Raw genomic sequence first — 57671 nt, 5'->3', positions numbered from 1 at the left:
TAGTCAGGCAGTTCTAAATCCAGCCAGACTTGAGCGATGATGAACATAAGGCTGATTCCGAATAAGAACCATTCTTTGGGTTCCAGATTCTTGAGTAATTTCAACATAAGAATGACTCCTTTGTATTAATGATGCTCTGATTGTAAAGGAGAATAATAAACTGAAAGTTAACTTTTGCTGAAAAAAATGAAAAGCCCTGAAAGAACCCAACGGTTCTATCAAGGCTTAGATGAGGCAGGGAGTAGCATCGTAAAGGTTGTTCCCTGCAGCGGAACACTGTCGCAGGTGACGGTTCCGCCGTGCAGTTCAATAATTTTTCGGACTATCGTAAGGCCCAGGCCATTGCCGGCAGAAGAGTGAGAGGTATCTTGCTGATAGAACTTGTCAAAGACTTTTGGAAGTGCACTTGAACTGATGCCTACTCCATTATCACGGAATGTAATTTCGACCTGATCTTTCAACCGCCTCATGGTCACTTCGATTTCGCCGTGCTCTGGAGTAAATTTAATCGCATTGTCCAATAAATTCAGCCAGACCTGGTTCAGCATCTCTTTATTTCCGGGTACCATATAGTCCTGCACGTTGGCTTTAAAGGAAATATGTTTTTTCGTAAGGTTAGTATGCTGCAGCAGGACGCATTGGCGAATTTGTTCTCCAACATTGAAGGGCTGCCGGTCGCTTAATATCGCCTGTGCCTCTACTTTGGAGAGGTTCAGGACATTGGAGGCCAGAGCGGCCAAACGGGTAGATTCCTCGATAACAATATCTAGGTATTCATTTCGTTCATCCTTGCTCAGCTCATCATCCTTCAGGATTTCAGCGAACCCTTTAATCGACACAATCGGAGTACGGAATTCATGGGAGAAATTGTTTACAAAGTCTGTACGCAGAATTTCAATACCACCTAGTTCCTCAGCCATCCGGTTAATATTCTCGGAGAGAATTTTGAATTCTGGAGGGTGCTTGAGCTCCAGCCGCATAGAGAAGTCCCCTCCGGCCAACTGGTCGATCGCATCAATAAATGTGCGGATTGATTTCAGCATCCTGCGACTGGTAATTACCGATGTGACGGTACCGATAATGGTGCAGGCAATCAATATAATCAAGGTTAGGATTTTTTTGTCCTGGAGAATCCGTTCATCCAGCAGGCCGAAGACTAAGGACAGATAGGTTAGGATTCCGGTGATTAGCACTGTAATAAGGAAAATAATAAATACAGCAAGCGAGAAGTAGATCGGCAGGCTGATTTTGTTGCTTAGCTTTTTAATCATGTTCTCACCGCCTTGTATCCGAGACCGCGGACGGACACAAGTTCGAACTCCGGATAGTTCTCAAACCGTTTCCGCAAGCGGTTGATATGCACATTAACCGTAGTGTCTGTAGTTTCGCTGTCCATCCCCCAGATTTCGTCCATCAACTGGATTCGAGTGAAAATGCGCTCTGGATAGGATAGAAGCTTATAGAGGAGATGGAACTCCTTCTGAGGAAGTGTCTGTTTTTCATTCTCTCGAGTTACGGTTAACGCATCGAAATCAAGTATGACTTTACCAACAACAAGCTTACGGGCGCTTACAATCTGCGAGCGGCGCAGAAGGGCTTGAATTCTCAATAGCATTTCCTCTATATCTACAGGCTTGGTCATATAATCATCAGTTCCGAGACGGAATCCTTTTTTCTTATCTTCTGGAAGCTGTTTGGCCGTTGCCATGAGGATCGGGATCATGTTGTTGGCATTCCTTAGCTCTTCGGCGAATTCGTAACCATCCATTCCAGGCATCATGATATCGAGGATAATCAGATCAATGTGCTGGACTTCAAGAACTTCCAGTGCCTGAATGCCATTCTCGGCTGTTAACACTTCATAACCTTCCCGTTTCAGGACAGCGTTCATCAGCTTTCTGACATGCTTATCGTCTTCCACAACAAGGATCTTAATCATGGTTTCACTCCAATTCTTAGCTTAAGATTTCATTGCATTCTGAGAATGGGCAGACTTAGTTAGGTTGTCTCCCGTTCAATCAGTTGAAACGACAGTGGCTGCAGCTCCATGTCCAGTCCAAGCAATGCAGGAGCCAGCAAAAGAAAAGCATTCTCTGCCTGTCCCGCAATCGGATTCTGAATAGTGGTTATTCCGAGCGTCTGCGACAGCTTTGAATTGTCAAAACCAACGATGGCGAGGTCCCTTGGCACATCTAGCTTCTGCCTGCGAGCTTCGCTGAGAACACCTACCGCCACCAAATCATTGGCGCATAGAATGGCATCCGGCGGTTCTGGTTGTCCCATGAATGTCTTCACTAATTGCTCGCCGTCTTGAATTCCATAAATAGTGGTGTAATACCATTTCTCGAGGACGGGAAGATTATATTTGGACATGATTTGTTCGTAGGCTAATCTTCGGCTCTGAGTATTAATGCTGCTAGGACGGCCAAAAGCATTGGCGATACGTTTATACCCCCGTTCTATCAAATGCTCCAGAGCAAGTGCATATCCATCATATTGGTTCATGGCAACGGAAGGGATTTCAGGATGGTCCATGCGCTGCCATGACACGATCGGTCCGTATTTGCAGTAGGAAGTTATGACATGTTTATCGTTAACAGCGGTCAAAATAAGCAGGGCGTCGACTCTTTTTTGTTTAAGATCTTCGAACGCTTGAAGCTCTTTTTGCTTATCTCCGCCAGTGGTATAAATAATCGTCTGATACCCGTAATGGCCGGAAATTTCGACGAAGCTGTTCATAAAGCACAGAATAAGCTCATTCAGGTCTAAGGTAATCATGCCGATTTGCTGAGTTTGGCCTTTCGATAAAGAAATAGCATTCCGATTGGGAACATAGTCCGTCTCCTTCATGATGGCGAGAATTTTCTCTCTTGTCTCCTTGCTGACATGTGGGGAATCGTTCAGAACTCGGGATACCGTAGCTTTAGAAAAGCCTGATAGCTTAGCAATTTCGTCAAGAGTAGACATCGACTTCTCTCCTTTGCATGATTAATGCTTGACATGTAACGCGTTCCAAGAGTTAGGATTCGGATTAGAGCAGTAATCCTATACTATCACAATAGCAAAGGCGGGAAGAAACATGAACTTACAATTTCCAGAAGGATTCTTATGGGGCGGTGCTGTAGCTGCTAACCAGCTTGAAGGGGCATACCAGGAAGATGGAAAAGGCTGGTCTACCCAAGATGTTATGCCACACGGAATTAAATCTGCTCCTACAGAGGTTCCTACCGACGATAACATGAAGCTCACAGGTATCGACTTCTATCACCGCTATAAAGAAGATATTAAGCTGTTCGCAGAAATGGGCTTTAAAGTATTTCGGACATCTATTGCCTGGTCCCGAATTTTCCCGAAAGGGGACGAGCTGGAGCCAAATGAAAAAGGCCTGCAGTTCTATGATGATCTATTCGACGAGTGTCATAAATACGGTATCGAGCCGTTAGTAACGATTTCCCATTATGAGACTCCGCTGCATCTGGCACGAGAATACGATGGATGGGTTAACCGCAAAATGGTAGATTTTTACGAGCGTTATGTGCGAACGATCTTTAATCGTTACAAGGACAAGGTTAAATATTGGCTGACCTTTAACGAGATCAATTCCATTCTAGAGTTCCCATTTATGAGCGGTGGGATCAACACGCCATTGGAACAATTGAGCAAGCAGGATTTGTATCAGGCGATTCATCATGAGTTCGTAGCAAGCGCTTTGGCTGTGAAGATCGGCCATGAGATCAATCCTGATTTTAAAATAGGATGTATGGTGCTAAGTATGCCGATTTATCCACTCACTCCTCATCCGGATGATTTGATCCGAGCGATGCAAAGTGATCATAAAAATATGTTCTTTGCAGATGTTCATGCTAGAGGATATTACCCGGGATACATGAAGCGTTACTTCAAAGAAAACGGAATTCACATTCATTTTGAGCCAGGGGACGAAGAAATTCTCAAGCATACCGTGGATTTCATATCGTTCAGTTACTATATGAGCACTTGTGAAACGGCTGATCCAGAGAAACAGATCAGAGGGGAAGGGAACCTGTTAGGCGGGGTGCCAAATCCGTATCTGGAAGCGAGTGATTGGGGATGGCAAATCGATCCGCAGGGCTTACGTTATGTGATGAATATGTTCTATGACCGATACCAGAAGCCACTCTTTGTTGTGGAAAATGGTCTGGGTGCCGTGGATCAGCTCGTTGTAGATGGAAGCGGTGAAAAGGTGATAAACGACGACTACCGGATCAATTATTTACGAGATCATCTGGTACAGGTGGCGGAAGCGATTGCCGACGGCGTGGAAGTTATGGGGTATACAAGCTGGGGCTGCATCGACTTGGTCAGTGCAACAAGCGCCGAGCTGAAGAAACGTTATGGCTTCATTTATGTGGACCGTCATGATGATGGTTCAGGTACGCTGGAAAGATTCCGCAAGAAGTCCTTCCATTGGTACAAAGAAGTGATTGAATCTAACGGGCAGAGCCTGTTGTAATAGCGAAAGTCCTGATCGTCAAGATCCTCTTGATGATCAGGACTTTTTATTATGCAAATTATGGTTATCGTTGACATGGCTAATGGGACATGTTAATTTGTAAGTAATAAATTAATCGGATATCAGGATTGCTACTGCATAGCAGGCAAAACCTAAGTTTCATTTATGTTTACGGGAGATTTCTCTCTCGTGCATGGATGTGATTTAGGTTTTTTTTCGTTCACTGTGTTCCGTGATTAATTGATCTGATCTGTTACCGAAGGGGTGTACGAAAATGAGTTATGAGCAGCTAGGTAAAGACATTATTCAATCTGTCGGTGGGGAGAAAAATATTAATAACGTGATCCACTGTGCCACTCGACTAAGATTCACACTTAACGACGAACAAAAAGTGGATAAAGAAAATCTGGAGAAAATGAAAGGGATTATTGGAGTGGTCAGCAAAGGGGGACAATTCCAGGTTATAGTGGGTACCCATGTAGCTGATGTTTATAAAGAGATTGCTAAATCCATATCCCCTAGTAGTGACTCTGGTGAGAAAAAGGTAAAGAAACCGCTAGGGACTCTGATTTTTGATGTGATTTCTAGAAGTTTTTCACCACTGATTGGTGCCTTAGCAGGTGCGGGTATGTTGAAAGCGCTGTTAACCGTATTGACTTCGTTAAATGTTTTAGCGGCAGACGGTGAGACTTATAAAGTATTGGCTGGTGCTAGTAATGCTGTGTTCTATTTTCTGCCAATTTTCTTAGGTATTACATTATCGATGAGACTGGGTGTAAATGCTTATGTGGGTGGTAGTATCGGTGCAGCCTTGCTTGAACCTAACATTACGGGATTAGCGAGTGTTGAATCTCCACATTTTTTAGGAATTCCTTTAGTCATGTCAGACTATTCCTCAAGCGTATTTCCGATTTTTATCGCCATCTGTATATACGCTTTACTGGATAAGCAACTAAGAAAGTTTATACACAAGGATTTGCAGATGTTCTTGGTTCCAATGATATGTTTTATTGTGATTGTGCCTTTAACCCTGTTGGCTTTCGGACCCTTTGGCGTGATTGTAGGGAACTTAATTGGAGATGCTATATTGTTCCTCAGTACAAAGAGCGGTATCGTTACGGGGGCAATAGTAGGGATCTCTTGGACGTATTTGACCGTGCTCGGATTGCACTGGGGGCTTGTACCGATTATTCTTGAGAACATTGCTAAGGGTGGAGATCCGATCTATGCAATGGCAGGCATGGCTATCTTTGCACAACTTGGTTTAGCCTTGGGGATCTTCCTGAAAACAAGAGATAAGCAGTTGAAAACATTGGCTGCTAGTACATTTTTACCAGGAGCGCTCTCAGGTGTAACTGAACCTATTATTTACGGATTGTTGACCCGTTACAAACGGACCTTTATATATGTAACCATTGCTGGCGGTATAGGTGGCGCACTTAGTGGTCTTTTCAAAGTGAAGATGGAAGTCTTCGCCTTTGTGAGTGTATTAAGTCTTCCGGCATTTTCTCCGTTAGCAGTTCAAGCGATCATTGCTGGTGTGACGATTATTTTGGCAATGGTGATTACAATGATGTTTGGTTATGAAGATAAAAAGAAAGTGAATGCTGTAGAAGAAAAAGTGAATGATGTCGCAGAAAAGACGAATACTGACAAGAGCGAGGTTATTCTCCCTCACGCTGTGCAGAGTTCAACCGTTGTCAGCCCTCTAGCTGGTAACGTAATTCCTTTAGCCTCCGTTGATGATGCAGCTTTTGCCTCTGAAGCAATGGGTAAGGGCATGGCCATCGAACCTACCGAAGGTAAGCTCTACTCACCGGTTAGTGGGGTGGTTTCTACCATTTTTAGAACAGGTCATTGTATTGCCGTAGTATCGGATGATGGTGTTGAAGTCCTGATCCATATCGGTATAGAAACTGTGAAATTAAAAGGTAAATATTTTGATGTGAAAGTTGAAGAGGGAGCAACCGTCAAACAGGGTGAACTCTTGATTGAATTTGATCTTGAACAAATAAAAAATGAAGGTTATCAATGTACAACACCAATCATTATTACCAATACTGCTAATTATAGTGATGTGATTGGTACCAAGAAAACGGCTATCACACCGGGTGTGGATTTGATGACTGTTGTAGTTTGATCTTTTGTCGAACATTATAACAACAGACTAGCTACGCAAAATGGAAAGGATTGCAAGGAGCTGTAATATGCGGATTGAGAAAGTGTTGAACAACAATGTTGTTACTGTCATAGATGATCACAATGTTGAATTGGTAATCATGGGGAGAGGACTTGCCTTTAAGAAAAAGCGAGGAGACTTCTTAGCGGAAGAGAAAATTGAAAAGATATTTACTTTAAACAATCAAAAGCTTTCAGATAAGCTAAAAACGCTGCTTTCCGAGATTCCAATTGAGCATATGGAGTTATCAGAAGAGATCATCAACTTTGCCAAGCTACAACTCGGTAAAATGCTGGACGATAGTATTTATGTTAGTCTGACCGATCATATCAGTTTTGCCTTGGAGCGCTTCTCAAAAGGGCTGAAGATTAAAAACGCTATGCTTTGGGAAATTAAAAGGTTCTACAAGGAAGAATACGAGGTTGGGAAGGCTGCGCTGCAAATTATTCATTCCAAGTTCGGTGTTAGGCTACCTGAGGATGAGGCAGGACATATTGCTCTCCATCTGGTAAATGCTGAACTAAACGAAGAAATGCCCAATATGGTAAATATTACGAAGATTATGAACGACATCTTAAATATCGTGAAGCATCATTTCAGGCTAGAATATGATGAAGAATCCCTTGCCTATTACCGCTTTATTACTCATTTGAAATTTTTTGCGCAACGCCTCATTACTGGTACTCCACCGCCTGATAATGAGAATGGCTTATTTAATTTGGTGAAGGAGCAATATAAGGAAGCTTTTGCAAGTGTTGAGAAAATTAAAATCTATATCGACAAAACCTATAACCGTGAATTAACAAATGATGAAATGCTGTATCTCACCATCCACATTGAAAGAATCACCAACCAGATCATGGAGTAGGGAGAGTCCTAACAAATCAAGGAGGCCTTGATTTGTTAGGACTTCTTTTTTAGGGGCTAGGCGCTGTATATTAAATTTTAACTTTGACTTTCGCTAAAAACACGTATAAGATAACTAGTATGATTTTCTATGATAATCATTATCAATAGATTGATAACAATTATCATAGAATCAACTTCGATCGTTAAAATACAGGGGGATAAAGAAAATGCACAAAAGGTTAATCAGTTTATTTATGATTATAGCTGTCATATTAGTGGTAGCAGGCTGTGGAAATAATTCAAAGAATAATGCGGTATCCAATACAGGAGCAGCTGACAATACGGTCTCTGATAAAACGAGCACTGAATCTACAGGCGGACCTATTGTACTAAAAGATTCTAAAGGTGAGATTACGCTGGACAAACCTGCGCAAAAGGTTGTGGTATTAGAATGGACCTTTACGGAGGATATTATTGCGCTAGGAATGCAGCCAGTAGGTAATGCCGATAACGAGAACTATAAGCTGTATGTGACTTCTGAAGCACCACTTGATGCAAATGTGACTGATGTTGGTTCCCGTGATGAGCCAGATCTGGAGACGATTGCTTCATTAAAGCCTGATCTGATTATTGCCAATACGGGTGGGCACGAAGGCATTTATGATCAACTAAAAGGTATTGCGCCAACACTGATTTTCGGTCTGTATCCGAATGAAGGAGAAGGCGATCAGTACACTTTGATGGAAGAAACCTTCAAAACGATTGCAGCGGCAGTAGGCAAAACTGCAGAAGCCGATAAGGTTCTTGCTGATTTGGATACACACTATGCGGATGCAAAGGCAAAGCTGGCTGAAGTAGGTAAAGAAGGCTTGAACTATGTACTGACCCAAGCATACAGCTATCAAAATGCAGCAACGTTGCGTCTGTTTACAGATAACTCACTTGCGGTACAAACATTGGATCGGATTGGTCTGAAGAACGACTGGAAACCGGAGAAATTCGAAGCTTACGGATTCAGTACCTCAACTGTTGAAGCGTTGCCAGCTGTTCAGGATACTAACCTGATGTATATCGTTCAGAAGGATGATAATATTTTCACGAAAGAACTGAAGGATAATTCCGTTTGGAACGGACTTAACTTTGTAAAAGAGAATCGTACTTTCGGATTGAGCAGTACTACTTGGGTGTTCGGCGGCCCGATCTCCTCTAAAGTTATCGTGGATGAAGTTGTAAATACATTAACGAAATGAGTGCATTTATGAACGGGAAGAGTAGCAAAGAGGCCTCAAGTGGAATGACCTGGCGAATCATTGGAATATTTGGGGGCGGCCTTGCCGCCCTCTTTGTTCTATCCATTCTTAGTCTAGGCTTTGGAGAAGCCAAAATCCCGGCAGCTACGGTGTTGGAGGGATTGCTGAACCGCCAGGATGTGATGGAACATAATCTGCTCTGGGATATTCGGATGCCGCGTACGGTGATTGGCCTTCTGGCTGGTGCCGCTCTGGCAGCGGCTGGAGCCTTACTGCAGACGATAACGAAGAATCCGCTCGCTTCCTCAGATACATTGGGGATTAATGCCGGTGCTTATTTTATGGTTGTTCTTGGTATGGTTACTTTCCCGGCTTTGCAGCATCAATTCCCATTCTTGCTGGCAGTTGCAGGGGGATTGTTTGCAGCTCTAGCTGCTTATTTGCTGAGTGGAGGTAAAGCGGCTACACCTGTCAGATTGGCTTTGTCAGGTATGATCGTGTCTATGGTTCTCGGAGCATTTACATCCGCCCTACATATTTTTAACAAGAACGAAACGCAAAATTTATTCTTATGGGGTTCAGGATCACTGATTCAACTAGATTGGGACGGTGTGAAGTATGCCTGGCCTTTTGTAATTACACTGCTTATAGCCGCTGTGCTCGGAGGCAGACAATTTGATGCTTTAGAGCTCGATGAGTCCACAGCCCGTTCACTTGGGCAACGTGTTGGGTTGGCACGGGGATTAGGTCTAGGCTTATCGGTATTGTTGGCTGCGGTCGTGGTCAGCGTGGTTGGTCCGATCGGATTTGTGGGTCTGGTGGCTCCACATCTGGTTCGGCTTAGCGGTATTCGAAAGCATCACCTGCTCATTCCTGCAAGTGCGCTGTGGGGAGCCCTGCTCATTACGGCAGCGGATACGCTCGCGCGGGTAGTGCGCAGCAGTGTGGGTGAAATGCCGGTTGGTGCAGTAATGGCGATTATTGGCGCGCCGTGGCTTATTTGGCTGGTGCTGACCAAGATGAAAAATATATCGGGTTCAGGTGCTGGTCAGTCATCTATGAATATAGGAGGGACAGCGCTTCGGATGCGCTTTGTTCCGGCGGTGATATTCATGAGCATACTGCTCATTGTTGTTATCCTTGTGAGTTTGTCACTTGGAGGAACCAAAATACCAATTAGCGATCTGCTAAGCAGTCTTGTCCATAGCGGTGATGGATCTTATTCCGTCCTGCTGAATTTACGACTTCCACGTACACTCGTTGCGGCTGGAGGCGGTATTGCGCTTGCCATTAGTGGTGTCTTGATTCAAAGCGCTGTCCGAAATCCGCTGGCCGACGCCTCCATTATTGGTGTGACTTCGGGTGCTGGACTAGGAGCGCTAACCGTGATGATCGCTTTTCCGGCACTGACGGTATTAGCGGTCCCTATTGCAGCAATTGCGGGTGGTGCACTGGCAGCGGCTTTTGTGTTTTTTATGGCCTGGCGCAGAGACTTGAATCCTTCTGTCCTGATTCTGCTTGGGATCGCGGTATCAGCGATCGCCTCTGCGGGAATACAGGTTATGATCGTCAAGGGCAGTTTATGGAGCAGCAGCTCTTTAATTTGGTTAACGGGTTCGACTTACGGACGAAGCTGGAATCAATTTAATAGCTTGTTTATTTTCCTGATTGTACTCATTCCATTGGCATATTATTTGGGGCGTAAATTCGATTTGCTAGCATTTGGCGATGAGAGTTCAACAGGTTTAGGACTACCCGTTCGAGGAACTCGGCTGTGGGCGATGATTATCGGTGTGATGCTTGCAGCGGGAGCCGTTGCAAGTGTAGGAACCATAGGATTCCTCGGGCTCATGGCGCCGCATGCAGTACGGATGATGATTGGACATCACACGAGACGATCCATTGTTCTGTCAGGATTACTTGGCGGAATAATGCTCGTGATTGCGGATACGCTGGGAAGAACCATTATGGCACCAAAAGAAATCCCATCGGGTCTTATTATAATGTTGATCGGAGCTCCGTATTTCTTGTTCTTGATGTATCGGTCTCAGGTTAGAAAAGTATAGATTTTACTATAAGATAAAATAGGGGGTGTTCCAAAAGCCATAACAATGGTCATTGGGGCATCCCCTAATTCATTAGGGCTTCCTCGATCTAGATCGCCTTAAACTTCGTTTCATTCGATGAGGAGCTACAGCCACCCCTAAATCAGCTTTATTCCGTATCTGAAGTGGGAAATGACTGCATAGCCGCTATTGGCATAAAAATTATTCAGTTTGCCCTCTTACTAAGGAATAACGTCGCTGGAGGTCGAATTCAAGCTCCAAAGGCTAAAAACTTGCAAATAACGTCATTTGAGTCCTTAAACCTCAGCAAATGATGACAATTCATAGGTGCAGGCTACCCAACGTCTACAAAAAAAACAGCGATTCTCGCATATTGAGGATTGCTGTTTTTTTTAATTGGATATTATCGATTGTGAACAATTATTTAACTATTATTCTTAATTTTGTATATTTCAGTTTGCTAGTTTATACTTAGAACCTATATTGTAGAATTTTGGAAATAGGGAGTGGGATTATGTGAGACTCTTCGACAGAAAAGGTATAAAAGACGACAGTAAAGCTACAAATAACTCTAGTGAATTAAGAATCAATATTTTTTTCTTTAGCACTTTTATTATTTTTTGTGTGATTATCCTTCGTCTTGCAGTCTTGCAATTTGTCGAAGGATCTAAGTTTACTGAAGCCGAGGCTAATAGGGATATGAAAATAGTTCCATTATCAGCAATGAGAGGGAATATCCTCGCAGCTGAAGGTGAGAAATTGGCCTATTCTACACCCGTTCAATCTTTATATCTCACTTTGCAAAAAGAATATACTGCCACAAAAACAGATAAAACGACCCAAAAAACTACATTAACTGCCGAGGCAAATCATAAATCAAACACACTGGCTAGCAAGTTAGCAGCTGCCTTCGAAACCTATGGTGATCCTAATGAGAAAAAAATTACAGCAAAAGAGATCCTTGAGGTTATGGATTTATATTCTAAAAAATCATCTGGATATATGGCACGAAGAATTAAATCAGGTTTATCCAAGAAAGAAATTGCTTATTTTTTGGAGCACAAAAACGAATATCCCAATCTTGAGGTGTTAGAGGAAAGCTCTAGGCATTATGATACCGATACGGTGGCTGTACAAGCGGTTGGTTATGTGAAATTTTTTAAATCCTCTACTAGTTTAGATCTTTATAAGGATGTACTTCAGGCGATGAAAACTAATCAGGACCCTGGTCTTAACTATAAAGAGGATGAGCTAGTAGGCTTTGATGGCTTGGAGCTGCAATACCAGAAGGAGCTTCGAGGACAGAATGGTTATAAGGAAGTTTCGGTAGATCCGCAGAATATGGCGGAAAAAATCGTCAGTGTTGAACCTCCGGTTAAAGGGAGTAATATCTGGACTACGATAAATAAAAAAATTCAGCTGAAGACCGAAGGGGCCATTAAAGAGCAGATTCAGTGGTTGCACTCGCACACCGTACAGGGGGAAACACATCCTGATGCTTTAACAGGTTACGCTGTAGCCATGGAAGTCGATACAGGTAACATTATTACGATGGCAAGTATGCCTGACTATGATACGAATGATTGGGCTACGGGTTCGATCTTACCGGAGAGGTATGAACAAATCGAAAAACATTATCAAAACGGAACGATCACTCCCTTTTCATCAGGAAGATCGGGGCATAATTTCGAATCCACGGTGCTGCTCGGCTCGACCATAAAACCATTGAGTGTACTGATTGGATTAAAAGAGGGCTTTATCAATACATCTTCTACTTACCAAGATAAAGGAATCACCTCATTTGGTAGAGAGGGACATGAGACCTTTGTAAGGAATTCATCGAATCATGTATACCACTCTTTGTATCCTTACACGGCAATTGAAAAATCCTCAAACGTATACATGGTTGATATGATTGGGAAAAAATTGTATGACAAGTACAAGTCTAAAGGTATCGATGTATGGGACACCTATATGAAGGAATTTGGTCTTGGTGTTTCAACAGGTATAGGTTTACCTAGGGAATACCTGGGCGATCTGAATTATAAGGCTGAAGCGAAAGCTGGATCTGTTCAATCTGCGCTTGTGTATGCTTCTTTTGGACAGCAGGGGCGTTATACAGTTCTTCAGTTAGCCCAATATGCGGCTACTTTAGCCAATGAAGGGCAACGAATTAAACCGCAGCTGGTAAGCAAAATCACTGATTCAGATGGGAAGGTTATCAAAGCGTTCAAACGGGAAGTGCTTGATGAAGTGACCCATTTCGATCCATCCTATTGGCGGGAAATCAAGAAAGGGATGAATAGTGACGTTAAAAGTGCCTTCGGCGATTTCCCATATGATTTTGCCCGCAAAACAGGGACTTCACAACAAACGGATAGTAAAAAAGTTAACCGGGATAACGGAGTGTTTATAGCCTTTGCACCACGTGACAATCCAAAACTTGCTGTGGCTGTAGTCATTCCTGAGGGTGGGTTCGGATCAAATAGCGCCGCACCTGTCGCTAGGAAAATCTTTGATGCGTATGATTGGGAGTATGGATTGGACGGAATTCCGAAGAAGAATATTGTGAAAAATACGAACGAATAATCGATGGGAGAGCGCATTCCGCGCTCTCCTTTTTCTTTTTCCAAGAGGGTTTGTGATCGATTAATGGAGCTGAGTCTAGATTAAAATATTGTAACCAGTAAATCATGAAACTTTTATCTAGGTAGCAGCGTCAAAGGAGTAGGTAAAAATTGTATTCGTCATTCCAGGAGGGTGGATCTGTGAAGAAGTTATGGATTTCAGTATTAGTAGTTTTAGTAGTCTTACCGATGATGTTTCAATCCTCTGTGAAGGCTGCTACTCCGATCAGTATTATTATTGACGGGGTTCGATTGTCAACAGATCAAGCACCGGTTATGGTGAATGGGCGGACGATGGTGCCACTGCGGGCTATCTTTGAAGCTTTTAATGCCACCATCAAGTGGGATCAAAAAGCACAAACTGTAACCGCAACGAAAGATAATACAACGATTATGTTAAAGATTGGCTCAAAGACCGCCACCATTAACAATAAGGCTGTAACGCTAGACGTGCCTGGTTTGAATCTGAAGGGGAGAACGATGGTTCCAACAAGGTTCGTCAGTGAAGCACTGGGCCATGAAGTGGGATGGAACCCCAAGACACAAGTTGTAACCATAACAACTTCAACCTCGAACGTTGGAAATGCAGGGCCAGTATCCAACGTAGTAGCGCAGGATGTGAGTGATTTCGGTGATGGTCGTGATCTTCAGGTTAGCTTCACTCGAGCGGCGAATGAGTCACTAGTGGATCATTACCGTGTACTGATTGTGAAATCAGGCAATATTCTCAATCTGTCGTCCGCACAAACGATAGCCTCTTTCAATTATTCTACCGTATTACCAACAGGAACTAATCCTTCGATTAAATTGACTTCTGCTTCAAGGTCTGTTGATGGTGATTCAATTAAGAGTAATCAAGCGTATGTGGCTTATGTCTTGACGGTTGGCAAAGGAAGTAATGCCAGTACACTTTCTATTGGATCCTCCACTATGACACTAGTGAATAAGACTGTAGCGGCAATAAATAATGTACAAGTAAATGATATAAGTGATTATGGGGATGGAAGAGATTTATCCGTCAGCTTCAATAAACTGTCAGATGAGTCGAAGATAAGTTCTTATCGGATATTTGTTGTCAAAGCTACTAATTATTCGAATTTTAATTTAGCGGCAGCAAATAATGTGTCCAGTGCGAATTACACGCTTGTCAGCAAGACAGGTAATAATATCACGCAAATCTTATCTTCAGGAGCCAGAGATGTGGACGGAGCTCTTATCAAAACTGGTGTCAGCTACAGAGTGTTTGTCATAGCGATGGATAGCAGTAATGCAGCTAATCATGTGTTGTCATCTGTTTCCTCAGCAATTACACTGTCCAACATAGGGGTTTCTAACTTAAATGTTAGCGACGTTAACAACTATAATGATGGCCGAGATTTGAGGGTATCATTTACTCATGCGACGGACGAAACCTATATTAGCCAGTATCGTATCCTGGTAGTTCCAACGTCATATTACAGTAGCTTTAGTTTAGCTGAAGCTAATAATATATCCAGTGCCTACTATACAGCAGTGAGTACAACAGGTACTACAACCAATCAAGTATTGACTTCATCAACCAGAGATGTACGTGGAGCTTTGATAAAGAATGGAGTCAACTATAAAGTATATATTTTATCTATTGGAAGCAGTAATACTGGCAATGTGCTTTCGTCACCTTCATCGGTCATTACGTTGTTGAATGATTCTAGTGTGAGTATCGTCTCAAACTTGAGTGTTAGTGACGTTAACGACTATGGTGATGGACGAGATCTGAGAGTGTCCTTCACCCATCCGACGGACGAAACCTATATTAGCCAGTATCGTATTATGGTAGTACCCACATCCTATTATAGTAGCTTTAGTTTAGCTGAAGCGAATAATGTATCCAGTAGCAACTATACATCGGTGAGTACATCTGGGTCATCTACCAGTCAAGTATTGAATTCGTCAACTAGAGATGTTCTTGGAGCTTCGATTAAGAATGGAACTAGCTATAGAGTGTATGTGTTATCCATTGGAAGCGGGATTTATTGGGATTCGAATGCGCTCTCTTCCGCTTCATCGGTCATTACTTTGTTGAATGATTCTAGCGTAAAAGCCGTTACAAATTTGAGTGTCAGCGATGTAAATGACTATGGCGATGGCAGAGATTTGAAGGTGTCGTTTAGCCATGCCACAGATGAAACGTACATTAACCAATACCGAATTATGGTGGTGCCTACGTCATATTACAGCAGCTTTAGCCTATCCGAAGCTAATAATGTATCCAGTTCTAACTACACTTCGGTAAGTACATCAGGCAACAGTACCAGTCAAGTATTAGATTCTTCCGCCAGAGACGTACGTGGTAATTTGATAAAGGATGGAATTAGTTATAAAGTGTACGTGTTAGCTGTGGGTGGTAGTAATTATTCAGGTCCCAATGCATTATCCGGGGAGTCATCGGTCATTACGTTGTCTACGACTAAGAGCCCAGTGATCTCTGTAACCAATGTAACGTATAAAGAGGGCAATGGTAGAATCCTGATCAGTTTCGACAAATCCACCAATGAGAGCAATATTTCGGAATACCGAGTATTGGTGGTTCCGTCTAAACAAGGTTTTGGTTCAGCGGATGCTATTGAGGTGAGATCCTCGTATTATACGTCTGTAACCCCTAACGGGACGAATCCTTCAATATTCACTGCGACAAGGGATGTTAATGGAGATTCAATTGTTAAAGGTGTCAAATATAAGGTGTATGTTCTTGCTGTAGCCAATAATAGTGGTGTACAAAATGGTGGTCTTTCAAATTCAACAGAAGAGTTTGAAATATAACATCACTGCGTGAAATACGGATTTTTAGCCTGGCCATTCATGGTCAGGCTTTTCTTTTATGTACATAATTTTCTTGAGTTTCAAGAGGACTTGATGAAGCGGTTTTTACCGTTTTCATTGTTACATTATCCTCTGAAATATATAGGGTACTAATAATCGCATTAAAAACATTTGGTTTGGCCTAATGAAAGCGCTATAATTGAAAATAATTACATTCTTAAGGAGTCTACCGATGAAAAGAGGCAGAATATTCTATAAGATTTTTGTACCTATTCTGGTGCTGGGTATTGGCCTAGTCATTAGCTTCGGCAGCTATATTTATCTAACGACTATAAATTCAGTGATTGAAAGAGTGGCAGACGGCAAGCAAAGTTTAATAACACAAATTAAAAACACCTTAGAACAGAAAATTCAAACAATCGAATACGCTTTTAATACTTACAGTACGACTAGTTCTTTTAGGGAAGTCGTTCAGAATCCAATTACGGAGCGGGATTTTGAGGCGTACCGGGATATTAACTCTCAGCTTAATTATATTGCTACGATGGGAATGGATTTCGTAGACTATTCTTTAATTAGTCTGGAGCAGAATTGGCAAATCTCCAATGGTAAGCTCTCGCATTTATCGAAAGAAGAACGTAATACTCTGTATGAGAGCTATATCGATAATCGAAGCCGGGGATTATTCTGGATTAAGACGGATAAAGGCATCCGGTTTGTAAATACCTTGCCAGTATTTTCACAAACCAAACAGGCGATTGCCTTATCTGATATCTCACTTCAAACCTTACATAACACGCTTCAAACGGAAGGAAACACCCCGGTATATATTCTTAACCGGGAGGGAGAGCTTTTATATGAGTCCGAAACGGGGAAATCCTTACTATCAAGTAGGCAATTAGGACATATCACGTATGTTGCTGGCAGCGGAGGTACTAATGGAGCGATTGCTCTGGAGAGGGCCGACCACCAATCGATGAAGGCGATTTACGCTAAATCTCCCTACAATAATTGGGTTTATGTAACCTTGTTGGATCAACGTGAAATCTCCGATGCCTTAAAGACAACAAGATACGGGATTGTAATGATGGTACTACTAATCACACTGTTGATCGTGATCATCGCTTACGTGATCTCATTGTATTTCACCAAGCCCTTCCGGCAGATTCAACGTATTTTGCCAGTCAACTCTCAGCTGGAGCCTAAAAATGAGGTGGATTGGATTATCAGCTCTATCGATACGATTTTATCGGAGAAGGAAAGTCTTGAGAGTCTCATTGAATCTGAAATGCCTCAGCTGGAAACCCAGTTTATTCTCAATTTATTCCGTAACCGGATATCGCCTGAGGAGCTCAAGCAGGGTATGCAACGCTTCGGTCATAAGCTGTCAGAGGATTCTGTGTACGCCACCTTATTGATTCAACTGGATAACTATGGTGAACGTCAGGCGATTGATAAAGATCTTTTACTTGTTGCGGTTAACAAGCTGGTAGAAGAAAGGATTCCGCAGGAGGATCGGATGATCCCTATTCTATTAAACGACCGCACGCAAGCGACCATTTTGATCTTTGAGGGAACGAATGAACAGGAGAACAGGAGGCAAGTATTAGAATATGCTAAGACGATAATTCGAACAGCTAGAGAGGTCTTAAAACTATCTGTCAGCGTCGGAATTAGCAATTTCTACGATGATTTATTATTAAGCAAGGAAGCTTGTGAGATGAGTAAGCAGGCGCTACATCATCGGTTAAATCTGGGGAAAGAGTCAATTATTTTCTACGAGGATATATCGAGAGTGATCTCAGGCCCTGTTCTCCTTTATTATCCGTCTGAGTTAGAGTCACAGCTATTTGATGCGATTCGGATTGGGGATGAAGAACAAGTCTCACGTTCTCTGTACCCACTGCTGGGAGAAATGATGAAGCATAGCAAGAATCCTCTGAATTTCGAAGTCACATTAATTCGTTTCGTAAACAATCTGATACAGCTAGAGCAGCTGCTAGGTGTTGAGGTTCTGTTGACGGAGGATAATTATACGTTGTACCACCGATTATTAGACATCCGTAACCCGGAAGAAATTGAACGTATCCTGGTGAAGGAAGTTATCCATCCGATGGTCTCAAGCGTAAAGGAGAAAACCGACCGTCAGTTCCGCCTCTTGTCTGATAAAATTGCAGTGATTGTCCGTTCTGAGTTCGATCAGGATCTGTCCCTGGAATTAATCGGAGATCGCCTTCATTATAGTCCTAACTATTTAAGCAGTATTTTCAAAAAGGAATACGGCATGACGTTTAGCGAGTATGTGATGAACTATCGATTAGAAATGGCTAAAAAGTGGCTGGTGGAGACCGATATGACCATTAAAGAGATCGCCGAACGATTGCAATACCATAATTCTCAGAACTTTATTCGATCCTTCCGTAAAAAAGAACATGTAACCCCTGGCGCTTACCGCAACCTGAAACAGGACAAGTAATTGATTAAATCACAAAAACAGCCAGCCTCCAGATTATGGGAGCTGGCTGTTTCGCATCTTATGGAAGCTTAGCCTTTAACAGAACCGAGCAAAGCTCCTTTTGTGAAATGCTTCTGTACAAAAGGATAAGCAATCAACATTGGAACGGTAGCGACTACGATTACCGCCATTTTGATAGTTTGTGCAGGCGGGAGAATATCGACCGAAGCATTATCACCCTGCATACCACTAGAGACGATTACGATCTGACGCAGAAGCACTTGAATTGGCCATTTCGTAGAATCTGTCATATATAAAACTGCACTCATATAAGTGTTCCAGTAAGCTACCCCGTAGAATAGGGAGAGCGTCGCGATAGAGGGCAGCGCTAGTGGAAGCATGATTTTGAACAGAACACCAAAATCATTGGATCCGTCAATCTTGGCGGATTCCTCGAGTCCTTCCGGCAGAGCCTGAAAGAAGTTGCGCATAATGATCAGGTTAAAGGCATTGATCGCAACCGGCATAATCATGGACCAGTAGGAGTCGATGAGCCCGAAATATTTGACCACGAGAAAAGTGGGAATCATCCCCCCGCTGAACAGCATGGAGAACACGACTACAAAATTGATAAAATCTCTTCCATATAGATACTTTCTAGATAACCCATAGGCCATTAAAGCAGTAAGAATCATACTTACAACAGTCCCTGCTAAGGTTACACCGATGGATACACCTAACCCTTTAAAAATCGTGGGCGTTGACAGTATATAACGGTAAGCATCCAGAGAGAAGGTTGTTGGGAACAGGATAAACCTCTTCTCTACCACTTCCTGCGTTGAAGCAAAAGAGCTGGCAAACACATTGACAAAGGGTAAAAGACAGATGAGGGCAATGAGCGAAAGTAGTGTGGTATTTACAATTGTAAACAGCCGGCTGCCCAAAGTTAATTTTTTAAAAGATGGTTGCGTCATGCAGTTATCCTCCTTGTAATCGTTTCAATGAAACTTTATCAGGGGTCTGTTATTCCGTATATAATCATTAGCTTGGGCTTTGTTCTGGGCATGAAAAGCGTGCGGAATTGCAGATGATCCTTATGTATTGTAGTAATCACTATAAGAGGTGGAGGAACGAAAAAGCTTATAACCACGCGGATTTCGTAGTATCAGTATCTGAAGATTATATACGTAATGGACGAATGATCGTAATCTGAGAATCGTAAGGAAACGCGATCAAGGAGGCCGATCAGGTGAAAGAGGCAAACGTCACCATGCTGAACATGAAAGTCAAACCAGTGAGGAAAAAGCGAACAGGGCATAGCTGGCTGAGTTTAAAAAGAAACAAATTATTGTATCTGATGATACTGCCGGGGTTTCTATATTTTGTTATTTTTAAGTACCTGCCTATGGGCGGTCTTATTATTGCCTTTCAGGATTATCAGCCGTTTCTGGGCATAGCAGATAGCCCCTGGGTTGGGCTTAAGCATTTCGTCCGATTGTTTACCGAACCAACCTTCTTTATGCTATTGAGTAATACGTTAATCTTATTTGCCTTAAATATTGTTATCTTTTTTCCGCTCCCGATTATACTGGCGTTGATGCTCAATGAGGTTCAACACAAGCTGTTCAAAAACACCATTCAAACGATTATTTATATCCCCCATTTCATGTCATGGGTGATCATCGTCTCCATTTCCTATGTATTTATGAACGTGGATGGAGGGGTGCTGAATGAGATGATGGCCGCGCTCGGGATGCAAAAAATCAGCTTCCTGACTTCTCCAGAGTGGCTGCGTACTGTGTACATTGGACAGATCATCTGGAAAGAGATTGGCTGGTCGACGATTATATATCTGGCAGCCATTACTGTAGTAGATACCCAGTTATATGAAGCAGCTGAAATGGATGGAGCAAGCAGATTGCGCAAAACATGGCATATCACCTTGCCAGCGATTCGACCCATTATTATCACCTTACTTATTTTGAAGATTGGTCATACGCTGGATCTAGGCTTTGAACATATGTACTTACTGATTAATTCATTGAACCGCGAGGTTGGAGAGATTTTTGATACCTACATTTATACCGCGGGCCTAAAGAACGGCCAGTTGAGTTTCAGTACCACCGTAGGTTTATTTAAAGGTGTGGTTGGCTTGGTTCTCGTGATTCTGTCGAACAAGTTGGCTAAGAAAATCGGAGAAGATGGTGTTTACTAACTTGTACAGGACTCTAATTCATGCTTCTGTCTTTTAGGCAGAGGTGGAAGATAAAACAACAAATACATTTAAAAAAGGGGTAATGTTGATGAATCGCAATTACAAGAAACTTGCAGCCTTAATGCTGTGTAGCGGGCTGTTACTCACTGCATGCGGAGGAGGCAATAACGCGAAGGAGTCAAATTCTTCAAATGGGGGAACGAATTCAGCGGCTAAGACGACAGCGACACCAGCTGATGTTTTAGAGTCTAAAGCAAAGATTAGCTGGCTGAACATCCTGCAGACTCCGACTCCACCTACAAATACTGTTCTGGACAAAATAGAAGAAGCTACGAATACAGAGATTGAATTCTCATGGATACCCGATGCTTCCAAAGAAGAACGGATTAATACATCGCTAGCCTCCAATTCCTTGGCGGATATCGTTACCCTGACTATCCTTGATAATTCCTCGGTACGTAACGCTTTAAAGGCGGGGATGTTCTGGGAAGTAAGTCCTTATCTGGATGAGTTCCCGAATCTGGCAAAGATTTCACAAGACACACGTACCTCGGCCTCCATTGGCGGTAAATTGTATGGGGTTCCCTTCCAAAAGCCGTTGGCGAGAAATGGTGTGGTCATTCGTAAGGATTGGCTGGATAAGCTGGGATTGCAGGTGCCAAAAACAACCGATGAATTGATGGAAATTGCGAAAGCGTTTACCGAGAAGGATCCTGACGGAAATGGCAAGAAGGACACTACAGGGTTTATGGATCGTAGCGATCTTATTTATGGAGCCTTCAAGACCCTGGGTTCCTACTTTGGAACACCAAATATATGGAGTGTAGACGACACAGGGAAAATGACACCTGAATTTGACACAGATTCCTATATTAAAACCATGGATTATATGAAAGCACTCTATGATGGCGGCTATATTAATCAGGATTTCGCTGTGACAGCTAAAACAGATCAGCAGCAGAATTTTGCACAGGGGAAGGCCGGAATTTATGTTGGAGCTCTGTTTGATAGCAAGAACCTGTTGAATTTGGCTAAAGGCATTCAGGATAATATGGATTTAGTCATGGTTAACAATATCACCTCCACAGGCAATGAAGCAGATCGCGCAATTTGGTCCGCTAACAACGGAATCGGTGGACTGCTGTCTTTCCCAAAATCCGAGGTCAAGGATGAAAATGAGCTTAGACGGATATTGAAATTTATTAATGATCTCATGAATGAAGAGGTCTACGCTTTGATGACCTATGGAATTCAGGATGTTCATTACACCATCGATGCGGATCAGGCCGTTACCATTAAAGATACAAATCTGTGGAAACAGGAGGTTCAGCCATTTGCAGGCTCCCGTCCTTTAGAGTTGGGATTCACTATTCATGATGCTGATCCGCTCAAAGTAGAAGCCGAGAAGCTGATCAAGGAGAATGCCGATTATGCTGTACTGAATCCTGCTTACTCGCTGGAGTCGGAGACGTTCTCAACCCAAGGTTCTGAACTGCAGAAGATTGTGACAGATGCTACTTATAAATATATTCTTGGCAAAATCAATGTGGAGGAGTATAAGGCTGAGATTGAGAAGTGGAAGAAATCCGGAGGCAGTAAGGTGATTTCTGAATATGAGGCTGCTTATAAAGGGTAAACCCTTAATTAATACAGACTACAGGATAAGAAAATAGTGAATGGGTCCTAAACGAAAGTGAAACGTTTAGGACCATATTTATTCAAACAGGAGGAAGAAATGGCCGACAACATTGCAGTTAGAAGTACCAGCTGGGGTATCCGTATGGCTGATTCAATCATGGAACGAACACCAAGACTATATAACGATAAAGGATATCATGGAAAGTGGTCATATGATTATGGCGTCATTTTGAAGGGCTTTGAGCTACTATGGAGACAGACGGGAGAGCCTAAATATTATCAATATATCAAAGATAATATGGATTATTTTATAGAAGAGGATGGCTCAGTGAAGGGTTACCACTTGGGTGAACACAACATTGATCATCTAAATAACGGAAAGCTACTGTTTCTTCTCCATAAAGAAACGGGGCAGGAGAAATATAAAAAGGCTGCAGATTTGTTAAGGAAGCAGATAACAACGCATCCTCGAACCTCGGAAGGTGCGTTTTGGCATAAGAATATATATCCGTATCAGATTTGGCTAGACGGCTTGTACATGGGCGCGCCCTTCTATCTGGAGTATTTACTAGAATATGAAAGCGGAAAGGGTCTGGATGATGTGACCCGGCAATTTATTCTGTGTGAGCGTCATACCAAGGATGCAGAGACAGGTCTTATGTTCCACGCCTGGGATGAAAAGCGGGTACAGCCATGGTGCGATCCCGAAACGGGATTGTCTCCCAATTTCTGGGGGCGCTCGTTAGGCTGGTATGTCATGGCGCTGGTGGATGCACTTGCTTTACTCCCTGCGGAACATGCGGATTACGATGAGTTAGTGCGTATTCTTACCGATACGTTGACATCCCTTCGTAAGGTTCAGGATGCTGATTCCGGAGTTTGGTACCAGGTAGTAAACATGGGCGATCGTAAGGGCAATTATCTGGAGGCTTCAGCTTCTAGCATGATTACCTATGCTTTGGCTAAGGGCATACGGCTCGGTATACTGAATGCCAGCTGGTTCGAAATGCTTGACCATGCCTATCAGGGTCTTCTGACGGAATTTGTAATGGAAACGAGGCAAGGCTGGGTCAACTTGAACAAGAATTGCCAAGTCGCAGGACTTGGAGGAGATGATCGAAGAGATGGTACGTATGCCTACTACATCAGTGAACCTATCATTACCAATGATCAAAAAGGGCTTGGCGCATTTCTTCTGGCTTGTGGTGAGTACGAATATTTGCAGCGTCCTGCCGTGATGAAAGGGAGCGAGTGAAGCTTATGACTTACTACAATATAGTACATTATGGAGCACACTCTAATAGTACGGAGTCTTCGACGGAAGCTATTGCTAGCGCTATTCAGGCAGCAAGCGAAGCTGGAGGAGGAATAGTTTATGTTCCTTCTGGCACTTATCATACCGGTGCAATCTTTATGAAGAGCAACATTGAGCTACAGCTTAGCCATGGAGCCGTACTTCAATTCAGCTCTGATCCGAACGATTATCCCGTGATGGAGTCTCGCTGGGAGGGAGTAAAGCAGAAAGTTCATGCTTCTTGTATTTTTGGGATCAATCTAGAAAACGTATCGGTTACGGGTGCAGGCAAGCTGGATGGAGGGGGAGCATCTTGGTGGGATAAGATACGTAATTCCCCCGAGTCGCTGATCTTTCCTCGCCCGAAGCTTATCAGCTTCGATAACTGCCGTAGAGTAACACTTAGAGATCTGACACTTGTGAACTCCCCTAGCTGGACTGTGAATCCTATCTGTTGCCAAGATGTTACGATAGATAATCTGTCGATTTTTAACCCGGCGGATTCGCCCAATACGGATGGCATTGACCCAGAATCCTGCGTGAATGTCCGGATCAGCAACTGCAATATTGATGTAGGTGATGACTGCATTGCCATTAAAGCGGGAACAGAGGAAACGAAGGAGCGAATCGCCTGCGAAAATATTACGATTACGAACTGCACGATGATCCATGGACATGGCGGGGTTGTATTGGGAAGTGAAATGAGCGGGGATATCCGTAATATCGTTATTAGCAACTGTGTATTCAAACAGACGGATCGCGGTATTCGGTTGAAATCTAGACGTGGACGCGGAGGTGTTGTCGAAGATATCCGTGTTAGTAATATCGTGATGGATGACGTGATTTGTCCGTTTATCCTTAATCTTTATTATTATTGTGGTTCTCGTGGGAAGGACAAATATGTGTGGGACAAAAATCCTTATCCGATTACCGAGGAAACGCCTTGCTTCAGACGTATTCACTTTGCCAACATTACTGCTCGGAACGTTCATGCTGCTGCTGGTTTTATATACGGTCTAGCAGAGCAGTATATTTCGGAGATTACCTTCTCAGATATTGATATATCGATGGCAGAAGACGCGATTCCTGGTCGTCCGGCAATGATGTCTGGGATTCAGGATATGAGTAATCGCGGGTTCTATCTTGGCAACGTAAAAGACATCCGCTTCCGCCAAGTAACGATTGAAAATCATGAGGGACCTGCTTTTTATATTGAAAATGGAGAGGCGATTGACATTAGCGGCTGCCAGTCTAAAAACACTCGTAAAGTGGAGGAGTTAGTCCAACAGGTGACCGTCGCTCCTTCACAGGAAGATTTGAGCGGGCGGGAAGACTGATGCTAGAACAGGATAAACTTACAGCTCTGCTTGGCGATCTTCCAGAGAACAGGCCGATTTCTGTGCAGCTGTTATGTGTAGAGGAAAGGGACGGCTATCGGCTAGAGACGCTTTTGCTGGATTTGAATGGTATAGAGAAGGTTCCGGCATATGTTGCACTTCCGCTTGAACAGCAGGGTCCTTTTCCACTCGTTATCTTCAACCATTCCCATGGAGGGAATTATGAGAATGGACGGAATGAATTCATTTGCAGCAGTCCTTATCTGCAGCAGCCTTCTTTTGCAAAGACGCTTACGGGTATGGGATATGCTGCTTGCTGCATCGATGTGTGGTGCTTTGGTGAACGGCGGGGCAAAACTGAAAGTGAGCTAGTGAAGGAAATGCTCTGGCAGGGTCAGGTCTTATGGGGAATGATGCTGCATGACTGCCGACGTCTGCTTGACTATATGTCTGAACGGCCTGATATAAACGCCTCACGGGTGGCGACGATTGGAATGTCTATGGGTGGGCTGATGTCTTGGTGGCTGGCTGCGCTGGACGAACGAATTAAGGTAACCGTTGATATATGCGGACAGGTAGATGCTCATACCCTAATCGCCAAAAGAGGACTGGACCATCATGGGTTCTATTCTTATGTTCCAGGACTGCTGAAGCATTATACCACACTTGATATTCAGTCGAGAATTGCCCCTCGTCCTCGTATGAGTCTGACGGGTCGCAATGACCGGATGTGTCCGCTCGAAGGGGTAGAGCTTTTAGCCTCAGGCCTGCATGAGAAGTACCGAATGGCAGGGAGTCCAGAGAACTGGAAACCAATGATATCCGGTAGCGGACATATGGAAACCCTGGAAATGCGGGTAGCTTGGAAATCGTTTATGACCAAGCATTTATAGGATGAGAGGGATGCTCTTTGCTGGTGGGGAAAGAAGATTTTTGCGATTATCATACCCTTCAAGAGGCTGTTGATGCTCTTGAAGAGCAGATTCCAATTCAGCCTGAAACCTTATATATCTTGTCAGGCCTCTATGAAGAAGAGGTGCGAATTTACCGTTCGGACCTAACCCTTATTGGAATAGGGGCGGTTGAGATTCGGATGAACCGTTATGCCACGGAGAGGGATGAATACGGAGAGGAAATTGGCACGTTCGCAACCCCGACCTTATTTCTGGGCGGGCGTAGGCTGACACTGGAGAATCTGATCATTTCGAATACGGCTGGACAGGGAGATACAGTCGGGCAGGCCATTGCCCTATATGCTCACTGTGATGAAGCGGTTTTTCGTTACTGCACCTTTAAAGGGCATCAGGACACTTTGTTTACGGGGCCGTTACCGTCTGCTTCGAAGAAGGGAGGAGGATTCGGTGGTGTCCCCTTGAGAGAACATCATGCCCACTATCGTCAGATGTACCAGCACTGCCGAATTGAAGGGACCGTGGATTACATTTTTGGTGGCGCGACAGCATGGTTTGATCATTGTGAGTTGCACAGTTTGCAACGTTCTAATGGCGAGCCGGGTTATATTACCGCAGCTTCCACACCAAAAAAATCTGAGTACGGTTATATTTTCAACGAATGTGTATTGACTGCATCAGACAATGTAAGGGATGTCTATTTAGGCCGTCCATGGCGGGAGCATGCCGCTACCGAGTATGTGAATTGTCTGATGGGGAGTCATATTCATCCTGAGGGATGGAACGACTGGGGAAATGCAGCGAATCGTAGAACGGCCCGCTATCGAGAACACGGGATCCGGAATGCCAACAGCTTGAAGCGTCAGCGAGTGGAATGGGTGCAATATTATGAAGCGGAAGACGAGATGCCAAGTGCGAATGTAGTTTTCAAAGGAAATAATTTCTGGAATTCGGAAGGAGCATAACAATGATTACAGACAATATACAAACCGCAGTTATCCGCAATCCGGTATTAAGAGGGTTTAATCCAGATCCATGTATCGTAAGAGCAGGGGAAACTTATTATATCGTCGTCTCCTCGTTTGGCTGGTTGCCTGGTGTGCGTGTGTATCAATCAACTGATTTGGTGGAATGGGAGCATTGTACAGATGTACTAACCCATCAGGTAAATCTGCGTGGCAATCCAAACAACTGTAGTATTTGGGCACCACAGCTTAGTTATAATGAAGGCTTGTTCTATCTGATCTATACCGACGTAAAAAGTACCAAAAGGCCCTTTAAAGATTGCCACAACTTTCTGATGACTGCGAAGTCAATCGAGGGTCCATGGTCTGAGCCGATTTATCTGAACAGCAGCGGGTTTGATCCTTCTCTGTATCATGATGAGGATGGGCGAAAATGGCTGCTGAATGAGCTGTGGGATTACCGCATCACAGAAGGCAATAAGTCTTGCGGTATTGTGATTCAGGAATACGATCCTGAGCAGCGTCAATTAAGGGGAGAGTCCGTTAAGATCTTTGATTGTACATCGCTCAAGAAGACGGAAGCACCACATATTTACAAGCGGGAAGGCTATTACTATTTAATTACGGCGGAAGGGGGCACCGGATCAGGGCACGCGGTAACCGTGGCGCGATCTAAAGCGCTACTCGGACCGTATGAGGTCGATCCGCTCAATCCGATGTTAACCTCTCGGAATAATCCTGAACTTCCGCTTCAATGCGCAGGCCATGGAAGTCTAGTTGAGACACCTGATGGGGAGTGGTACATGGCTCATTTGTGCACCCGTCCACTGGAAGGTCAGTTCGCCATTCTGGGGAGAGAGACAGCTATTCAGCAGGTGTATTGGAATGAGGACGGCTGGCTAAGACTAACCTCTGGCGGAAATACACCGCTACTAGAGGTGCCTGCACCTAAAGGGACGCAAGCATGCAAACAAGCGCAGATAATTGCGTTTGAAGATGACTTTAACGGTCCAGAGCTGAAGAAAAACTGGAATACATTACGAATTCCTAGGAATGAAAGCTGGTGTTCTCTAGCTGAAAGACCGGGATGGCTAAGGATCAGGGCTGGGGAATCGGTACAAAGTCTATTTGAGCATCATATTCTGGCTATTCGTCAGACCGATAAGAGTTTCCGTGCAGAAACAGCGCTTGAATATGAACCGTCTAGCTATCTTCAGATGGCGGGGCTGCTCCTATACTTAAATGAAGATAACTATCTGTATGCGTACATCAGTCATGAAGAAGGGCTTGGAAAGGTCTTGCGGTTAATGCGTTGTGAGAGGGATGAGTTCACTGCGGAACCTGTAAGGATTGGACTGAAAGCGGGAGAAGCACTTCGAATCGCAGTTGAGGTGAAGGAAGTAACGGGTCAATTTATGTATCAAACCAGTGAGGATACGGAGTGGAAGCTGCTTGGCGATCCACACAATATCAGCTTCTTATCGGGTGGTTTCACTGGAAATTTTGTTGGGATTGCAGCGCATGATATGCAGCAGTCTGGTGGCAGCAGTGCTGATTTTGCTCATTTCCATTATCAGGGCAAGGAATAAACACGGCTTCACTAAGGAAGGGGTTCTGCTTCAAATGGATCAGGCCCCTTTCCTATTCCAATAATAGATAGTAGGAGGTCTTGTATGAAGAGGAAATGGTTATCTGGGGCGCTGGTCGCAGGTCTTCTCGCAACAAGTATACCGTTTGGGGGTGTTGAGGCTGCATATTTGGAAGCGCTTCCTGCCTTTCCCGGCGCGGAAGGTGGCGGGAAATATGTAACCGGTGGAAGAGCTCAATCTGTGTATGAAGTGACGACGCTGGCTGATTACGGTCTCAAGGAAACACCCATTCCAGGTTCTTTCCGCGATGCGGTAAGCCAAAGCAATCGGACTATTGTCTTCCGTGTGGGAGGGACCATCCATCTGAAGGAATCCCTCAAGATTACCGGCTCCAATCTGACGATTGCCGGGCAAACGGCTCCAGGTGACGGGATCACAGTTACCGACTACACAACATCTGTTGAGGCGGACAATATTATTATGCGGTATATGCGTTTCCGGCTAGGAGACCGGGTAGCTAGTGAAGATGATGCCTTTGGATCACGATACCATAAGGATATTATTATTGACCATAGCTCATTCAGCTGGTCCGTGGATGAAGTGGTCAGTCTGTACGATAACGAGAATACTACTGTGCAATGGTCGATATCTGCTGAAAGTATGCTGATGACTAGCCATCAAAAAGGTCGCCATGGTTACGGGGGGATTTGGGGTGGTAAAAATGCCAGCTATCTCCATAATTTAATCGCTCATAGTACGAGTCGTAACCCTCGATTACCTACGATCACCAAGCTGATTGATCTGACGGAGATGACCAATAACGTTATTTATAACTGGGGATTCGCCTCGACTTATGGTGGCGGAGCAGAGGATTATCGATATAACATTACTAATAATTACTATAAAAATGGACCAAACACCTACAGCAGTGTGAATAAACAATTGTTCGGGGAAGTGGCTCCAGAAACCAGATTGTTTATTGATGGGAACATAATGGAGGGGAGTCCGGAAGTTACTGCGGACAATTGGAAAGGTGTGCAGAAGTTCTCCAATATCTCTAAGCTTGCAGAGCCTGCAACGATGCCTAATCCGTATAAAGCGGTGTCAGCGGAGGAGGCTTACGTAAATGTACTGGCTGATGCGGGAGCCACTCTGCCTAGACGAGATGCCTATGATGCACGAGTCATTAATGATGTGAAGAACCGTACCGGGCAGCATATTAATTCTCCTATTGAAATTGGCGGGTATCCCGATTATCCAGAGACAGCATCAAGCGTGGTGGATAGTGATCATGATGGAATGGATGACGCATGGGAGCTGGCGAAAGGTCTGTCTCCTTCCGATCCTGAAGATCGCAATGGAACGACGCTTTCTATGGAAGGTTACACCAATCTGGAAGTATATTTGAATGATCTAATTATTCAAGGTGAAGCAGAGGGGGAGCACATAGATAATCCTGTAACCGCTATCAATTATCCTGCGAATAATCAAATCTTTGAGTCAGGTAGTAAGGTGAACGTAACTGCTTCTGCGAGTGATAGCGATGGAATTGCTAAAGTGGAGTTTATTGTAAATGGTGTGAAGCTAGGGGAAGATCTCACTGCACCTTACAGTTTCGATTGGAACAATGTTCAAGACGGGACCCATTACCTCGTTGTTCAGGCCATAGACCATAAGGGTCTTAAGACACAATCGGATAACGTGGCTATTCATGTTAATACAATAGGCTCTACGCTCCCGTGGACGTCAGTGGATATTGGCCATCCAGGGATTGCCGGACAGACCACACTTCATCCGGAGAGTGGCAAAATCACGCTCAAGTCGGCTGGACTTATCGGAGCAACTTCGGAAAGCGAAAGCGCGGTTGATAACTTTCACTTTGCTTATCAAACCCTGAAAGGCAACGGAGAAATTATCGCAAAAATTGATTCCGTGACACCGACTGATGATTATGCGAAAGCAGGAGTCATGATTCGTGATAGCCTCAAGGATAATGCCAAGATGGCTTTGCTGGCGATCCCTTATGTTAAATATGGCAAGAAAGGCGTTCTAATTACACGTTCTACTGAAGGGGCCAAGGTAATAAAAACCGAGCCAGAAAGCTTCATCAATACGCCTTATTGGGTTAAATTGGTTCGTCTTGGTAATGAAGTGACGGGCCTAATATCACCAGATAAGTTAACTTGGAGTAAGGTCGGTACAGTAAGTCTTGGTCTTAGTGACACGGTTTATTTTGGTCTTGGAGCCGATGCAGCAAAAGTAGACAACAAGGTTAACAGATATAATACTTCTGTCTTCAGTGGTGTGGAGCTAAATTCGCTTGGGGATAAGTTTCCGAGTGCTCCTCGTGTACTTACGGCAACAGCAGGCGAGGAGAAGGTGAAGCTGGACTGGGAGACGGTAGAAACTGCTCAGTCGTATAGTGTTAAACGTAGTGAGGTTTCAGGTGGTCCCTACAAGACGATCCGCACAGATGTCCTAGATAGCCAGTATAAGGATTCTGGATTGAGCCCAGGGAAAACCTATTATTACGTAGTTAGTGCGGTGAATGAGCTTGGAGAAAGCTTCGATTCCATGGAGGCTAGCGCTGCGCCTAACGGTGAGGCTGGGAATATTTATTACGTAGATGAGGACTATGAGCAGGTCGACGTGGGTGTGACTCCTGAATATTATGAGGTCACTCCGAAACCACAGACCGAAACGCAAAAGGTTATTGTATCTGCCACACCATCCGGCAGTAAGGGCAATACCTCAGCCAAAGTACTGGATGTGTATGATGCAGCAAACGGCAATGTGCAGTTTATCCGTAAATTCGTACCCATTACGGGTGCGTTAGTCATTGATACTGACTTTATGTTTGCGGCAGAATCGGGAACCTCAATATTCCTTCAAGCCCAGAGTACAGACGGAACCAAAACGGCGTTCTCTATCGAGAGCAGAAAGCCAACGCTTCCAGAGGATTCGAGCAAATTTACATTAACTATGAGCAGAGGAGGCAGCCAGTATCATCAACTGATGAGTTCCTATTCATTAAATCAGTGGTATAACCTTAAGCTGAAGGTCGATGTGAAAAATGATAAAGTTGAGGTATACATCGATAATCAGCTTGCCGGCGCATTTCCTTTTACAACTACGAATTTTGCCAGCTATGGTATTGGGCGTATTTTGTCCAAGACGCCGGGTGGAGGAAAAGGTCATTATTATTTAGATAATCTTAAAGTGTATGTTGAACCGATCAAAACGCCACTTGGTTTGACAGGTCTCCCAGGGAACGAAGCAGCTCAGCTGAAATGGCCTATTCTTGAAGGTGCGACTTCTTACAATATTAAGAGAAGCCTTACGAGTGGGGGGCCTTACGATACCATAGCCAGTGCTATTACAGAGACATCATATATTGATACAGAAGTAACTAATGAAACTACTTATTATTATGTGATCTCCGCGATGGCGCCTACGGGTGAATCAGGGAATTCTAATGAAATTAGGGTTATCCCATCCTCACTTGCGGTGAAATTGCCAGCGCCAGAGTCACTTGCTGCTGTAAGTCGGAATACTCAGCTAGATCTGAGCTGGGATGTGGTGGAGAATGCAGCAAGCTATTCTATCAAGAAGTGGAATGAAGCCATAAGCAGCTATGAAACTGTGGTAAAAGACATCGTCGGAACAACTTATCGTATTGGAGGACTAACCAACGGGCATGCCTATCGGTATGTTGTATCGGCGACAAATGTTGCCGGAGAAGGCAAAGCGTCGGAGCCTGTTATTGCCACTCCGGCAGCTCCTTTGGAAACGCCGGTGGTTTCCATTCAAGCTGGTGATGGTGCGATGACATTGAGTTGGGCAGTGATCGAGGATGCGAGCCAGTATATAGTTAAACGTGCTTTATCTTCGAACGGACCTTATGAAGTGCTTGGTGCTGATATAAGCGGCACAAGCTTTATTGACCGCAAGACAGTAAACGGCACGCCGTATTATTACAAGGTCCAGGCTACAGACGGTACCCGTAGTAGTCTGGACTCAGCTGTTACCCCAGCGGTTTCATACCAGAACTTCGGTCAGCCGCAGGCTCCACAAGAAGTTATGGCAGAGCCGGGCAACAATGAAGTTCGTCTAATCTGGAGCGCAGCTGATGGAGCGAGCAGCTACCAAATTGTACGCTCGGAGAGCGGGGGAAACTATGTGGTCGTAGCTGAAGGGATTGAAGCAGCAGGCTATACCGATAAAGAATTAACCAACGGTAATGCCTATCAATATGCGGTAATAGCCATCGGAGATAAGGGGGCCAGTGTTCCATCCGAGATGGTTCATGTCGTTCCAGCTCCTGTGATTATCGTGGATCAGAATGGGGCAGGAGATTATAAGACAATTAATGAAGCCATCCAGGCAGCGCCTGATAATAATGCCATAACCACGATTATTAAGGTAAAGAACGGCATCTATAATGAGAAGGTTCTAGTTCCTTCTAATAAGAAGAAGATCAACCTGATCGGGGAGAGCCGAGAGGGTACCGTTCTTGTTAATGGAGATTCAGCCAAAACCATCGGCTCAGATGGCAAAGAAGTGGGCACCAGTGGCAGCTATACACTGAAAGCTGCGGCAACAGATTTTACACTGGAGAATATGACGGTTCAGAATAGTGCAGGATTGAATGCTGGTCAGGCAGTTGCTTTGTATGCTGAAGGGGACCGGGGTGTATACCGGAATGTGAAGCTTCTTGGATATCAGGATACCCTGTTCGCGGATAAGGGGAGAGCCTATTTCGTCGACAGCCATATTCAAGGTACGGTAGATTTCATTTTCGGTAATTCTCCTGCGGTATTTGAGAATAATGTGATACAAAGTGCAGGTGCTGGTTATGTTACTGCACCTTCCACTGAATCAGGTAAGCCAGGCTATGTGTTCATCAACAATCAGCTAACAGCGAATGATGGTGTAGCTGCTGGAACAGTGGATCTGGGGAGACCCTGGAGAGATTATGGCAGCTCAATCTTCATCAACACGGAGATGGATGCACATATTCGTGCGACTGGATGGCATGAATGGTATGAAGGTCGATCCAAGACAGCACGTTTCTCCGAGTATTTGAGCTATGGTGAGGGAGGTAACGCATCTTTACGTTATAGCTGGTCTAAGCAATTAACGACAGAAGAGGCAGCAGCCTATACGATTCAAGCCGTTCTTGGTGGGAATGATGGATGGAATCCGCAGAAATCAACAATCTTGGTCAATCAAGCACAGCTTCCTGCGATACATGTGTCTTCAATTACAGTAAAGAGTAAAGATGGAGCCAGCAGCATTGATTCAGAGGGTGGGGTTTTGCAGCTGGCAGCTTCTGTTCTTCCAGAGAATGCGACGAATCCTAATGTTAGCTGGGCTGTGACTGATTCTGATGGTATAACCTCTACGGATAAGGCGGTTATTGATGAGAATGGTTTGCTTACAGCCAGAAAAAACGGGACGATTCAAGTGACTGCACGAGCGGCGGATGGCAGTGGAGTGACAGGAAGTCTAGAGATCAACATCAGTGGTCAAGGTGAACCTATAGCAGAATTACCTGTTGCAACGCTGAAAGGACCTGTTACCGTATCGTCAGGTCAAGCGTTTGCTTATCGTGTCGGGCTCACGAATGTAACTACTTCCGTCTACAAAGAAGTATATGCTGTAGACTTTAAGCTGGAATTCGATGCAACGGGTGTAGAATTTGTATCCGTCCAGACTATACCTGATGAATTGAGAATTACTCATATTGAACAAGAAACTCCAGGTCTAATAAGAGTTAGTATAACCGGGACCAAGGCAGAGAATGTCCTGACTGACGATGCAGAATTCGTGGAAATGATCTTTAAGGCCAAGAAGATGACCAGTGAAATGGCTGTACCGCTTGGATTTATCTCATTCCGCGGCTCGAACGCAGATGGCGAATTCGACATTCTGCACGAGGCACAGTCCATTGTTCGAATCATTCCGATATCAGTCTTGGAAATTAAAGTGGCAACCAAAGACAATGTGAGCCGAATTAAAAAAGGGGAGACCCTGCAGCTGCTGGCTACGGTCCTACCAGAACATGCATCAGATCCCTCGGTCATATGGTCGGTGGTCAATGAGGATGGATCTGCGGCTGAGCGCGCATCCATTACGGATGCTGGTCTGCTCAGCGCTATAGCAGCGGGTAAAGTAACTGTGAAAGCGACGGCCAAAGATGGCTCAGATGTTGCAGGTATAATGTCTATTGAGATTATTGCGGATACTCAGATTTCAGAATCAGGGGATACGTCTTCATCATCAACAGTGGAGCCGAAGAAATTACCGGAAGCAGCAGTGAACGCAGGGAGAGTCATTCTTTCTGTGACAGCAGATACGAAGGGCAAGGCTGTTGCGAAGATCACGGCGACTATTCTACAGCAAGCCATAAACTCGATGCAGAGCGGAGGGTTAAGCATTGAAGTGAAGCCATCCGCGGACAGCTCGGTGGTTGAACTGACCCTACCAGCTCATGAACTGGCACAAGCTGCAACAAATGGTATGCAGTCATTGGAAATAGATATGGGTCTGTCCACCTTCAGAATAAATGCTGATCTGCTTCGTGCAATGGCTGTTTCTGACGCTTCGAATATTAAGCTTGTAGTAGGCAGAGTGGATGCAAAGACACTGGTACTTCAGACCGATGTCGGGGATATTTATGAATTCACATTCTTTGTTGATGGTAAGCGATTTGATAGTTTTGGACGTGGACTGAAGGTAGGATTGGATTTCAAACCAAAGACGACTTCGGAAGTAGAGCAAATAGTAATTTACCAAATTCGTGCAGATGGGACAATGGAAGTCGTTAGAAACTCCCAATACAACGCAGGAATAGGGCAGATGATGTTTAGACCAGAGGATTCCAGCAGATTTACAGTAGGGTATGCAGAGAATTCTTTTAATGATATCGCTGGACTAGGTTGGGCACAAAACAGTATTCATGCTCTTGCAGCCAGAGAAATTCTGCAGGGAGTAGGAGATCATAACTTCGGACCACAGCTGGATGTAACTCGGGCACAGTTCCTGAAGATGCTGATGCTGGCTCTTGAACTGGATGATGCCAGCGCAGTAAGTACATTCCAGGATGTGGCGCTGAATGACTGGTACTATAGCTCTGTTGCTGCCGCCGCGAAGCTTGGTATTGTTCAGGGCAGACCTGATGGTACTTTCGGTGCCAATGAATCCATCAGCCGTGAGGAAATGGCATTGATGGCCTATCGTGCGGCACAAGTCGCCAAGCTTCCGGTAACGGGGTTAGGCGAGTCAGCTATTTTTACTGATGCATCTGGTATTTCGGGCTATGCGCTAGAGGCTGTTCAATCTATGAGAGGTGCAAACATCATTCAAGGAGTTGGCAAGGACAGCTTTGCACCTAAAGCACATGCTACTCGGGCTCAGGCAGCAGTGATTGTGTATCGGTTGTTTCAGTTATTGTAAACATTTCAAGTTGACACCCTGTGTGATTTATCATATTATAATTCGTATTGTTATAAGTAAATAAACCAAACTCTATCCAGTGGATGGAGTGGCGGAATTTTGTCAAAGATGTATTCTTTGGTTTCAGTCGCCCCTTGTCATTTCGATGACAAGGGGCTTTATTATGTGATTTGGACGGCTCAATAGGACGGTTCAACAGAAAGGAAAGAAGATTACGATGAATATGAAGTTACTCAAATATGCTTTACTAGTATTTATAGGAGCATGTAGTTATGGATCGCTGTCTACGATCGTTAAGCTTGGAATGAACGATGGATTTAGAATGCAGCAACTGGTCGGGTCGCAATACTTTTTTGGATGGTGCATGCTGCTCTTGTTAGTTGTTTTATTTTCCCGAAAAAAACTCGGATTAAAGGTCGGTGCTTCGTTATTAGGCGCGGGGATTACCATTAGTATGACGGGTATTTTCTATGGGTTTGCCGTTGAACAATTACCTGCTTCGATTGCGATTGTTCTCTTATTCCAATTTACTTGGATTGGTGTGATTCTGGAGGCTGTTGTAGATAGAAAATGGCCTAGTCGAGAGAAAATAATTTCAATGGTTATCCTTTTGATAGGAACCATATTAGCTGGGGGGATTCTAGAACCTAGTGTAGGCGAAATGACTACGAGTGGTATTGTTTTCGGTTTGATGTCTGCGGTGTCGTTTGCCTTTTATATTTTTGTCAGTGGGAGAGTGGCTACGCAGGTACCTGCTGTGAATAAAAGCTTGTATATGACTACAAGTGCAATGATTATTATTATGGTTGTTTTTTCCCCTTCCTTTATTTATGACGGAGCACTTACAGACGGACTTTGGAAGTATGGTCTTCCTTTGGGGTTGCTTGGTATAGTTATTCCTGTACTTTTCTTTTCTATCGGTGTTCCGAAGCTGGGATCAGGTCTGGGAACGATTCTTGGTGCGGCGGAGTTACCGGCAGCTGTAGTAGCCTCCGTGTTAGTCCTGCAAGAAGAGGTATCTCTACTTCGCTGGGTTGGAATTTTCGTTGTTCTGATCGGAATTTCTGCACCACAAATCATACCGATGCGAACAGGGAAAAAGTCACCCAAACGATCCTCCAAAACCGTCACTCCGTAAGGCAGAACTTTAAACTGTAAACTAGCATCGAAGATATGATCAGGTCCTTATAGGATGAGATCATCAATCGGTGTTTTTTTTTTGCAGAAAAAGATTGGTGTTAATTTTTCTGGTATGGCGGATCAACGGCTATTATATAGTGGTGCTATTCTATTTAATGGAGATGACCACTGATGAACCGAAATGACTATGACTATTTTAAGTCTTTGCACGATCAAGAAAAACCGCTAATGCTGTATAACTGCTGGGATGTAGCTTCGGCTAAAGCGATAGAGAAAGCGGGTTCACAGGCTATAGCTACAAGTAGCTTCGCTATGGCGGACGCATGGGGATATTCGGATGGTGAACAGCTCTCATTTGAGCAGCTGCTGTGGTATGTTTCAAGAATAGCAGAATATGTATCGATGCCATTGACGGTAGATATTGAGGGTGGGTATGCTGTAGATGCAGAGTCCTTAGCCAATAACATGGAACAATTATTTCAGCTAGACATCTGTGGGATCAATTTCGAGGATCAAAAGGTGAATCATCCGGACGATGAATTATGGGCAATCGAGGAACAAAGTCATCGTATTCGAACTATAAAGCAAGTGGCAGCCAAACTTCAAAAGAGTGTATTTATGAATGCCAGAACCGATCTCTTTTTCAAAAATAGGAAGCATTCTTTGGATTTAGTGAATGAAGCAATAGAGCGTACCTGTGCTTACGCTGCTGCTGGAGCGGATGGGATTTTTATTCCGGGGCTTACCGATCGAATTCTGATAGAACATTTTGTGCAGCAGTCACCACTGCCTGTAAATGTCATGGTGATGGACGGAATGATTTCAAATGCTGAATTACAGGAGCTGGGTGTAAAAAGAATTAGCTATGGACCGTATAGTTACTTTCAGGCACAGCATAATCTTCAAGAAGATGCTCGAACCATTCTGCAGCCATCCGCGCACATTATTTAGAAATGAGCTAACGACACTATGATCACTAATAAACAGCAAATCGATAAATATTATGAGATGTTAGTCGAAAAAAACTCCAATTATGAAGGCGTATTTTTCGTAGGCGTGAGGACAACAGGGATCATGTGCAGGCCAACTTGTCCCGCTAAAAAGCCATATAAAGAAAATTGCGAGTTTTTTGCAACAGCCAAAGAAGCTTTGTTAGCGTCGTATAGACCTTGTAAAAGATGCCAGCCTTTGTCCAATCCCACGAAAATGTCTTCAGAGGTTAAGCTTCTTGTTGAAGCTATTGAGCTTAATCCGGAAAGAAAATGGACCGATAAAGATTTTGTTGAGCTGTCCATGAGTGCAAATACAGCACGCCGGCAATTTAAGAAGCAATTCGGAATGACATTTATTGAATATGCACGTTCTAGACGTTTAGGGCTGGCGTTCAAACATATCAGGAATGGGGATTCAATTATTAACGCACAACTGGACAGCGGGTACGATTCGAGTAATGGGTTTAGGGATGCTTTTTCACGAACGATGGGGACTGTCCCCAATCATTCCAAGCAGATTAAAGTATTGTATTGTACCTGGATAGAAACGATCTTAGGGTCTATGCTTGCGATCTCAGATGAAGAGTGTCTTTTACTGCTGGAATTTGTGGATCGAAAAGGGCTTGAGAACGAAATTAAGAAACTACGCACCCGCTTAAATGCAACTATTTTGCCTGAAAATGTACCCGTACTAGCGCAGATTGAGGAGGAATTAAATCTTTATTTCGAAGGAAAACTTACAGAATTCAGCACACCGATTCGTTATATTGGCTCTGATTTTCAGCAAAAGGTATGGAATGAACTTCGGAGAATTCCTGTAGGACAAACGGTCTCTTACAAGGAGCTTGCAGAGAAAATTAACAATCCTGCTGCTTGCCGCGCCGTAGCAAGGGCTAATGGAGCGAATCAATTATCAATCTTAGTTCCGTGTCATCGGGTGATCAATAGTACTGGTGAATTAGGGGGCTATGGCGGCGGCATTGCAAGAAAAGAATGGTTCATCCATCATGAGAACAACCTTAGTTCAAAGGTAGAATAGCAACTAAAAGTGTACTTTTTCGATGTGTCTGAAGTCTGGGTACATCGTTTTTTTGTTGTTTTTATAAGGGGAATAATACTAGTCCAAGCAAAAGAAGGGAAATTTATTAATTCACAAGAATATCCAATTATGATAGCATAATATATATTTTCATAAGAAAACGCAGCCATAGTTTAAGAAGATTGGAGCGAAGATTATGTTGAAGGTTCTGATCGTAGATGATGAGCCCTGGGTACTTGAAGGGCTGAGAACGATGATAGACTGGGGTAAATACGGTTTTGAAGTGTGTGCTGAAGCTCAAAATGGCTCAGAAGCGATGAAACTTATACAAGAATATAAACCGGAATTGGTCTTAACGGACATTAATATGCCGGTTATAAACGGACTAGAGCTAATCGCACAGTTGAATGAAGTCATGACAATGCCCCCGAAATTTGTGGTGTTGACCGGGTATGACGACTTTAAATATGCACGTACGGCATTGCAACAACGAGTGAATGACTATTTATTAAAACCTATTGATGATGATGAAATAGAGTCCTTATTAAGCAGGATTACGCCTGTAATCCGAAATGAAATCGCTTCCAAGGAAGAGTTTGATAAGAAACAATTCTTTATTGTAAACAATATCGTCAACCGCCTAATTCAAGGCGAGTATAACGAAAATTTAGAGCTTCTAACCCAGACCACGTTGAAGCTTCATGCAAATGCAGAGTTAATGTGTATCCTTATCGAACCAGCCACGTCTATGAATCCATTCCATCCACGTATCGTCGACTATTTTCCTAAGGAATGTACTAATTTCTTTCAAGATCGATCGGGAAGAACAGGTATCATCCTTGAATCTGCTTCTATTGATAATGAGAGTCTGGATGCGATCATCAACCAAATTCGGTCGGATATCACTGAACAATTTCATGAACCGGTCCTCCTAGCAATTAGTACTAGAATGATTGGGATCTGCTCGATTCGAGAAATCTATACGCAAGCTCTTGATGTATGGAAACGAAAAAAACATCAGCAGAAGAATGGGATCTTTTATTATTGTGAGCTTAGGACCCTAAAGAAGAAGGAACACCATGAGGATCACTTCAAACTGCTGCTGGATAAGGTACTAGCGAATGATGTAGAGCAGATACAGCCATGTATAAAAGAAACGTTCGCTTCTTTCGTAGAGAATCTGTTGACGATCGAGGTCGTGCAAGCTCAAGTGGCTCATTTGGAGCTAACGATCTGTACACTGATAGCTCAAATGAATGGTGCCCCTGATACGATGATGATAAAGCTACAGCAAGAGTATGGAAATCTAGGCGAACTAAATGACTATTTGGTATTAAGCCGCTATGTTCAAAGCCTGTGTATGTTGGCGACAGTCTATCTATCTGATCTAGAGCAGCAGAATGAACAAAATACGATTTACAAGGTGATTCAGTATGTGGATTGTGAATATCGGAATAAGCTGAAGCTTCAGGATTTAGCACGACAATTTCATATCAATTCTACCTATTTGGGACAGCTGTTCAGGAAACAAACGGGTCAGGGCTTTTGTGAATATTTAAATGGTAAAAGGATTGAGGAAGCCAAAAGTCTGCTTAAACGAACGCAGTTGAAAATATCGGATATCGCTGTGCAGGTGGGCTTCTCAAATACAGACTATTTTATAGATAAATTCAAGTTGATTGCAGGGGTAGTACCCTCTGTTTATAAAAATGAAAATAAAAATCAATAGCTTTTGGGGAAGCAAGGTGTTTCGTATGGAGAGAAGAAAATTCAGATTTAGAAAAGTAGTGAATGACATTCCACTGAACTATAAATTTTCCCTCATTTACGTTATAGGCGTTCTACTCCCTATTATTATCATCAACCTAGTTTTTTTGGACCGGATCTCGGACCTGATCAAATCAAGAGAGCAGCAGAATCTAGAGATCTCATTAGAGAGAGCAAGAAAGGATATCCATGATTTTATTGAGGGAGGAGTAGCCGTCAGTTACGCGCTGTCTTCCGATAAGAATCTGTACGAGTGGCTTGAGCGAAAATATGACAACTCTATTGAATTTTATGATACTTTCGATCAACATCTTAGGGGTCGGATGAACGGTTATATGCCGGTCAACAATCAAATTGAACGAATTACCGTATTTACGAATAATGACTCTATTGTTTCGGGCAGTAATTATCAGGTCATCACTGACAAGGTAAAGGAGAGCGAATGGTATAAGCAAACACAGGCTGCTAATAAACATGTTCTTCTTGCAGCCTATCATATGAGTGAGGTACCTAATGTGGCCTCCACGGCTCCTTATTTCAGTGTAATTGAGCAAATGGATGCGTACAGTTCATTGAATGAATATACAAAGCTGATTCGGATTGATTTGGATCTTAGCAAAATTTATGACGTAATTATTAGAGAAAGGGACTATTTAAGCCTTTATCTCGTGAATGAGCAGGACGAAATTGTTATGTCTGCACAGAGTGGATATCAGAGAGGTACGAGGGACCCTTATCCTGTGTTTAAGCTGCAGGATGTTGAGCGTAAGGAAGATCTCCATATTGTATCTATTGGTGGTGCTAGTTATATTAAAGGCTGGCGATTAATAGGAATTACACAAGGTGAGCGAATTGTTCAAGCGATAATGGAGATCAGGATTTATGCAGGTATTTTGGCATCTATTGTCACTTTGCTCACAACAATCTTTTTATATGTGATGTTAAGATCCTACAATTATCGAGTAAAGCGGCTGTCTAGGCATATGCAGAAAGTAACGAATGAGAAGTTCGATTTGATTCAAATCGATGAAGGACAAGACGAGATTGGTGGTTTGATACGGAATTTTAATATGATGACTACTAGAATTAATTCTCTGATCAATGATGTCTACAAGCTGGAGATTCAGAAGAATAGTCTGGAAATGGAAAGGGTAAGGGCTGAATTGAATTTTTTGCAAAGTCAGATGAACCCTCATTTTTTATTTAATACGTTAAATGCCATTCTGGTTGTCTGTACCAAAAACAATTACTCGGATGTTACAGATATTATTAAGAGCTTATCAAAATTACTTAGAAGACTGCTGAGTTGGAAGGAAGATCTCGTTACATTGGAAGAAGAAATGACCTTTATTGAGATGTATTTAAAAATTGAGAAATTCCGGTTCAGGGATAAATTTGAATATCAATTCGAGATCGATGAGCAGTCGCTGCAATATAAAATTCCAAAGCTAAGCATGCAACCGTTAGTAGAAAATTCCTGCAAACATGGCCTGCAGGCCATAGAAGGACTCGGCATCATTAGAGTAAAAACGGAAATCGTGGACGGCCGTTTGCAAGTTACGATTTCAGATAATGGCAAAGGGATCGAACCAAGCCAGCTTAAAGAAATATTATTTAATGTTCAAAATGAAGAAGCCTCTTCAGGGACGAATATCGGAATTCGTAACGTGTATCGGAGACTGGAGTTATATTATGACGATCAGGTTCGCTTTGAAATTAACAGTGTCCCAAATGAAGGGACTGTTGTCACGTTTGGCATTCCGCTAAAGCTCCTGGAACGAAAAAATAGCTAGAAGGTGAGGGAGCCTATGAAATACAAAGTATTGTTGATCGATGATGAACCTAGCGCTCTTGAGGGGATGCAAATATGGATAGACTGGCAGGCACTTGGCTTTGAGGTGTGTGGAACCTCCAGTAATGGCAAAGAGGGCTTACAGTTAATAAAGCAGCTTTTGCCGGATCTTGTCATTACAGATGTAAATATGCCGCTGATGAATGGCCTGGAGATGGTTGCAGCCTGGCAGCAAGAGGAGACAAAGAAGATTAAATTTGCCATACTGAGCGGTTATAGTGAGTTTGAATATGCTAAGACAGCTATAAGATATGGCATTAATCATTATCTGATGAAGCCGCTTTTTGAAGAAGAGGCGGCAGAAGAACTGAAGGAGATCTATCAGGAATTAGAAGAGGAGTCTCAAAAGCGAAGCTTAAACCAAATGGCAACCTCAGAGGAAGTTGTCTCACTTCTGAAGCGAATTCTGAATGAGAAAGTGGAAGATAAATCGGATGTTACCGTACTTACCCGTTTATCGGAAGAAAAAAGCCTTTGGAATATTTGTTTACTACAGACAGACCCGAAGATGTATACGGAAATAAGAGAGAAGGCAGTAGCTCTCCTAACGAATACGGAGGCGATGTTTCTGATGGATCTGGAGGCGTATTGCTTCGGCATCGTATACGGATATCCTTCGGAGTCTGATGAGGGTGCTGCAATATATGATATAGTAGCTCCCTTACTGAATAAACAACCTAAGCAAGCCATGTATATTGCAGTAGGGGCTAGTGAAGGCTCCTTATTTCAACTTGCGAATAGCTACCGAACGGCAAAAGAAACGTTAATGTTTTATTTTTATAATTCTGATCATTCGGGGTTCTTAAGCTATCAGGGAACCAAGGATAGCCCATTCAGCTATCATTATGATCAAATTGGGCTGATGGATGACTTAATGAGGCCTATTAACACATTAGACAAAAAAGGCTTTAAACAAGCTGTGGGTTTGGCCACTCGTAGTTTTCGTGAGATGCGCATTGCTCCAGAGGTTGTGAAGAAGATCGTTATTCATATTATGTATAAGATTGTTGAGTTCACTTCTGGAGCTAGTGAAGTTCAGGTATCATCCTTGTTAACCCAAATCACAATCCCTGAAATGCGGGACTCTATGATGAAGTTGAACGATTTAATGCGTAATTTACTAGCATGCGGGGAAGCGAGTATTGATATTCTTCTACAAGAACAAAGCCAAAGATCGCAGGGAATTGTACAGGAAATTAACAACTATATTGAAGAACATTATCGTGAAAACCTTACGATTAAGAAGCTGTCAGAGGTATTCTTCCTGCATCCAGTGTATCTAGGACAATTATTGATCAAGAAGAATGGAATTAATTTCAATGAGCAGCTGCATGACCTCCGGATTAAGGAGTCCACACGTTTACTTCAACATGGCAAGCTGAAAAACAGTGAGATCGCTGAAAAAGTGGGGTATTCCAATTATAGTCAGTTCCTGAAACAATTTGAAAAAAAGATGCGTATGAGCCCTAATGAATTTAAACATCAGAATACCTAAACTTTTTGGGGGTACACCTTTAGTTCTGGCGTATTATCAGTGGCACCATCACCTCTATAATTTAACTTGTAAGGGCTTACAATGTTGCTACACCAACAAAATATGGAGGTGCTTTATGGGGGGCAAGTCAATATCAAAGTTCAAGCTTAGTTTGATTGCTGTATTATCCCTAAGTTTTACCCTAGCAGGGTGCGGTGGAAATAACAGCGGTAATACTGCTAAGGGAGAAAACAAGCCAGCAGAAACAGCAGCTGCAAATGCAGCTGGAACCGATGACAAGAAGATAGAGCCTTTTGAGGTTAGTATCTTTCTTGGAGAAGCAGGTCAGCAACCAACACCAGATAACAAAATTTACAAGATGATTAAAGAAAAGACAGGCGCATCATTTAATTTTGAATTCTTGGCAGGAGACCTTAAACAGAAGCTTGGCGTTATGATTGCCGGTTCGGATTATCCGGATCTGATGAGTTCTAATACCCAACTGACGGCAGCAGGCGCATTTATTCCTCTCGAAGACTTGATTGAAGAATACGCTCCGAATTTGAAAGCGCATTACGCAGCTTACTGGAACATGATGAAGGATCCTAATGATGGACATATCTATACACTTCCAAACTATGGTGCGTATAACGGTGATGTGAATTCAACCTATTACTCTGGCCCAGCTTTCTGGATTCAGAAAGCTATACTTAAAGATGCCGGTTATCCAAAGATTAAAACTTTGGACGAGTATTTCGATCTTATCGTTAAATATAAAGAGAAAAATCCAACCATTGATGGACAGCCAACAGTTGGGTTTGAGATTCATAACAAAGATTGGAGAAACTGGGGATTGTTTAACGCTCCTCAGCATCTGATCGGGCATCCTAATGATGGCGGAGTAGTAGTTAAGGATAACGTAGCAGAAATCTTTGCAGATAAAGACTATGCAAAGCAGTACTATAAGAAGCTTAATGAAATGAATGCATTGGGCATTATTGACCAAGAAGCATTTACAATGGATTATGACCAATACTTAGCTAAATTGTCCAGCGGTGCCGTTCTGGGAATGTTTGATCAGCACTGGAACTTTCAAAAGGCTGAAGATTCTCTTACCACACAAAAGAAAGATGAAAGAACTTATGTTGGACTTCCTCTTGTGTATGATACGAACACCAAAGACTACTATCTAGATCGCCCTGCACTTAACTTGAATAATGGTTTTGGGATCACTGTTAATGCTAAAGATCCAGTGAAAATCATTAAACTTATGGATACCTTAATTGAGGAAGATTGGCAAAAAATCTTTACCTGGGGTATTGAAGGCGAAGATTATCAAGTGGAAAATGGTCGCTTTATGAGAAATCAAGAGCAACGGGACCATGCAGCTGATGCTACATGGAAGCTTAGCAACAAAGCAGAAGCTTGGTACGCTACCGCTCCGAAATTGCAAGGATACTTTGCAGATGGTAACTCAACGGATGCCGCAGCACAACCAGAAGAGTACAAGGCAGGGTTGAAAGCGTATGATAAAGAAATCCTTGATGCTTATGGCTTCAACAGTTATGTGGATTTCTTCAGTAAGCCTGGACCGAACCCAGTAGCTTACCCTGCATGGTCCATAGATCTTGTTGAAAATTCTGATGCGAAAATTGCCGATACGAAGATGGGTGATTTGAAAACCAAGTTCCTGCCAAAAGCGATTTTGGCTAGTCCTTCCAATTTCGATAAAGTTTGGACTGAATTTGTTGGAGAACTTCATAAAACGAATATTAAAGCCTACGAAGACAGAATCAATGAACAGCTTAAATGGAGATTTGATACTTGGAGTGTTAAATAGTTAGATCTTGCTTAAAAATCAGAAAGTGGTGGCTTTTTAAAGCCAGCCACTTTCTGAAATATCTGGATGATGTGGGGAGAAACTATATATGGATGAGATTCTAACGGGAAAAAAGGTTAACCGGCATCCTAAAAGAAAAAAGAAGCAACCGATTACGATGACCTTGATTAAGAATCAGAAACAGCTGATTTGGATGTCAGTTCCATTGATGCTGTATATTATACTATTTGCTTATGTCCCTGTTTGGGGATGGACGATGGCTTTTCAGGATTATAAACCAGCTAAGGCTTTTGGCGAACAGACATGGGTTGGTCTAAAGCACTTCAAGTTTCTATTTACGGACGATACTTTTTTAAGGGTACTACGAAATACACTGGGTATGGGATTAATTAATTTCTTTTTAGGATTTATAACCGCGATAACATTGGCCTTACTTCTTAATGAAATCAAAAATGTATTTTGGAAAAGAACAGTGCAGACCATATCCTACTTGCCTCACTTTCTCTCTTGGATTATTGTAACAGGGATTGTAGGTGTCTCCCTCTCGGTTAACGACGGGATTGTCAACATCGTTCTCATGAAATTACATCTTATCGATTCACCGATCCTTTGGTTGAGTGAAGGGAAGTATTTCTGGGGTATTGTGGGTGCTTCAACCGTTTGGAAAGAGGTTGGATGGAGTACAATCATCTACTTGGCTGCAATTGCTTCTATAGATCCAGCTTTATATGAGGCTGCTGAGATTGATGGGGCTAACCGGTACAAAAAAATGTCCAATGTTACCTTGCCGGGAATTAAACCAACCATTGTAATCCTGATGATAATGTCCATAGGGCATGTACTGGACGTTGGATTTGAGGTTCCGTACTTGTTAGGGAACGGGCTTACTATAGACTGGTCGGAAACGATAGATGTATTTGTATTGAAATACGGAATTGGGCAAGGGAATTATTCCTTAGCCACTGCGGGTGGCATATTTAAAACAGTCGTAAGTGTAACATTGCTGCTATTTGCTAACTGGACTGCGAAGCGGCTAGGGGAAGAGAGGCTGTTATAATCATGGAAAAAACTCAATTGATACCTCAAAGATCTCCAAAGAACAATGTTGGAAAACGTATGAGAAATATGGGAATCGAACCAGTAGTGTTCGGCACCTTTAATACTATTTTTATGGTATGCCTAGTTATAGTTACCTTATATCCGTTCCTAAATACTATAGCAGTCTCCTTGAATGCCGGAAATGATACTATTCGCGGCGGCATTTATCTATGGCCCAGAGAGTGGACCATACAAAACTACAAAGCCGTCTTTGCCTCTGGTACAATTATTCCTGCTTTTTGGATTTCGGTAGCACGAACAGTGTTATCTACGGTCCTGAATCTATTTTTGACCACGATGCTTGCCTATACGTTAAGCCGGAAAGAATATGTTTTCCGCAAGCAGATTACCTTTGTATTTGTCCTTACTATGTACTTTAATGCGGGTCTGATTCCAAATTATTTCCTGATTAAGGATCTTCATTTGCTTAATTCGTTTTGGGTATATGTAATACCGTCTATGGTAAGTGCATTTAATATGATCGTCATTCGCACTTATATTGGTGGCTTGCATGAAAGTCTTATGGAATCTGCAAGAATCGACGGTGCTGGGGAATTCAAGATCTTTATGAAAGTAGTTTTACCTTTGTGTAAACCTGTGCTTGCTACAATCGCCCTTTTTGTGGCGGTAGGTGCCTGGAACGCATGGTTTGATGCTTTTATCTACACCTCTTCCCGCCAACACTTGAGCACATTGCAGTATGAATTGATGAAGTTGATCTCCTCTAGTATGAATGCAAATGGTAACCCTAGTGTAGCCAACGGGGCAGGAATGACTGCGGATTCGGTAAGAGACCAGGTTACCCCAATTTCCATAAGGGCAGCGGTTACTATTGTTGCTTCGGTTCCAATTTTGCTAGTCTATCCATTCATGCAAAAGTACTTTGTAGTTGGTATGAACGTAGGAAGCGTGAAGGAATAAGGAGCTTGCAATCACTATTAAGGAATAGGAAGGTTGTTTGTTAAAACATGACCCAATCTTCAATCACATACACGAATCCAATACTTCCGGGCTTCTATCCCGATCCAAGCATCACTCGGGCAGGAGATGACTACTATTTAGTTTGCAGCTCTTTCGAGTATTTTCCTGGCGTACCTATTTTTCATAGTCAGGATTTAATTCACTGGACACAAATGGGTCATGTACTGGATCGTATAAGTCAGCTAGATACACGTAAAAGCAAGAGCTCTGGTGGAATATTTGCACCAACCATTCGTTATCATGACGGAACCTTCTATATGATAACGACCGAGGTACACGGGAAGGGGAACTTCTATGTTACGGCTACGGACCCGGCGGGTCCGTGGTCCGATCCAATTGTTATTCCTTATGGGGGCATTGACCCTTCTCTAATGTTTGATGAGGATGGAAAGGTATATGTAACCACCCAGCAGGGAGCAGATTATGACTCCCATGCCATCCAATATGAGATAGATATTGCTACGGGAGCAGCATTAACAGAACCTGTTGTTATCTGGACTGGGGATGGTGGACCTTGGACGGAAGGACCACATTTGTACCGAATAAATGGAATGTATTATATCATGACGGCTTCAGGAGGAACGGCGAAGGAGCATCGGGAGATCGTTGGCCGCAGCTCCTCTCCATATGGACCGTTCGAACGATTACCACATCCAATATTAACGCATAGTCAAACCGAGAGTCCCATTCAATATTTAGGGCATGCCGATCTGATTGAAGATCAGAACGGGGATTGGTGGGCCGTGTTTCTTGGCGTAAGACTAGTGGAATCCAAGTATACCGTACTTGGGCGGGAGACCTTTCTTGCCCCTGTAACGTGGAATGAAGACGGATGGCCAATGATTGATAATAATGAAGATATTGTAGGATTGGAAATGAAGGTGCCGCGGGTTCCCGGCTCCTCTCCTAAACCTGCTTCAAGCGGAAGATATGACTTTGATGACGAAGTCTTACCCTTGTCATTAGCCTTTCTCCGTAATCCTGCTGAGGCAAGCTGGTCTTTAGAGGAACGTCCGGGATGGCTGTCTCTTCGGGGTCAACCTGAAGGTCTTAGTGATATCGGACAGGTAGCTTTTATAGGTAGAAGACAGCAGCATACTTCAGCAGAATGGAGCACACTACTGGAGTTTAACCCAAGTAGGGACGGTGACGAGGCTGGGCTTTGCGCGAGATTGGATGAGAATGCACATTATGAGATTGCTCTATCGCAAAGAAATGGACAAAGAGTAATCGTAGCTTGTTTAACCGTTGATGGAATAACACAGGTGGCGGCAGAGGTTCCAACGACAGCTGGACATCTTTATTTGAAAATTCGAGCGGAGCTAACCGAATATACCTTATTGTACGCTTTGGATGGGCAGGAGTGGATTGAGCTATCTAAGGCTCTAGCCTACCCATTATCTCCTCAAGCTGTAAAAGGAAATGGATTTACAGGTGTTCTTATCGGCTTATATGCGTCAGGTCATGGTCAAGTGGCTGAGCTACCTGCCTACTTTGATTGGTTTGATTATCGGTCTTAATAAGTCGAATACGGAATATAATTGCGTTTGTTAGGAGGGAACTTGTTGAGACAAGCTAGTGATTTTACAGAGCCTGCACTAAAGACAGTGTTCGCTAAGGATTTCAAAATTGGCGCAGCCGTCAACCCATTGACGATCCAATCACAGGAGCAGTTACTTGCCTATCATTTCAATAGTATCACCGCTGAAAATGAGATGAAGTTTGAGAGTCTGCATCCGCTTGAGAACATTTATAATTTTAAGGAGGCAGACCAGCTGGTTGCCTTCGCCCGGAAATATGATATGGCGATGCGTGGACATACCTTGATCTGGCATAACCAGACTACAGATTGGCTGTTTGAGGATAAGAACGGTGGATCTGTAAGTAAAGAGACTTTGCTCTCACGAGTTAAATCACATATTCAGACCGTAGTAGGGCGTTATAAGGAAGATATTTATGCTTGGGATGTTGTCAATGAAGTTATAGCCGATGAAGGTGAAGAGCTTCTTCGCCATTCGAAGTGGCTCGACATTGTGGGCCCGGATTTTATCGCCAAAGCGTTTGAATTCGCCCATGAAGCTGATCCTAAGGCATTATTATTCTACAACGACTACAATGAATCCCATCCATTAAAACGTGACAAAATCTATGAACTGGTGAAGTCACTGCTGGAACAGGATGTGCCGATCCATGGCGTCGGATTGCAGGCACACTGGAATTTATACGATCCTAGTCTAGATGATATCCGTGCAGCTATTGAGAAATATGCATCCTTAGGACTTCAGCTCCAACTGACAGAGCTGGATGTATCCATGTTCCGTTTCGATGACAAACGTAAGGATCTAAGGGCTGCACCAACTGATATGCTTGAACTGCAGGCCAAACGATATGAAGCGATGTTTGCCCTGCTGAAAGAATACCGTGACGTGATTAGCTCGGTCACGTTCTGGGGAGCAGCAGATGACTATACTTGGCTGGATGATTTCCCTGTTCGTGGACGGAAGAACTGGCCGTTCCTATTCGATGAAGGGCATAAGCCGAAGCCAGCTTTCCATCGAATGATCGCCTCTGAAATGAAATCATAGAGTGGGCAAGCTGCTCAAATGATGAACTGTGAACCCGTCCTTATATCGATTAAGGGCGGGTTATTTATACGTTGATAGATTAGTAGAATAGATCTCAAAGGGCGGATTAAAGTGAGCGTGACAATTAGAATGATTCTGGAAGATTTAATGGGAACTGTGGAACAGATAGATGGAACTGTAGATACTCTAAAGCCGGGGAATCCAGAAATGGTGATTACAGGGATGGTTACGGCATTTTGCGCTACGCAATATGTTGTGGAACGAGCGATTGCTATGAACGCCAATTTGTTAATTACACACGAAGGTGTGTTTTACAGTCATCATGATCCCAGCGAGTGGTTAGAGGATGACCCTGTGTATCGCGCGAAACGGAGTTTGATTGAGCGTTCTGAACTGGCTATTTTTCGTTATCATGATTATTGGCATCGGCATCAACCGGATGGGATCATGGTGGGCTTGCTACGAGAGCTTGAATGGTCAGCCTATGTGGTTGAGCAGCAACCCACTGCTACAATCCTATCGATTCCAGCTATGACGGTAAGTGAAGCGGCTCAGTATATAAAAAGAAAGCTAGGCATCCCCCACGTACGCGTTGCCGGCGATCTATCACAGACATGCAGACATGTGGGGATATTAGTAGGTAACCGAGGAGGTGGGAAGATGGCTATTCCTCTTTTTAATCAGCACAATCTTGATTTAATCATTGCTGGCGAGGGCCCGGAATGGGAAACTCCAGAATATGTGAGGGATGCAGTCCATCAAGGCAGATCAAAAGCGCTGATTATGTTAGGTCATGCGGAAAGTGAAGCTCCAGGAATGAAATATTTAGCTGAAGTTCTGGCACAGAAATATCGAATAATTCCTACTTATTTTATTGCTGAACAACCGATCTATCAGCTAGTGTAGTCCATCGAAATGGAAATGAAGAATAAATTTGCATATTATGGAGAAAATGATGGGAAACCAGGTCACTGAGAAAGGAGTGTTTCAATGGAAATTCCTTTGGAGGCTGATGAAGTGTTAACTCGTATCAAAAAGCTTCAAACCGATGGAAGCTCGATCAGCAAAAAGCAAGTGAAGCAAAGCGACCCTGATCTAATGAGAAGTGCGCTGTTCTTTTTTCCGAGCTGGGAGCATGCATTGAAAAACGCCAATCTGTTGTAGCCATATGATTGTATAAAGAAGCCGAGTAGTTCAGGGATTGATCTCTGATGTCCGCTCGGCTTTTTCTAGATATATTGAGTAAACAAGAGCAAAAGAAAGAGAAAACGAAGTGTATGCTCAATATGAAATGAAAAGCATGGCTTTCAACATTATTTTGCCCACAGCTCAACTTTACAAGAAACCTTACACGGAGTATGATTCATCACATAACTGACAATTACATATGAAGTCCGCTTAATTTCCGTTAAGGAAAGCGGGGGAACCAACAACTGGGAACCAGTGTAACAATCGGTACTAGTTATGGGGTGAATCCTGTTCCGGGTGCATAACATGCAACCTTGCAGGTAGGGCAACTCTCACTGCCCGAATCCGACAGCTAACCTCGTAAGCGTATGGAGAGAGGATGAATGGCGTGTTTAGTGATGAATAGCCACAGAGAATCCCTCTGTGGTTTTTTGCTGCGTTTATAAGCAGATACAGTCGTAGAATTTATTATGAAAGAGGTGTTACCTTTGCCTATCGCTAAACTGAACGGAACTTCGCTCTATTACGAAATCAATGGAACTGGCACTCCGGTTGTGTTTATCCATGGACATGGATTAACACACAGTATGTTCAAACCACAACTGGAGTACTTTTCCGATAAATATAAAGTGATTTTGTGCGATTTACGGGGGAATGGCAAGTCAGGTGAACTCCTGGAGGCCCCTAATGAGATTATTGAAACGCAATGTCTGGATCTGATTATGCTGTTAAATGACCTGGGGGTTCGTGAAGCAGTTTTTGTTGGGATCGCCTATGGCGGTTTAGTCGTGCAACATATTGCCAAACAATATCCTGAGCGTGTAAAAGCAATCGTGGTCGCGGATAGCTTCTGTAGGAGCCACGGATCAACCCTTGTAGGGAAAATACAGCTTATGGCAGCGTATTGCAGCTTGCTAATGTATTACCTCCCAAGCGAGCTGGTGCTGCCTTCGATTCGGATGATGTACCGAGAGCGCTGGAGTCTCGCCTACAATGAGATTAGAAGAGGGCTGCTGGACAAACGTCCACGGGAGTTATATCGGCAAAGGCTGGCCACGAGCCATGTGGATTACACCAGATGCTTAAAAGCTTTTAACCGTCCCGCTTTATGTATTGTAGGGGACTTTAATGAATTTGGAGTGAATTGTATGAAGGAAATGGTGTCTCAATTGCCGCATGCGCAGTTGGCGATTATCCCGAATGCATTAGATCCGAGTAATCTGTGTCAGCCGGAGCAGTTTAATGCGATTCTTCAACGTTTTTTGGAGAAGCAGCAGGGCACTCAGCAGATTAGCTGATCCTATGAAATTGAGAAAAGAAGGAGTGCTCCCGCAGCCATTGAAATTATGCGGGACACTCCTATTTCATTAGAGCTGTAGGGCAGATTTCCCTAAAGAATTGGATTTCGAACCAAAGGCTGACTCAAGGGTAGTGAATGCTACGTGTGAGCCAGCTTTTTTAGTAGCTTTGTATTTTGTACAATGCTGTCTACTGATGTAAGATTAAAGATATTCGACATTAACTATTTAAAGGAGCTGAGTCATGATGTCTCAAGCCGAAACCATAAAATTGACCTCATTATCTTCAAAAGGGGGCTGCGGCTGCAAAATTGGTCCTGCTGATCTCATGCAGGTTATTCGCAGTCTGCCACCAACCGTTCCAAATCCGGATCTACTTGTAGGTCTGGATACCAGTGATGACGCTGGAGTATATCGATTAAGTGATGATCTAGCATTAGTGCAGACTGTTGATTTTTTCACGCCGATCGTGGACGACCCTTATTCCTTTGGGCAAATTGCAGCAACCAATGCATTAAGTGATATTTATGCTATGGGCGGTAAGCCGCTTACGGTGCTTAATATTGTGGCCTTCCCTATTTCTGTTCTGGACAAAAGCATTCTCGGTGACATTTTGCGCGGTGCAGCGGATAAAGTGCAGGAAGCAGGAGCAACGCTTGTGGGCGGACATTCGATCGACGATAAAGAGCCTAAATTTGGATTGGCTGTTACGGGCCTTGTGCATCCGGACAAAGTAAGAACGAATGCAGGTGCGCAGGTAGGAGACAAGCTGATTTTGACCAAACCTATCGGTGTGGGCATCTTAACGACTTCTATTAAAAAGGATCAGCTATCCCCAGAAGAAACTACACGCCTTACGACAGTCATGTCTACACTAAATAAAAAAGCGGCTGAAGTCATGGAGCCCTATGATGTACATGCTTGTACAGATGTTACCGGATTTGGGCTGCTGGGACATGCCTCGGAAATGGCAAAGGGAAGTAATCACGGACTGATTATTCGTCAAGGGGATGTACCGATGCTGCCAAGAGTAAGAGAGCTCGCGGAGCAGGGCTTTGTTCCAGGTGGCACTAAAAATAACTTTGCCCATTTGGAGGGCAGTATTCTTTATCCGGAGGAGATGGATCAATTAAGCCGCTATATTCTGTGTGATGCTGTGACTTCTGGTGGATTGCTAATCTCTGTTGCTCCTGAACAAAGTGAGGATTTGCTAAAAGAGTTAGTAGATGCAGGTGTAGAAGCGGCATTGATAGGAGAGGTCACGAAAGAACATCCGGGTCAGATTGCAGTTATAGCTGCGCAATAACGATGGAGTTCAGCTTAGAGGCGACCTAAGAAGTTAGCCACCAGAGGAGAGAGCGCATTGTTTCAGGATATTACACTGGAAGAACTAAGAGTGTTAAAGAATAAGAAGCAGATCACCGTTATCGACGTTCGATCTCCTTCTGAATATAAAGATGCGACATTGCCAGAGAGCTTGAACATTCCTTTTTTTGACGATGAGGAACGAGCTGAAGTAGGTACGCTGTATAAACAGACAAGTGTGCAGGCTGCGAAAGAACGCGGTTTGGAGATTGCTGCGGCGAAGCTACCTTCCTTTGTCAAAGAATTTGCTGAGATTCAAGGGGACAAGGCTGTATTCTGCTGGAGGGGAGGTATGCGCAGCCGTACAACTGCGACCGTACTTTCTTTAATGGATATTCACGCTTACCGATTGATTGGCGGCTATAAAGCTTACCGTAAATGGGTACTCGATGAACTGGAGTCCTTTGAATTCAAGGCGAAGCCTTATGTAATTCATGGAAATACGGGGACAGGCAAAACAAACCTGCTGCACCGCCTGAAAGCGCAAGGCTACCCCGTTCTGGATTTGGAAGGAATGGCGGGTCACCGCGGTTCTATCTTTGGCGAGATCGGACTTCAGGCAAATAATCAGAAAACGTTCGATAGTCTTCTTTTGGAAGAATTAATTAAGCTTGAGGATGCTCCTTATGTACTGTTTGAAGCAGAGAGCAAGAAGATTGGGAAGGTCGTAATGCCTCCATTTATGACCGAGCAAAAAGAGACCGCAACGCAGATTTGGATTGAACTGCCTTTGCAAGCTAGAGTGCAGCAAATCCTTAAGGATTATCGTCCAGAAGAATATAAAGAACAGTGTATTTCAGCCTTTCGAAGTATCAAATCCCGAATTCATATCCCCATTGCGGCGGAAATCGAACGGTGCTTGCAAGCCGATTTGTTCGGGGAAGCTGTGGCGCTGCTGTTAGAATACTACTATGATCCTAAATACGATTACACGTCTACTCAGTATGAAGGCATTGAGAGAGTTACCTTTAAGGTGAACAATTTAGATGAAGCTGAGGTTGCGGTGCGTTCTTTTTTGAAAAATAATCAGGCTTAATAAGCTTTATGTATCGTGATGTATGAGGGGTTTAGAGGAGGCTCAGTACAAATGATCTATTTAGACTATAACGCTACAACACCTGTAGATAAGGAAGTAGCAGAGGTTATGATTCCTTATCTTTATGGTCATTTTGGCAATCCTTCAAGCAGTCATTCTTTGGGGCAAGAAGCTAAACTCGGAATCGAGCAAGCGAGAACACAGGTGGCTAATTTCCTGAATTGTGCGCCGGGAGAGGTGCTTTTCACCAGTGGGGGTAGTGAATCGAATAATACCGTCATCAAGGGAGTCGCCCAAACCTATCGACATAAAGGCAATCACATTATTGTGTCTGCTGTGGAGCATCCTGCGGTAATTAAACCGTGTCAGTATCTGGAGCAGTTGGGCTACACGATTACCTATGTACCTGTTGACGCGTATGGAATGGTGCAGGTAGACGATGTGAAAAAGCAGCTTACAGACCAAACTATACTAGTCTCCATTATGCACTCTAACAACGAAACGGGCACGATTCAGCCGATCAAAGAAATAGCCGAGGTCTGCCACGAACGAGGTGTTCTTGTACATACCGATGCTTCACAGTCCGCTGGAAAAGTAGTACTCGATGTGGCTGAGTTAGCGGTGGATTTTCTAACGCTGGCAGGTCATAAATTATATGCGCCAAAAGGGATTGGAGCACTGTACATCCGAGAGGGCATTCACATCGAACCATTGATTCATGGGGCAGGTCATGAGCAGGGAAGACGAGCAGGTACCGAAAACACACCTTACATTATTGGATTAGGAAAAGCCTGTGAGCTTGCTTCGGACTCTGCTTCCAGAGAACGTGTGAAAAAGATTGCGGATTATTTCTATGACCGATTGCAGGAGGTTTTTGGCGACAGAATTCACCTGAACGGTCATAGGCATAAACGATTGCCCAACACACTTAACATTAGCTTTCTAGGAGCTGTGGGTCACGAAGTGATTGCTTCGCTAGAAGATGTGGCTGCCTCAACAGGCTCAGCTTGTCATTCTGGAGAAACATTGATTTCGCCTGTTCTAAAGGCAATGAATGTCTCAGCAAGTATTGGGCAGGGAGCGGTTCGTTTTAGTGTGGGACGGTATACGACGAAAACGGAGATCGATGAGGTTATCGGTAAGCTGAAAGGATATTTGTTGTGAATAGATTGCCAGTGGTGGAGTAGCTAATGGCGCTTGTGTGATTCCGGAAAATCTAGAAGTTGAATCTGCATATCGTATAGTTTTAAAAAAAGCATCTGTCACTCCTTCAAAAGGATAGGCAGATGCTTTTATTGATTTTAGCGATTATACAATTGTAAAGCCAGCACTTGCATAACCAGTGACTGTATTTACAAGGGTGAGACCTGTGGCAGTAGCTGAGAATACCATAAGCAGACGTGTCTGCGGTGTTACAGCAAAATCGATACCATTTGTAACTCCGCTGACAAACGTGCCTAGAGTAATAGCGCCTGTGATAGGTGGCAGTGGTACTATTGCTCCAGGAATAGGAGTGAATGTGTTATTTGGTGTGGCAGATTGGTACAATTGTGCTGTCACAGTTACAGTAGTACCAATAAGTGATAGAGCTATGGTATTACTGAAGTAAGCAGCAAGGGATGTTATCACTCCAGCACGCGGAGTCGAGAATGCAAAGTTGATAAGAGGTCCAAGAACTGTACCTGTCAAATCTATATTCCCGCCAACAAGAGAAATGCCTGTGGCTGAACTTCCGAAGCCAACAAGGCTTGTTGTTCCAACCAAACCACCTAAAATCGTAGTCATAATAATAGGTCCACCGGAAGCCAACGGAATGATTGCACCAGCCCCGGTTGCACCAGTAACGCCAGTAACCCCGGTAACACCCGTAGCTCCCGCAAGCCCAGCCGTAC

Annotated in this window: 39 protein-coding genes and 1 riboswitch (1 of these 40 running past the window's edge); of the genes, 33 read left to right on the top strand and 6 right to left on the bottom strand. The window is 43.5% G+C overall.

The features are described from left to right. From CA598_RS15730 to CA598_RS15715, 4 genes are all read right to left on the bottom strand, one after another. Positions 1-107 carry the start of an ABC transporter ATP-binding protein gene (locus CA598_RS15730; protein WP_094871844.1) on the bottom strand. The gene continues 1651 nt to the left of window position 1, outside the view, so the window shows 107 of its 1758 coding nt (coding positions 1-107); its start codon is at positions 105-107; its stop codon lies beyond the left edge, outside the window. Positions 108-218: 111 nt separating this feature from the next. Further along, positions 219-1271, bottom strand: a complete 1053-nt coding sequence (locus tag CA598_RS15725) for a HAMP domain-containing sensor histidine kinase (protein WP_218832604.1) — start codon at positions 1269-1271, stop codon at positions 219-221. Then, positions 1268-1939 (bottom strand): response regulator transcription factor, encoded by a 672-nt coding sequence (locus tag CA598_RS15720; protein ID WP_094877119.1) that lies wholly within the window; start codon positions 1937-1939, stop codon positions 1268-1270. The genes CA598_RS15725 and CA598_RS15720 overlap by 4 nt, the downstream gene beginning before the upstream one ends. A gap of 59 nt (positions 1940-1998) precedes the next feature. Further along, on the bottom strand, positions 1999-2967 hold the full coding sequence (locus CA598_RS15715; RefSeq protein ID WP_094877118.1) for a LacI family DNA-binding transcriptional regulator: 969 nt from the start codon (positions 2965-2967) through the stop codon (positions 1999-2001). Positions 2968-3079: 112 nt separating this feature from the next. On the opposite strand from CA598_RS15715, the gene CA598_RS15710 reads away from it, so the two are divergent. The 8 genes from CA598_RS15710 (at position 3080) to CA598_RS15675 (ending at position 18738) form a co-directional block, all read left to right on the top strand. Further along, positions 3080-4492: a glycoside hydrolase family 1 protein gene (locus CA598_RS15710; protein WP_094877117.1), complete on the top strand. Its 1413-nt coding sequence runs from the start codon at positions 3080-3082 to the stop codon at positions 4490-4492. A 274-nt stretch (positions 4493-4766) separates the two neighbouring features. After that, positions 4767-6632 (top strand): beta-glucoside-specific PTS transporter subunit IIABC, encoded by a 1866-nt coding sequence (locus CA598_RS15705; RefSeq protein WP_094877116.1) that lies wholly within the window; start codon positions 4767-4769, stop codon positions 6630-6632. Between the two features lie 67 nt (positions 6633-6699). After that, a complete protein-coding gene (licT, locus tag CA598_RS15700) occupies positions 6700-7539 on the top strand; it encodes a BglG family transcription antiterminator LicT (RefSeq protein ID WP_094877115.1) in 840 nt (279 codons plus the stop codon). A 208-nt stretch (positions 7540-7747) separates the two neighbouring features. After that, positions 7748-8770 (top strand): ABC transporter substrate-binding protein, encoded by a 1023-nt coding sequence (locus tag CA598_RS15695; RefSeq protein ID WP_094871834.1) that lies wholly within the window; start codon positions 7748-7750, stop codon positions 8768-8770. Positions 8771-8778: 8 nt separating this feature from the next. Beyond that, positions 8779-10836, top strand: coding sequence for an iron ABC transporter permease (locus tag CA598_RS15690; protein ID WP_094871856.1), 2058 nt, complete (start codon positions 8779-8781; stop codon positions 10834-10836). A 516-nt stretch (positions 10837-11352) separates the two neighbouring features. After that, positions 11353-13425, top strand: a complete 2073-nt coding sequence (locus CA598_RS15685; protein WP_094877114.1) for a peptidoglycan D,D-transpeptidase FtsI family protein — start codon at positions 11353-11355, stop codon at positions 13423-13425. A gap of 179 nt (positions 13426-13604) precedes the next feature. After that, the gene (locus CA598_RS15680; RefSeq protein ID WP_094877113.1) at positions 13605-16262 is read left to right on the top strand and encodes a copper amine oxidase N-terminal domain-containing protein; all 2658 of its coding nucleotides are present in this window, start codon (positions 13605-13607) and stop codon (positions 16260-16262) included. A 232-nt stretch (positions 16263-16494) separates the two neighbouring features. Further along, a complete protein-coding gene (locus CA598_RS15675; protein WP_094877112.1) occupies positions 16495-18738 on the top strand; it encodes a helix-turn-helix domain-containing protein in 2244 nt (747 codons plus the stop codon). Between the two features lie 68 nt (positions 18739-18806). Here CA598_RS15675 and CA598_RS15670 read toward each other — a convergent pair whose 3' ends face one another. Beyond that, positions 18807-19691 (bottom strand): carbohydrate ABC transporter permease, encoded by an 885-nt coding sequence (locus CA598_RS15670; protein ID WP_094871828.1) that lies wholly within the window; start codon positions 19689-19691, stop codon positions 18807-18809. A 305-nt stretch (positions 19692-19996) separates the two neighbouring features. Between CA598_RS15670 and CA598_RS15665 the strand changes: the two genes are divergently transcribed. From CA598_RS15665 to CA598_RS15550, 25 genes are all read left to right on the top strand, one after another. Continuing rightward, positions 19997-20932 (top strand): ABC transporter permease, encoded by a 936-nt coding sequence (locus tag CA598_RS15665; protein ID WP_373455834.1) that lies wholly within the window; start codon positions 19997-19999, stop codon positions 20930-20932. A gap of 88 nt (positions 20933-21020) precedes the next feature. After that, entirely contained in the window at positions 21021-22568 is a 1548-nt protein-coding gene (locus CA598_RS15660) for an extracellular solute-binding protein (protein ID WP_094877111.1), read from the top strand. A 99-nt stretch (positions 22569-22667) separates the two neighbouring features. Continuing rightward, complete coding sequence (locus tag CA598_RS15655) at positions 22668-23825, top strand: glycoside hydrolase family 88/105 protein (protein ID WP_094877110.1); 1158 nt, start codon at positions 22668-22670, stop codon at positions 23823-23825. 5 nt (positions 23826-23830) lie between these two features. Next, positions 23831-25201: a glycoside hydrolase family 28 protein gene (locus tag CA598_RS15650; protein WP_094877109.1), complete on the top strand. Its 1371-nt coding sequence runs from the start codon at positions 23831-23833 to the stop codon at positions 25199-25201. Continuing rightward, positions 25201-26094: a dienelactone hydrolase family protein gene (locus tag CA598_RS15645; RefSeq protein WP_094871822.1), complete on the top strand. Its 894-nt coding sequence runs from the start codon at positions 25201-25203 to the stop codon at positions 26092-26094. Before CA598_RS15650 ends, CA598_RS15645 begins: the two co-directional genes overlap by 1 nt. 17 nt (positions 26095-26111) lie before the next feature. Continuing rightward, positions 26112-27077 carry a pectinesterase family protein gene (locus tag CA598_RS15640; protein WP_094877108.1) on the top strand — a complete coding sequence of 322 codons (966 nt, stop codon included), beginning with the start codon at positions 26112-26114 and terminating at the stop codon, positions 27075-27077. Between the two features lie 2 nt (positions 27078-27079). After that, a complete protein-coding gene (locus CA598_RS15635) occupies positions 27080-28666 on the top strand; it encodes a glycoside hydrolase family 43 protein (RefSeq protein ID WP_094877107.1) in 1587 nt (528 codons plus the stop codon). A gap of 84 nt (positions 28667-28750) precedes the next feature. Next, positions 28751-36124, top strand: coding sequence for a pectinesterase family protein (locus CA598_RS15630; protein ID WP_094877106.1), 7374 nt, complete (start codon positions 28751-28753; stop codon positions 36122-36124). Between the two features lie 223 nt (positions 36125-36347). After that, a complete protein-coding gene (locus CA598_RS15625; protein WP_094877125.1) occupies positions 36348-37262 on the top strand; it encodes an EamA family transporter in 915 nt (304 codons plus the stop codon). 173 nt (positions 37263-37435) lie between these two features. Then, entirely contained in the window at positions 37436-38215 is a 780-nt protein-coding gene (locus tag CA598_RS15620) for an isocitrate lyase/PEP mutase family protein (RefSeq protein ID WP_094877105.1), read from the top strand. A gap of 18 nt (positions 38216-38233) precedes the next feature. Continuing rightward, a complete protein-coding gene (locus tag CA598_RS15615) occupies positions 38234-39295 on the top strand; it encodes a bifunctional transcriptional activator/DNA repair enzyme AdaA (protein ID WP_094877104.1) in 1062 nt (353 codons plus the stop codon). Between the two features lie 196 nt (positions 39296-39491). Continuing rightward, entirely contained in the window at positions 39492-41024 is a 1533-nt protein-coding gene (locus tag CA598_RS15610) for a response regulator (protein ID WP_094877103.1), read from the top strand. 25 nt (positions 41025-41049) lie between these two features. Then, positions 41050-42855, top strand: a complete 1806-nt coding sequence (locus CA598_RS15605; protein ID WP_179283681.1) for a sensor histidine kinase — start codon at positions 41050-41052, stop codon at positions 42853-42855. 15 nt (positions 42856-42870) lie between these two features. Further along, positions 42871-44409: a response regulator transcription factor gene (locus tag CA598_RS15600; protein WP_094877102.1), complete on the top strand. Its 1539-nt coding sequence runs from the start codon at positions 42871-42873 to the stop codon at positions 44407-44409. A 115-nt stretch (positions 44410-44524) separates the two neighbouring features. Then, the gene (locus CA598_RS15595; protein ID WP_094877101.1) at positions 44525-46228 is read left to right on the top strand and encodes a type 2 periplasmic-binding domain-containing protein; all 1704 of its coding nucleotides are present in this window, start codon (positions 44525-44527) and stop codon (positions 46226-46228) included. Positions 46229-46316: 88 nt separating this feature from the next. Further along, positions 46317-47285: an ABC transporter permease gene (locus CA598_RS15590; protein ID WP_094877100.1), complete on the top strand. Its 969-nt coding sequence runs from the start codon at positions 46317-46319 to the stop codon at positions 47283-47285. A gap of 59 nt (positions 47286-47344) precedes the next feature. Further along, the gene (locus tag CA598_RS15585) at positions 47345-48247 is read left to right on the top strand and encodes a carbohydrate ABC transporter permease (RefSeq protein ID WP_094877124.1); all 903 of its coding nucleotides are present in this window, start codon (positions 47345-47347) and stop codon (positions 48245-48247) included. Positions 48248-48294: 47 nt separating this feature from the next. Beyond that, positions 48295-49827, top strand: coding sequence for a glycoside hydrolase family 43 protein (locus CA598_RS15580; RefSeq protein WP_094877099.1), 1533 nt, complete (start codon positions 48295-48297; stop codon positions 49825-49827). A 45-nt stretch (positions 49828-49872) separates the two neighbouring features. After that, a complete protein-coding gene (locus CA598_RS15575) occupies positions 49873-50892 on the top strand; it encodes an endo-1,4-beta-xylanase (protein ID WP_094877098.1) in 1020 nt (339 codons plus the stop codon). A gap of 111 nt (positions 50893-51003) precedes the next feature. Next, positions 51004-51798 carry a Nif3-like dinuclear metal center hexameric protein gene (locus CA598_RS15570; RefSeq protein ID WP_256990516.1) on the top strand — a complete coding sequence of 265 codons (795 nt, stop codon included), beginning with the start codon at positions 51004-51006 and terminating at the stop codon, positions 51796-51798. Positions 51799-51882: 84 nt separating this feature from the next. Continuing rightward, positions 51883-52056: a hypothetical protein gene (locus CA598_RS32315; RefSeq protein ID WP_179283680.1), complete on the top strand. Its 174-nt coding sequence runs from the start codon at positions 51883-51885 to the stop codon at positions 52054-52056. 221 nt (positions 52057-52277) lie between these two features. Next, a riboswitch (cyclic di-AMP (ydaO/yuaA leader) is annotated at positions 52278-52463 on the top strand. Between the two features lie 105 nt (positions 52464-52568). Next, on the top strand, positions 52569-53378 hold the full coding sequence (locus tag CA598_RS15565) for an alpha/beta fold hydrolase (RefSeq protein ID WP_179281653.1): 810 nt from the start codon (positions 52569-52571) through the stop codon (positions 53376-53378). A gap of 244 nt (positions 53379-53622) precedes the next feature. Then, complete coding sequence (selD, locus tag CA598_RS15560; protein ID WP_373455833.1) at positions 53623-54684, top strand: selenide, water dikinase SelD; 1062 nt, start codon at positions 53623-53625, stop codon at positions 54682-54684. Positions 54685-54741: 57 nt separating this feature from the next. Next, on the top strand, positions 54742-55779 hold the full coding sequence (mnmH, locus tag CA598_RS15555; protein WP_094877096.1) for a tRNA 2-selenouridine(34) synthase MnmH: 1038 nt from the start codon (positions 54742-54744) through the stop codon (positions 55777-55779). 51 nt (positions 55780-55830) lie between these two features. Further along, complete coding sequence (locus CA598_RS15550) at positions 55831-56943, top strand: cysteine desulfurase family protein (RefSeq protein ID WP_094877095.1); 1113 nt, start codon at positions 55831-55833, stop codon at positions 56941-56943. 144 nt (positions 56944-57087) lie between these two features. On the opposite strand, the gene CA598_RS15545 is transcribed toward CA598_RS15550, so the two are convergent. Beyond that, the coding region (locus tag CA598_RS15545; RefSeq protein ID WP_306440405.1) for an exosporium glycoprotein BclB-related protein at positions 57088-57671 on the bottom strand (584 nt) is incomplete at its 5' end.

It is taken from the genome of Paenibacillus sp. VTT E-133291 (assembly GCF_002264395.1).
GTDB classification, from domain to species: domain Bacteria; phylum Bacillota; class Bacilli; order Paenibacillales; family Paenibacillaceae; genus Paenibacillus_AQ; species Paenibacillus_AQ nitricinens.
The sequence above is the reverse complement of the archived record's forward strand: the minus strand, read 5'-3'. Positions and strand labels throughout refer to the sequence as shown.

Bases quoted from the DNA above. Each gene is read 5' to 3' on its own strand.
- licT (WP_094877115.1), top strand. From the start codon at position 6,700: ATGCGGATTGAGAAAGTGTTGAACAACAATGTTGTTACTGTCATAGAT.
- CA598_RS15550 (WP_094877095.1), top strand. From the start codon at position 55,831: ATGATCTATTTAGACTATAACGCTACAACACCTGTAGATAAGGAAGTA.
- CA598_RS15590 (WP_094877100.1), top strand. From the start codon at position 46,317: ATGGATGAGATTCTAACGGGAAAAAAGGTTAACCGGCATCCTAAAAGA.
- CA598_RS15665 (WP_373455834.1), top strand. From the start codon at position 19,997: ATGAAAGTCAAACCAGTGAGGAAAAAGCGAACAGGGCATAGCTGGCTG.
- CA598_RS15705 (WP_094877116.1), top strand. From the start codon at position 4,767: ATGAGTTATGAGCAGCTAGGTAAAGACATTATTCAATCTGTCGGTGGG.
- CA598_RS15675 (WP_094877112.1), top strand. From the start codon at position 16,495: ATGAAAAGAGGCAGAATATTCTATAAGATTTTTGTACCTATTCTGGTG.
- selD (WP_373455833.1), top strand. From the start codon at position 53,623: ATGATGTCTCAAGCCGAAACCATAAAATTGACCTCATTATCTTCAAAA.
- CA598_RS15695 (WP_094871834.1), top strand. From the start codon at position 7,748: ATGCACAAAAGGTTAATCAGTTTATTTATGATTATAGCTGTCATATTA.
- CA598_RS15600 (WP_094877102.1), top strand. From the start codon at position 42,871: ATGAAATACAAAGTATTGTTGATCGATGATGAACCTAGCGCTCTTGAG.
- CA598_RS15690 (WP_094871856.1), top strand. From the start codon at position 8,779: ATGAACGGGAAGAGTAGCAAAGAGGCCTCAAGTGGAATGACCTGGCGA.
- CA598_RS15620 (WP_094877105.1), top strand. From the start codon at position 37,436: ATGAACCGAAATGACTATGACTATTTTAAGTCTTTGCACGATCAAGAA.
- CA598_RS15585 (WP_094877124.1), top strand. From the start codon at position 47,345: ATGAGAAATATGGGAATCGAACCAGTAGTGTTCGGCACCTTTAATACT.
- CA598_RS15725 (WP_218832604.1), bottom strand. From the start codon at position 1,271: ATGATTAAAAAGCTAAGCAACAAAATCAGCCTGCCGATCTACTTCTCG.
- CA598_RS15710 (WP_094877117.1), top strand. From the start codon at position 3,080: ATGAACTTACAATTTCCAGAAGGATTCTTATGGGGCGGTGCTGTAGCT.
- CA598_RS32315 (WP_179283680.1), top strand. From the start codon at position 51,883: ATGGAAATTCCTTTGGAGGCTGATGAAGTGTTAACTCGTATCAAAAAG.
- CA598_RS15635 (WP_094877107.1), top strand. From the start codon at position 27,080: ATGATTACAGACAATATACAAACCGCAGTTATCCGCAATCCGGTATTA.
- CA598_RS15625 (WP_094877125.1), top strand. From the start codon at position 36,348: ATGAAGTTACTCAAATATGCTTTACTAGTATTTATAGGAGCATGTAGT.
- CA598_RS15630 (WP_094877106.1), top strand. From the start codon at position 28,751: ATGAAGAGGAAATGGTTATCTGGGGCGCTGGTCGCAGGTCTTCTCGCA.
- CA598_RS15715 (WP_094877118.1), bottom strand. From the start codon at position 2,967: ATGTCTACTCTTGACGAAATTGCTAAGCTATCAGGCTTTTCTAAAGCT.
- CA598_RS15610 (WP_094877103.1), top strand. From the start codon at position 39,492: ATGTTGAAGGTTCTGATCGTAGATGATGAGCCCTGGGTACTTGAAGGG.
- CA598_RS15720 (WP_094877119.1), bottom strand. From the start codon at position 1,939: ATGATTAAGATCCTTGTTGTGGAAGACGATAAGCATGTCAGAAAGCTG.
- CA598_RS15580 (WP_094877099.1), top strand. From the start codon at position 48,295: ATGACCCAATCTTCAATCACATACACGAATCCAATACTTCCGGGCTTC.
- CA598_RS15660 (WP_094877111.1), top strand. From the start codon at position 21,021: ATGAATCGCAATTACAAGAAACTTGCAGCCTTAATGCTGTGTAGCGGG.
- CA598_RS15605 (WP_179283681.1), top strand. From the start codon at position 41,050: ATGGAGAGAAGAAAATTCAGATTTAGAAAAGTAGTGAATGACATTCCA.
- CA598_RS15645 (WP_094871822.1), top strand. From the start codon at position 25,201: ATGCTAGAACAGGATAAACTTACAGCTCTGCTTGGCGATCTTCCAGAG.
- CA598_RS15670 (WP_094871828.1), bottom strand. From the start codon at position 19,691: ATGACGCAACCATCTTTTAAAAAATTAACTTTGGGCAGCCGGCTGTTT.
- CA598_RS15615 (WP_094877104.1), top strand. From the start codon at position 38,234: ATGATCACTAATAAACAGCAAATCGATAAATATTATGAGATGTTAGTC.
- CA598_RS15655 (WP_094877110.1), top strand. From the start codon at position 22,668: ATGGCCGACAACATTGCAGTTAGAAGTACCAGCTGGGGTATCCGTATG.
- CA598_RS15650 (WP_094877109.1), top strand. From the start codon at position 23,831: ATGACTTACTACAATATAGTACATTATGGAGCACACTCTAATAGTACG.
- CA598_RS15595 (WP_094877101.1), top strand. From the start codon at position 44,525: ATGGGGGGCAAGTCAATATCAAAGTTCAAGCTTAGTTTGATTGCTGTA.